The following is a 54,815-nucleotide window of genomic DNA, read 5'->3' as shown; positions in this document are numbered from 1 at the left end:
TCGATCGTCATACGGACACGCTAGGCGGGCGCCCCGGACCCTGTCGCCCGGTTTTCACCCCGCCCGGCCGTCCTCCGGTCAGGTCAGCAGGTCGTCGACCTGCGCCTCGCCCACCCGGTAGCGGCGGGCGATCTCCCCGCTGCAGTCGTCCGCGATGCGCTGCAGTCGCTGGCGGCGCCGGGAGACCTCCTGTTCGTAGCCGACCAGCCGGCCCATGGCACAGGTCAGCTCCCGGTCGGTGCGGGCCCCGAGGTCCGACAGCTCGACCTCGCCGAGCATCTCGGCGGCCAGCAGCCGGTACTCCTCGTTGAGCGGGGTGCCGAGCGTGACGTGGCGGGCCGAGGAGCGCTGGCGGGCCGGGGCGTCGGTGAGGATCTCCGGCAGCCGCTCCACCACGGAGGCGTCCGCGGGCGCCGGTACGGACGCCCGGCCGCGGCGGGCGAGTTCGGCCCGCAGGATGTCGATCCGGCCCTGCAGCAGCCGCCGCACGTAGCTGAGGTCCGCCTCGTCGCGCTGGGCGTCGCGGCGCAGGGTGCGCAGCTCGGGCAGGCTCGGCCGGGTCAGGTCGTAGTCGGCCGGTTCCGCGGGCAGCGACGGGCCGGACGGCTCCTCGCCGCGCTGCGCGGGCGGCCGGTGCGTCTCCAGCCACCCGGTACTCGGTGTGCTCATGTGGTGTGACCGTCCCCTCGACCGGCGTGTGGAAGCATCGTGCCACCCCAAGTCGCCGCTATGTGACCGAGTGCCCCCGAACGGCCCCACATGGGGGCGTAAGGATCAATAATGGGCCGACCGTGTCCGGGGACCGGCCACCCGGCATGATGGTCGGCATGCGTGCGGTGGTGCAGAGGGTGGACGGCGCGAGCGTCGTCGTGGACGGCGAGACGGTCGGCGCGATCGAGGGCGAGGGCCTGTGCGTCCTGGTCGGCGTCACCCACGAGGACACCAAGGAGAAGGCGGCCCAGCTCGCCCGGAAGCTGTGGTCGATCCGGATGCTGCAGGACGAGCGGTCGTGCAGCGACATCGACGCCCCGCTGCTCGTCGTCAGCCAGTTCACCCTGTACGGCGACGCCCGCAAGGGGCGCCGCCCCACCTGGAACGCGGCCGCGCCCGGCGAGGTCGCCGAGCCGCTGGTGGAGGAGGTCGTCGCCCAGTTGCGGGCACTGGGCGCGACGGTGGCGACGGGACGGTTCGGGGCCCGGATGCGGGTCTCCCTGACGAACGACGGCCCCTTCACGGTGCTGCTCGAGATGTAGGGCTCTTGGCCGGATCCCGGCGCCGCATCGCCTTCGGTGTGCGAGGGCCCTACGGCTCGACGATCACTTCCTGGGCGGCCGCCGTCTCCCCGGCCACCAGCCGGGCGTCGAGCGGTACGTTGCGCTTGACCAGGGCGAGGGCCACCGGGCCCAGTTCGTGGTGGCGCACGGACGTGGTCACGAAGCCGATCCTGCGTCCCTCGGGCCCCTCGTCCGCGAGACGGATCTCGGTGCCGTGGGCGGGCAGGTGCACCTCGCTGCCGTCGAGGTGCAGGAAGACCAGCCGCCGGGGGGGCTTGCCCAGGTTCTGCACCCGGGCCACCGTCTCCTGGCCGCGGTAGCAGCCCTTCTGGAGGTGGACGGCGGTGCCGATCCAGCCCAGCTCGTGCGGGATGGTGCGGTGGTCGGTCTCGAAGCCGAGGCGGGGGCGGTGGTGCTCCACGCGCAGCGCCTCGTAGGCGAGCAGCCCGGCGGCGGGGCCGGACTTCGCGGCGAACGGCTCCAGCTCGGCGCGCGGCAGGAAGAGATCACGGCCGTGCGCCGTCTCGCGCACGGCGACGCCCTCGGGCACCTCGGCGATGGAGCCGGCGGGCAGGTGGACCACCGCCACGTCGGCGGTGCGGTCGGCGACCTCGACCCGGTAGAAGAACTTCATCGACTCCAGGTAGGCGATCAGCGCCTTCTCGGTGCCGGGCTCCACGTGGGCCCAGACCGTGGTGCCGTCGTCCACCAGGTACAGCGCGTGCTCGATGTGACCGTTCGCGGAGAGGATCAGGGCCTCGGTGGCCTCGCCCGCCGGCAGGTCGCTGACGTGCTGGGTGAGCAGCAGGTGCAGCCAGGTCAACCGGTCCTCGCCGGTGACGGTGATCACCCCGCGGTGCGACAGGTCGACGAAACCGGTGCCGTCGGCGAGGGCGCGCTGCTCGCGGAACAGCTCGCCGTAGTGGGCGGCGACGCCTTCGTCCGGGCCCTCGCCGGGGACGGCGCCGGGCAGGGACAGCAGAGGGCTCTTCATGGGGCAAGCCTACGTCGTGGTACTTGAACCCTTCAGGGCACAGTCCTCGCAGCGGCCGAAGATCGCGAAGTGCTTCATGTCGGTGTCGAAGCCGAACTGCTCGCGGAGCTTGGCCGTGAAGTCCGCGGCCACGTCCACGTCCGCCTCGATGACGTTCTCGCAGTCCCGGCACACCAGGTGCAGATGGTGGTGGCGGTCGGCGAGGTGGTAGGTCGGCGCGCCGTGGCCGAGGTGGGCGTGGCTGACCAGGCCGAGTTCCTCCAGCAGCTCCAGCGTGCGGTAGACGGTGGAGATGTTGACCCCGGAGGCGGTCCTGCGCACCTCGCCGAGGATGGCGTCGGGGGTCGCGTGCTCCAGGGCGTCCACGGCTTCGAGCACGAGTTGCCGCTGCGGCGTGAGCCGGTAGCCGCGCTGCCTGAGGTCGCTCTTCCAGTCGGTGCTCACCACACCGGAAAGTCTAGGGCCACCGGCCCGCAGGGCCCACGCGCCGAAAGGCCCGCCCGCCGGACGGGCCCGCCGTTCGGCGGACCTCCCGGTGGACGGGCCTGCGGCAGGACGAGCCGGCCGGAGAGGGGACGGCCGTCAGGCGGGGTCTACTTGAAGAACGCGATGCCGTCGTCCGGCATGTCGTCGGGCAGGGCCTTGGCCCAGCGCTCGACGTCCTCCGGGGTGACGACCTTCTTCAGGTGGGCCGACATGTAGGGGCGCAGCTCGACCTCGGGGGTCTGCTTCTCGCCGACCCACATCAGGTCGCTCTTGACGTAGCCGTACAGCCGCTTGCCGCCGCTGTAGGGCGGGGCGTCGGGGGTACGGGCCACGGTGTCGGAGACGAGGTCGATCTGCGGCTTCTTGTCGGCCATCTCGCCGTACCAGATCTCGATGACGCCGTCGTCGCGGGTCATCGTCACCTCGACCCGGCGCTCGGCGTCGATCCGCCAGAAGCCGGACTCCGACTCCAGCGGGCGGACCTTGTTGCCGTCGTTGTCCAGCACCCAGGTACGGGAGTGGTACTCCAGGAAGTCCCGGCCGTCGTGGCCGAACGTGACCTCCTGACCGAAGTTGCACTTCTCCGAGCCGGGGAAGTCGTGCACGCCCGCGCCGGCCCAGTTGCCGAGCAGGAAGGCGAGCGGGACGAGGTCCTTGTGCAGGTCGGACGGGATCTCGATCATGATCGGCAGTGTTCCTGGGTGGGAGTGGTCAGCGCTGGCCCTGGTACAGCTTCTTCACGGTCAGACCGGCGAAGGCGAGAACGCCGACGCAGACCAGGACCAGCAGGGTTTCGAAGAAGATCTCCACGGGTGCTCCTTGAGCGAGGGTGGGCGTACGACAGAGCCGGGGCCCAGCTTACGCGGCCGAGACCCGGCTCTCCTTCCGAGGTGGTTCCCCGGAGTCCCTCGGGGGCTCAGCCGAGGAGCTGGCTCTGCAGCACCACCGTCTGCTGGAAGGGGATCGCGGGGGCGGAGCCCTTCCTGGACTGGAGGATCACGGCGTAGACGTCCCCCGCGGCGACGTAGGCCTGACGGACCTGTTCGGCGCCGTAGGGCCGGGTCTCGACGTACGCGGTGCGCTCGGTCCCGGAGACCGCGGCCGCGTCGGGGAAGCGCTCGTCGTAGACGGCCTCGCCGACGCCGCGCACCTGGCGGCCGGGGACGCTGTAGGAGACGTTGTCGCCGGCGAACTCGTTCTCCACGACGTTCGCCGTGCCGAACTGCAGGAGGTAGACCCGGGTCCGGGTGCCGTCGGGCATGGTCCAGCCGCGGGCCGCGATGTGCCGCAGGCCGGTGTCGACGAGCTTCTGCCGCAGCTCGTCCCGTTCCTCCTTCAGCGCGTACTCCGCCAGGAAGGTGCCGGTGGCCAGCCAGCCGTCCCGGCCGCGCAGCGCCTTGTCCCGCGTGGCGCCCTTCGGCGCGGGGAGCAGCAAGGCACGCAGGTCGGCGTAGTGCGAGCCGGACCGGTTCGACTCGGCGAAGGGCGCGGGGCTGCCGGACGGCAGCGGGGGCCGGGTCAGCTCCGGGTAGTCCCAGCGGCCGTCCGGCTCGGTGGCGAGTCCGGGTACGTCCGTCCGCTCCATCCGGGTGATCCCGTACGCCGTGCCCGCCCCGGCCACCGCGAACGCCACGACGGCCGCGGTCCAGCGCAGCGCGGCCCGCAGGACCCGGTGGTCCTTGGCGGGGGTGGGTGGGGACTGGGGGGCGGGCTGCGCGGCGGGCGGCTGCGTCATCAGGTCCTCGCTCATACGGCCGCTCCCGGCTCGGCGATACGGTCGAGCTGGGTGCTCAGCAGCTCCGCGACGCCGGCGCCGTCGAGGGTCTTCGCACCGGACGCGGTGGTGGTGACCAGGACGTCGCCGACGTGGGCGGAGCAGAAGATCTCGTTCACGCCCTCGCCCGAACCCTTCGGCGTGCGGAAGCACTTGGCGTCCTTGTGGCCCTTGACCGCCGGGCCGGCACGCAGGGCGCCCAGCTCCTGGACGAGTTGGCCGGTGGACGCGGAGACGCGGCGGGCCGCGGACTCGTCCCCCATCCGGGACAGCGTGATGCTCACAGCGTAGACCTCCTCGTTCCACAGGTAGGGCTGGGACTGTGCGCTGAAGTAGCTGCGCATGGCCATGCCGGTGATGTGCTGCCGGTCGATCTGCCGCTCCATCTCCTTGCGGGTGGTCCGGGGCAGGCCGCTCACCGACCGCTTGCGCAGGGCCGTGGCCTGGGCGCCGGTCAGCTCGGCGTCGGAGCCGAACTCCCCGATGTCGGGACCGGGGACCCAGGTGCCGGTCCCGTACGGCACGAGCATCCCCGCGAGCCCGTGCCGCGGCTCCGCCTTGCGCCCGTCGGCCGCGGCGCCGGGAAACCGCCAGATCGGCGAGCCCGCGTCCCGATCGGCCGCCCGCACGGTGACGACGGTGTGACCTACCCCGGCGACCAGGGCTCCGGCCAGCAGCACCCACCCGGCGACGACGGGGACGCGGAACCGGCGCCGGTCCGTGCGACCACCACCGCCCCGGGCGGGCTCGGGAAGGGGGTGCTCGGCCTGTGCCGCGAAGTCGGCGGGCGCAGCCGACGTGGCCGGCTCGGCCGGCTCGTTCTGGTTCTCGGTCACAGCCGCTCCATCTGCCGTCGGGCCAGGTCCCTGATCTCCTTCTCGGCGATCGGCCCGTTGCTGAAGACCCAGATCTCCATCGCCACGTCACCGCGCCATGCGTATGCCTCGGCCGAGTACAGCGTCCGGCCCGCCCCGTAGTCGACGACCGGCCGCGGGTGGACGTACGCCATGCCGTCCCCGGTCCCCGGGATGCTCGAGCTCTCGGTCCCCCGGGCGGACTCCACGTCGTCCTCCATGTTGTGGGTGGCGTCGGCCGCCGCCATGGAGTCCTCCTGCCGGTACTGGACCAGCCGGATGTCGACGATGGACGAGGTGCCGGCCTTCCAGCCGGTGACGGCCGCCCGCCGGAACCGGTCCGTCGCGAGTGAGCTGAACTTCTCACCGGGGTTCCCGAAGTGGTCGGCGTAGTCCGCCAGGTCCATCCAGCCGTCCTTCGGCACCCAGGCCGCCGTGCGCGCGCCGCGCGGCTTGTCCAGGAGCAGCTTGCGCAGGTCGCCGTCCGTCCTGACCTTGCGGTCCTGTGCGGCGGAGAGCGGCTCGGCCTCGCCCCCCGCCTGCCCGATCACCGGCTGGGAGAGCGGGGGCAGTTTCGTGGGCTCGCGGCCGGCCTGGACGTGGTAGCCGGCGCAGACGCCGGCCACCAGGCCCAGCAGCGCGCCGGCACCGGCCAGCCGGGCCGCGCGGCCGCGCCGGCGGGGCCGGGGTGCGGGTGCGGCGGGTGCGACGGCTACGGCGGCACCGGAGGTGTCCGCCGCCCCGCTGTCGTCCCGCGCGACGGGATCATTCGCCACAGCCGGAACATCCGGCGCGTCGGGTCTCTCTTCCGGCTCTTCTGGTTCTTCCAAGACGTCCCCCCACAGAACGGGAAGCGTGAATTCCGAATCCACGCCCCACAGCAGACTCGTGGTCAGGTCCGGGAGTTGCGGGGGCGTTGATTACGATTCGGCCATGGCGAAGAAGCTCGTGATCAAGGTGACTGCCGGTGCCGACGCCCCCGAGCGCTGCTCGCAGGCCTTCACGGTGGCGGCGGTCGCCGTCGCCAGCGGGGTCGAGGTCTCGCTGTGGCTGACCGGGGAGTCGTCCTGGTTCGCACTGCCGGGGCGGGCCGCGGAGTTCGAACTGCCGCACGCCGCGCCGCTGCCCGACCTGATCGACTCGGTCCTCGCCGCCGGCCGCGTCACCCTGTGCACCCAGTGCGCGGCCCGGCGCGAGATCACCGAGAAGGACGTCCTCGAGGGCGTGCGGATCGCGGGCGCGCAGGTCTTCGTGCAGGAGGCGATGGCCGACGGGGCCCAGGCGCTCGTCTACTGAGACGGCCGTTCCGCTACCGAGACGGCCGTTCCGCGCGGTTCACACCTCCTGCTGGGTCCACAGGCAGAAGGGGTGCCCCGCGGGGTCCAGCAGGACCCGGACGTCGGCCTGCGGCTGGTGCGCGGCGAGCGTCGCGCCCTCGGCGAGCGCGCGTGCGGTCTCGCTCTCCAGGTCGTCGACCTCGATGTCGAGGTGCAGCATCATCTGCTGCTCCCCGGGACCGCGGCCGGGCCAGACGGGCGGGACGTAGCCGGGCTCCGACTGGAACGAGAGCGCGGTGCCGCCGCCCGGCGGCCCGATGAGGACCCAGCCGGGTTCCTCGGCGCGGGTGACGTAGCCGAGCAGGCGCAGGTAGAAGCCGGCCAGCGCGTGCGCGTCCCGCGCGTCGAGCACCACCGTGGACAGCCGTGCGGACGGCATGCGGGCCCCCTCCTAACGACGGCGTCTCCTGCCGTCCAGCTCGTCCCACCACTCGTCGGACTTCGGGTCGCCGGACGGGTCGTCCCACCAGCGGTCGTCCGGCCCCCGCCGGTTCGCGATCATCGCGGCGACCGGCGGAATGACCATGGCCACCACGCACATGCCCACGGCCGCCGGGACCGACCACAGGCGCACCACCGCCCACGCCAGGACGAAGAGACCGATGCAGGTCCCCATCATGGCGAAATAGACGTGCCGTCGCCGGGCGAGCATGGTTCCAGCGTAGGCCGCGGCGCCCGGTCCCGCCGCTGTCACAACTGATCGACAAACCTCCGCACGCCCCGCCCCGCACGGTTACCGTGGCGTATCCAGACCACCGCCGACCCGGGGAACACCACATGCGCGCCTTGCGAATACTGCTGATCCTCCTCGTGGTCCTCGGTCTGCTGTTCGTGGTCGTGGACCGGGTCGCGGTGCACTTCGCGGAGGGCGAGGTGGCCGACCGGCTGAAGACCACCGAGAACCTGGCGAGCACCCCCGACGTGTCCATCAAGGGCTTCCCGTTCCTCACGCAGGTGGCGGGCGGCGAGCTGGACGACGTCGAGGTCGGCGTCAAGGACTACGAGGCGGCCACCGGCAAGGGCTCGCAGACGATCCGCATCGACGACCTCAGGGCCGACATGCGGGACGTGTCCTTCTCCGGCGACTACAGCTCGGCCACCGCCGCCGATGCCACGGGCACCGCGACCATCGCCTACGACGAGCTGCTGAAGGCCGCGAAGTCGGAGCCCACGCCGCTCGGCCTGGGGCTCACGGCCCAGGTGGTCGGCCTGTCGGACGGCGGGAACGGCAAGATCAAGATGGCCCTGAAGGTCTCCGGACTGGGCACGATCCACCTGCTCGGCTCGGTCACCGTCCGGGACAACAAGCTGCAGGTCAAGGCCGACGGCGTGCCCAGGTTCGGCGGCCTCGACCTCGCGGAGGGCCTGATCCGCTCGGTCACCGACTTCCAGCAGGCCGTCGACCGGCTGCCCGGCGGTATCGAGCTGGCCGAGGTGCGGGCGGCGCGGAACGGCGTGGAGATCACCGTGAAGGGTTCGGACGTCAAGCTGGCGGGGTAGTCGTAAGCCTGCGGAGGACGGCGGGTGTCCGACAGTCGAGACACCCGTGTCCGTACCGCAGATGCCAGAGCGTCGACGAGCGCCCGGGGACCGTACGGCGACGGCCCGGGCGCTCTTTCGCTCTCATCATTCGGACGATCGCGTCTCATGATGCGACACGCCGGTGACACGTCCGCCCAGACATCCCTACGATCGAACCCATGAGGCGACAGGCGGATCTCACGAAGCGGCGGGCAGTGGACCTGTGCCGCGTTGCCGCCATGCTCTGTCGCCCTTTCTGAAGCGGTAGCGGCCGCCCCCGGCCCTCCGCGTTCCCCACCGCCCTGTGTCGAAGGGCACCCGTGCGCCGCTCGCAGCCGAGCGCCCGTACCCACGCACTCGCACGCCCCGCCGTAACTGCCCCGGAGGAGAAAGAGCATGAGCCGCAGCGACGTCCTCGTAGACGCGGACTGGGTCCAGGAGCACCTGGACGACCCGAACGTCGCCATCGTGGAGGTGGACGAGGACACGTCCGCCTACGAGAAGAACCACATCAAGAACGCGATCCGCATCGACTGGACCAAGGACCTGCAGGACCCGGTCCGTCGTGACTTCGTCGACCAGGAGGGCTTCGAGAAGCTCCTGTCGAAGAAGGGCATCGCCAACGACACGCTGGTGATTCTCTACGGCGGCAACAACAACTGGTTCGCGTCCTACGCCTACTGGTACTTCAAGCTGTACGGCCACGAGAACGTCAAGCTCCTCGACGGCGGCCGCAAGAAGTGGGAGCTGGACGCCCGCGAGCTGGTGGCCGGCGACGACGTGCCCGAGCGCGCCGCCACCGAGTACAGGGCCAAGCCGCAGGACGCCTCGATCCGCGCCTTCCGCGACGACGTCGTGGCCGCGATCGGCGCGCAGAACCTGGTCGACGTCCGCTCCCCCGACGAGTTCTCCGGCAAGCTGCTCGCCCCGGCCCACCTGCCGCAGGAGCAGTCGCAGCGCCCGGGCCACGTCCCGACCGCCGCGAACATCCCGTGGTCGAAGAACGCCAACGACGACGGCACCTTCAAGTCGGACGACGAGCTGCGTGAGCTGTACGCCCAGGAGGACGTGGACCTCGCCAAGGACACCATCGCCTACTGCCGCATCGGTGAGCGCTCGGCCCTGACCTGGTTCGTGCTGCACGAGCTGCTCGGTGTGCAGAACGTCAAGAACTACGACGGCTCCTGGACCGAGTACGGCTCCCTGGTCGGCGTGCCGATCGAGCTCGGCTCCGGCAAGTGACCGCGACCAACCCTTCCCGACCGACCTTCTGGTCAGACCCCTCTGGAGAGACACATGTGTGGAGCGAAGGCCGGCGGCCCGGACGCCTCGACGATCAAGCCCGGTGAGACCACGATCCAGGGTCAGGTGACCCGGGACGGCGAGCCGGTGACGGGCTACGTCCGGCTGCTGGACTCGACCGGCGAGTTCACCGCGGAGGTGCCCACCTCCGCCACGGGCCAGTTCCGCTTCTACGCGGCGGAGGGCACCTGGACCCTGCGCGCGCTGGTGCCCGGTGGCACGGCGGACCGCACGGTCGTCGCCCAGCAGGGCGGGCTGGCCGAGGTCGCCATCGCGGTCTGAGCGGGCGGAGCGGGCCGAACGGGCTCGGTGACGGCGAAGGGCCGCATCCCTGGGTTGGACGCCAGGGGGATGCGGCCCTTCGGCATGTCCGCGCGCCCGGGGCGACGCGGGAGGGCGCGGCCGGCTAGCCGAGCGCCCGCCCCAGCACCCACACCACCGGGGCCGCCGCCGACAGGGGCAGCGCCACGCCCGCGGTGAAGTGCACGAAGCGGGACGGGTAGTCGTAGGCGGCGACACGGTGGCCGATCAGCGCGCAGACACCGGCCGCCGCGCCCAGGGCGGCGCCCTTCGCACCGAGGCCGGTCATGCCGCCCACCGCGATGCCCGCGCCGGCCGCCGCCAGCACGGCGACCGCGACGGAGGCCGGGGTCGGCAGCGGCAGGGCACGGGCCACGACGGCCACCGCGACCGCCGCGGCGCCCACCGACACCGCGTGCGGGTCGGCACCCAGATAGCCGGTGGCCAGTACCGAAAGGGCCGTCGAGGCGACCGTCGCCATCAGGCCGTACATGCGCTCGTCGGGCGAGGCGTGCGAGCGGAGCTGGAGGACGAGGGACAGCAGGACCCAGGCGCCGAGCGGGCCGAGGATCGCGGCGGGCGCGTGGTCGCGGCCCGCGGCCAGCACCGCGACGTCCGCGGTGAGCGCGCCCGCGAAGGCCAGCGCGATGCCCTGCCGGGCGGGCCACATGCCGTTGAGCCGGAACCAGCCCGCGGCCGTCACGGCCTGGAGCAGCACCAGCGGTACCACGAGGGCGTACGAGGCGACGGGCGCCGCCACGGCGAGCAGCACACCCAGCAGGGCGGTGAGCAGCGCCGGCTGCATGCCGGGCTCGATGATCGGGGAGCGGCCCTCGATGCGGGCCCGCTGGGCGTCGGTGACGCGGCTGTTGCCGGCGAGGGTGGCGGGCCCGTACCCGGGGTCCGTACCGGCACCGGTGGCGTCCGCCGCCGGCGGTGCCGCCGCCTGCGACCGGGTGTGCGTCTCCGGCTGGGGCTGCGGCGCCTGGTGCTGCGGCTGCGCGTACGGCTCGGCGACCTGCGGATGGTGCTGGGCCGCGTGCGGCGGCTGCGGGTACCCCTGCTGGTACGCCTGCTGCTCGGGCGGCAGCGGGTACGCCGCCCCGGCGGCCGGCTGGACCGGCGCGTGGGTCTGCGTCTCCCACGTCTGCCCCTGCCACTGCTGGGTGAGCTGGGGGTCGTAGCCGGGCTGCGCGTACTCGTCGTGGCCGGCCCATCCCTGCTGTCCCTGGTGCGCCTGCTGGTGCTCGTGCGGCTGCGGGTGAGGCTGCTGGTACTGCTGGGCCTGCTGATGCGGCTGCTGCTGGTACGGCTGCTGCTGATACGGGTCGTACCCCTCGTACGGCCCGCCCTGGTACGGCTGGTCGCTCATCGCCTCATCCTCCTGCGAACGGCGGGAGCACCTCGACCGTGCCGCCCTCGGCCAGCCGTACCGTCTCATGCGCGCGGGTCCCGACGGGGTGACCGTCGACGATGAAGGAGCAACGCCGCAGGACGCGCGTGAGTTCACCGGGGTGTCGCTCGGCTACGGTGGCGAGCGCCTCGGCGAGGGTGGCCGCGTCGTACGGCTCCTCGCCGACCCCGGCCGCGGCCTTGGCGGCGGCCCAGTAGCGGACCGTGACCTTGGGCATCTGGTTCCTCTATCGACGGCGGAAAACAGGGAAGTGCGCTGCCAGGCTAGCCCGCCCGGCGGGCCGCCCAGTCGCCGATGCGGCCCAGCAGGGCGTCGTCGGCCGCGTTCTCCGCGTGGCCCATGCCCGGCTCCACCCAGAGCTCGCCGTGCTCACCGGCCGCCTCGGCGAGCATCCGGGGATGGTCGAGGGGGAAGTAGCCGTCGCGGTCGCCGTGCACGATCAGCAGCGGGACCGGCGCGATCCGGGGCACCGCCTGCACCGGGGACAGCGGCACCGGGTCCCACTGCCGGTGGTGGATACGGGTGCGCAGGCCGTAGCGGCCGACCAGCCGGCCCGCGGGCCGGGTGACCAGCCAGTGCAGACGGCGCATGGGGGCCGTGCCCCGGTAGTACCAGCGGGCGGGCGCGCTCACCGCGACCACCGCGTCGACCGTGCCCGGCCGCAGGGCCGCGTGCCGCAGGACCACCGAGCCGCCCATGGAGAAGCCGACGGTCACCACGCGCGTGTGCCCGAGTCCGCGCGCCCACTGCACCGCCGCGTCCAGGTCCAGCACCTCCTTGTCGCCGACCGTGGACCGGCCGCCCGAGGCACCGTGGCCGCGGAAGGAGAAGGTGACGACGGCGCCGTACCGCGCGAGCACGCCCGCCGCCCTGCGCACGTGCGGGCGGTCCACGTCCCCGGTGAAGCCGTGGGCGACCACGAAGACCGGGGCCGCGGAGGGTGGTGCGGCGGCGCACGGAGACGCTTCGTATACGACCGGGCCCGGATCGTATACGGAATCGACCGCGATTCCGTCTGATGTGCGCAGGAACGTCCGCATAGGGGCCGGTCCGGCCGTCTCGTGATTCGGACGAACGGTGGAACGCGCCACATGACCTGACGGACGGTTGCTCATGTGGGCTATTCTGCTTGGCAGAGGACTCGGGCAGCGCAGCCCCCGGGTCCTTTTGTGCTTTCGGAAGCGTTGTATACGAAGCGGGAGACCGCGGACGTACGGGGCCTTCGGGATCGCAGAGCAGTTCCGTACCGCACATGTCCTCGCAGGGACCGAGGAGGAACCAGACGTATGAGTTCTCTGCTGCTCCTGACCAACGCCCTCCAGCCGTCGACGGAGGTGCTCCCCGCGCTGGGCCTGCTGCTGCACAACGTGCGGGTGGCCCCGGCCGAGGGCCCCGCCCTCGTCGACACCCCGGGCGCCGACGTCATCCTCATCGACGGGCGCCGCGACCTGCCGCAGGTGCGCAGCCTGTGCCAGCTGCTGCGCTCCACCGGTCCCGGCTGTCCCCTGCTCCTCGTCGTCACGGAGGGCGGCCTCGCGGCCGTCACCGCCGACTGGGGCATCGACGATGTGCTGCTCGACACCGCCGGCCCGGCCGAGGTCGAGGCCCGTCTCCGGCTCGCCATGGGCCGGCAGCAGATCGTCAACGACGACTCCCCCATGGAGATCCGCAACGGCGACCTCTCCGTGGACGAGGCGACCTACTCCGCCAAGCTCAAGGGCCGGGTCCTGGACCTGACCTTCAAGGAGTTCGAGCTGCTCAAGTACCTCGCGCAGCACCCCGGCCGGGTCTTCACCCGCGCCCAGCTGCTGCAGGAGGTGTGGGGCTACGACTACTTCGGCGGCACCCGCACGGTCGACGTGCACGTACGGCGGCTGCGCGCCAAGCTCGGGCCGGAGCACGAGTCGCTGATCGGCACCGTCCGCAACGTCGGCTACCGCTTCGTCACCCCCGAGAAGGGCGACCGCTCCGCCGACGAGAACAAGGCCAAGGCCGGCCGGGCGAAGACGGACGATGCGGACACCTCGGCGGCGCTCGACGCCACCGAGATCCACGCGGACGCGTAGGGCGGGCACGGCGGGGGTCCGGGCGGTCGGCACCGGCGCATGGCCGGGATGTGATACGCCCTGCCCAGAGCGGGTCAATCCGCGTAGACTCCGCGCGTGGCGAAGGTGACTCGTGATGACGTGGCACGGCTGGCTGGGACCTCCACCGCCGTCGTCAGTTATGTCATCAACAACGGACCCCGGCCGGTCGCCCCGGCCACGCGCGAGCGTGTCCTCGCGGCGATCAAGGAGCTGGGGTACCGGCCCGACCGGGTCGCCCAGGCCATGGCCTCGCGCCGGACGGACCTGATAGGGCTGATCATCCCGGACGCCCGCCAGCCCTTCTTCGGGGAGATGGCGCACGCGGTCGAACAGGCCGCCTCCGAGCGCGGGAAGATGGTCCTGGTCGGCAACACCGACTACATCGCCGAGCGTGAGGTCCACTATCTGCGGGCGTTCCTCGGCATGCGGGTCTCCGGCCTCATCCTGGTCTCGCACGCCCTGAACGACCTGGCCGCCGCCGAGATCGACGCCTGGGACGCCCGGGTGGTGCTGCTGCACGAGCGCCCCGAGGCGATCGACGACGTCGCCGTCGTCACCGACGACCTGGGCGGCGCCCAGCTCGCCGTGCGCCACCTGCTGGAGCACGGCTACGAGTACGTGGCCTGCATGGGCGGCACGGCACAGACGCCGGCCGTCGGCGACCCGGTCTCCGACCACGTCGAGGGCTGGAAGCGGGCGATGGACGAGGCGGGCATCCCCACCGAGGGCCGCCTCTACGAGGCCCCCTACAACCGCTACGACGCCTACCGGGTGGCGCTCGACGTGCTCTCCGGCCCGGACCGTCCGCCCGCCTTCTTCTGCTCCACCGACGACCAGGCGATCGGCCTGCTGCGGGCCGCGCGCGAACTGCGCATCGACGTGCCCGGCGAGCTGGCGGTGGCCGGGTTCGACGACATCAAGGAGGCGGCGCTCGCCGACCCGCCGCTGACCACGGTCGCCTCGGACCGCTCGGCGATGGCCCGGGCGGCCGTGGACCTGGTCCTGGACGACGGACTGCGGGTGGCCGGCTCCCGGCGCGAGCGGCTGAAGACGTTCCCGTCGCGCCTGGTGGTGCGCACGTCCTGCGGCTGCTCGAACTGACGGTTCCGGCGCCGGTCCGAGAACCCGGTGAGAGCCCGCCCCGAGCGGCGGGAAGCGCCTTTATATCGGGCGAACGAGGTTCTGCCGGGCTTCTCAGGGAGCACTCAGGCGGCTCTCATGGTCGCGGGACATGCTCTTTGTCATGACCGAGAGCATCCGCCGCAGCGGCGAGTTCGAGCACGAGGGCCTCCAGGGCGCGTACGCCCGGCAGCACGTCCACTCCACTCCCGTGAACCCCGCGTGGCCGCCCCCGCCGCCGTACGAGCCCGCGGCGGTCACGGTCACGGCGCCGGGCACCGAGCCGGCCGCCGGACCGGCCAAGGGGACCGCCAAGCGGCGCCCCCGGGGACCGATGGCGCTGCTCGCCGCCGTGGCGATCGTCGCGGCCGCGGTCGGCGGCGGCACCGCCTACGCCTTCCAGGAACTGACCGGCAAGGACACGGTCGCCTCGGCCGGCACCGCGACCACCGTGGTCCCGTCGAGCAAGAGGGGCGACGTCGCCGCGATCGCCTCGGCCGTGAGCCCGAGCGTCGTCGAGATCCAGGCGACCCTCAGCAACGGCTCGTCCACCGGCTCCGGTGTGATCATCACGTCCGGTGGCGAGATCGTCACCAACAACCACGTCGTCGCCGGCGCCTCCTCGATCAAGGTGCGCACCAGCAACGGCAAGAGCTACACCGCCGACGTCGTCGGCACCGACAGCTCCAAGGACCTCGCACTGATCAAGCTGCGGGGGGCCTCCGGGCTGACGCCCGCCGCGCTGGGCGACTCCTCCGACGTCCAGGTCGGCGACTCGGTCATCGCGATCGGCTCCCCCGAGGGCCTGACCGGCACCGTCACCAGCGGCATCGTCTCCGCGCTCGACCGGGACGTGACCGTCTCCACCGACGAGAGCCAGGGCCAGAGCCAGGGCCAGGGCGACGACGGCCAGTGGCCGTTCCAGTTCGGCGGCCGCCAGTTCAACGGCGACACCGGCTCGTCCACGACGACCTACAAGGCGCTCCAGACCGACGCCTCACTGAACCCCGGCAACTCCGGCGGTGCGCTGATCGACGCGAGCGGCCATGTCATCGGCATCAACTCCGCTATGTACTCGTCGAGTTCGAAGGCCTCCTCGTCCTCGGACGCGGGCAGCGTCGGGCTCGGCTTCGCGATCCCCGTCGACACGGTCAAGTCCGACCTCGCCAAGCTGCGGGCCGGCTCGACCAGCTGAACGACCCACCAGGCACAGTAGGGAGCACGTCATGATCACTCAGGTCTCGCACAGTGACGTCACGGGCACCGGCCCGGCCGCCCTCACCCTCCCCCTGGCGGTGGCGTACGAGCTGCACGCCCCCGCCGCCCCCGCCTCCGTGCCCCGCGTCCCGGAGGTCGCCGTGCCGGCCCCGGAGCTGATGGGCCTGCGCACCTCCGCCGACCGTCCGCACCGCCGCAAGGTGCCGCTGCGCCGGCTGAGCGCGGTGCACCAGCTCGGCGCGGCGCGCGGCCTGAGCATGCTGGGTTCCTGAGCCCGGCGTGCGTGCCCCACGGCCCCCGGGCGTGCGAGGCTGAGAACCGCCCCGCCCACCCACCCGACCCACCGCACCCCGAGGAACCGCGAGCCATGAGCCCCGCCGAAGGCGACCGTGACCCCCAGCGCATCCTGATCGTCGACGACGAGCCCGCCGTGCGCGAGGCACTGCAGCGCAGCCTCGCCTTCGAGGGATACGGCACCGAGGTCGCGGTCGACGGCGCGGACGCCCTGGAGAAGGCGGCCGCGTACCGGCCGGACCTGGTGGTGCTGGACATCCAGATGCCCCGCATGGACGGCCTGACCGCGGCCCGCCGGATCCGGAGCACCGGGGACACCACCCCGATCCTCATGCTCACGGCCCGCGACACCGTGGGCGACCGGGTGACGGGACTGGACGCCGGGGCCGACGACTACCTGGTCAAGCCGTTCGAGCTGGACGAGCTGTTCGCCCGTATCCGCGCGCTGCTGCGGCGCAGCTCGTACGCGGCCGACGTGTCGGCCGAGGCCCAGGCGGACGAGGCGCTGACCTTCGGCGACCTGCGCATGGACCTCGCCACCCGGGAGGTCACCCGGGGCGGCCGGCAGGTGGAACTGACCCGCACGGAGTTCACGCTCCTGGAGATGTTCATGGCCCACCCGCGCCAGGTCCTCACCCGCGAGCAGATCCTCAAGGCCGTCTGGGGCTTCGACTTCGAGCCCTCCTCCAACTCGCTGGACGTCTACGTGATGTACCTGCGCCGCAAGACCGAGGCGGGCGGCGAGCCGCGGCTGGTGCACACCGTCCGGGGCGTGGGGTACGTACTGCGGCAGGGCGGCGCGGAGTGAGGCGGCTGGCCCGCCGCTACCGGACGCTGCCGATCAGGGCCCGGCTGGCGATGCTGGTCGCGGCGGCGGTGGCGTTCGCGGTGGCGGCGGTCTCGGTGACGTGCTGGTTCATCGTGGAGCGCAAGCTGTACGACCAGGTCGACGCCGATCTGCAGAAGGTCTCGGAGCCGCAGCGGCTGGTGAACATCGTCTCCACGCTGGAGTCGTGCCCGCAGACGCCCGGCGACGCCGGACTCGGCGACTTCCACGCCCACGGCAACTACTACTACATCCAGCTCGTGAAGCAGAACGGCACCGCCTGTGTGTCCTCCAACTCCGCGGGCCGGGTGCGGACGACCTCGGCCGACACCGACGTCATCGCCAAGGCGGACGACCACGACGGGCTGCTGCACGACGGCATCCTGCGCGACGGCACCGACTCCGAGGGCAACGCGGTGCGGGTGCTGACCCAGCCCCTGACGTTCAGCCCGGGGCCCGGGACCCAGCCCCAGATGTACCCCAACACGGCCCTGATGGTCGCCATACCGCTGAGGAACACCCAGGACACACTGAAGGACCTCGCCCTGATCCTGCTCCTCGTCTCCGGTATCGGGGTGGTCGGGGCCGGCGCGGCGGGACTCGCGGTGGCCCGGGCGGGGCTGCGCCCGGTCGACAAGCTCACGGAGGCCGTCGAGCACGTGGCCCGGACCGAGGACCTGGGCATCCGCATCCCGGTGGACGACGACAGCGAGGACGAGGTGGCGCGGCTCTCGCGCTCCTTCAACTCGATGACCACCGCGCTGGCCGGCTCCCGCGACCTCCAGCAGCAGCTCATCGCGGACGCCGGCCACGAGCTGCGCACCCCGCTCACCTCGCTGCGCACGAACATCGAACTGCTCACCCGCAGCGAGGAGACGGGCCGCCCGCTGCCCCCGGAGGACCGCAAGGCACTGCTCGCCTCGGTGAAGGCGCAGATGACGGAGCTGGCCGCGCTGATCGGCGATCTGCAGGAGCTGTCCCGCTCCGAGGGACAGCGGGGCGAGCGCGTCCAGGTGGTGTCCTTCCAGGACACCGTCGAGGCCGCGCTGCGCCGGGCCCGTCTGCGCGGTCCCGAACTGACCATCACGGCGGACCTGGAGCCCTGGTACGTCCGCGCCGAGCCCTCCGCGCTGGAGCGGGCGGTGGTCAACGTCCTCGACAACGCGGTGAAGTTCAGCCCGGAGGGCGGCACCGTCGAGGTGCGGCTGGCCGAGGGCGTGCTGACGGTCCGTGACCACGGCCCCGGCATTCCCGCCGACGAACTCCCGCACGTCTTCGACCGCTTCTGGCGCTCCCCGAGCGCCCGTGCCCTGCCGGGCTCCGGTCTCGGGCTTTCCATCGTGGCCCGCACCGTGCAGCAGGCGGGCGGAGAGGTCTCCCTGGCCCGGGCGGAGGGCGGCGGCACGACCGCCACGGTCCGCCTCCCGGGCGCGGCCACGGCTCCGCCGGAGGCCGTGCAGTCACGGGCGTGAGCCGGCCCCTCGTGGCAGGACGACCGGTTCGCCGGGCACCGCGACGGCGGGCCGGGCGCGGCGAGCACGGGCCACTCCCGGCCGGCCGACGCTTTGGGCCGCCTCGTAGGGGCGCTGGGACGTACATGCGCAGCTATGTGGTGGGGGGTACGCATCGGCTCAACCGATCATGCGTACCGCCCCCCACCCGCAACCTCTACCCGAGGTGTGCGATCCACCTCACGGCGGCTACTGCGTGATCGTGACGCGGTCCGCCTTCGGCGGCGCGATCGGGCTCGTGGCCGAGGAGTTGGCCGTCAGGTACTTCGCCAGCGCGGCCAGGTCGTCGCTGCCGACCAGGTCGTTCGTGCCCTGCCCCAGGGTCGGGAAGCCGTCGCCGCCGCCCGCCAGGAAGCTGTTGGTGGCGACGCGGTAGGTGGCCGCCGGGTCGATGGCGGCGCCGTTCAGCCGGATGGAGTCGGTGACCACGCGGTCCGCCCCGGACTTGGTCATGTCCAGCGTGTAGGTGAGTCCGGCCGACGGCTGGAGGATCTTCGGAGCCGCCGCGTTGGGCCCGCTCACCTGCTCCTTGAGCACCTGGACGAGCTGGGCACCGGTGAAGTCCTGGAGGTTCACGGTGTTGGCGAACGGCTGGACCGTGAAGCCCTCGGCGTAGGTGACGACTCCGTCGCCCTCGGCGCCCTTGGCCGCGTAGGTCAGGCCCGCACGCACACCGCCCGGGTTCATCAGGGCGAGGCTGGTCTTCGGGTCCAGCTCCTTGCCGTGGGCGAGCTGCGCGTCGGCGATGAGGTCACCCATGGGGGACTCGGTGCCGGTGTTGTTGATGTCCCCGGCGATCCAGCCGATGGGCCGGTTGCCGATCGGGGCGGCCAGGGTGTTCCACTTCGAGATCAGCCCGGTCATGTCCGCCGCCTTGGGGACGTCCCGGGAGACCACGCGGTTCGCGGACTTCACGGCCGTGCGCACGATGTCGCCGGTGCGGTGGTCGTAGGTGAGCGTGGTGTCCGTGTACAGGCGGCCGAAGGAGGACGCGGAGGTGACCATGCGGGGCCGGCCCGACGGGTCGGGGATCGTGCAGACGTAGGCGTTGTGGGTGTGGCCGGTGACGAGCGCGTCGACGGCCGGCGTGACGTTCTTGGCGATGTCCACGATCGGGCCGGAGATGCCGGAGCCCGCGCCCGCGGAGTCGCAGTCGTAGTTGTAGGAGCCGGAGGCCGGGAAGCCGCCCTCGTGGATCAGGGCCACGATCGACTGGACGCCCTGGCGCTGGAGCACCTTGGCGTACTTGTTGATCGTCTCGGTCTCGTCCTTGAACTTCAGGCCCTTGACGCCGTCGGCGGAGACGATGTCGGGGGTCCCCTCCAGCGTGACGCCGATGAAGCCGATCTTGACGTCCTTCTTCTTCCACACCCAGTAGGGCTTCAGCAGCGGCCGGTCCGTCCGCTCGTCCAGGACGTTGGCGGTGAGGTACGGGAAGTCGGCGCCCTGGAACTTCTCGCCGCCGTAACAGCCGTCCGTGGGGTGGCAGCCGCCGTTCTGCAGACGGGCCAGCTCCTTCGCGCCCTCGTCGAACTCGTGGTTGCCGACGGAGGTGACGTCCAGCTTCAGCTTGTTGAGCGCCTCGATGGTCGGCTGGTCGTGGAAGAGCCCGGACAGCAGCGGGGAGGCGCCGACCATGTCACCGGCGGCCGCGGTGACGGAGTACGGGTGGCCTTGGCGGGCCTGGCGCAGATGGGTGGCGAGGTACTCGGCGCCGCCCGCGTCGATCGTCTTCGTCGTGCCGTCCGCCTGGAGTTCGGTGACCCGGCCGGAGGAACCGGACGGGGGCTCCAGGTTGCCGTGCAGGTCGTTGAAGGACAGGAGCTGGACGTCCTGGTAGCGGCTGGAACGGTGGTGCCCGTGGCCGTCCTTGCCGGAGTGCGCCTGCGCGGGCAGGGCGGCGGCCAGGCCGGCGGCCGTGGCGAGAGCGGCGGTGGTGGCGAGGAGGCCGTAGGTCCTGCGTCTGGTGCGCCGGGTTGCGGCTGACATGAAACCCCCCTGTGGGTCGGCTGGGGCGCGTGGCCCCCGTTCGCCGCGCAGCCTAAGGTCAACGCGCGTAGCGCGACAGGGGGTTCGTGGTTACGTCCTGGTTTCCCTTTGCCGTCCTTTTCCCCTCGCTCCACCGCGGCCTCCCTTCCGCGCGGCAGCGGGACTTCTCTCCTCCGCGGTACCGGGACTTCGCTCCGGCGGCCCCGTACCCTCGTACGCATGAGCAGCGACGACACCGTACGGCCGGTCCCCTCCCGTTCCCTCGAGACCCGCTCCGCGCTCGACCCGGACCAGGCCGGGGCCGTGCTCGGACTGCTCGCGGAGGCCGCCCGTGTCGACGGGCAGCAGCCGGTGTCCGAGCAGGGCCGGCTGCAGCTCCACGGGGGTCCGCGCGAGGGCGTCTCGCACCTGCTGCTGACCGCCGGGGGCGAACTGGTCGGCTACGGCCAGCTGGAGGACACCGACCCGGTGGAGGCGCCGGCCGCCGAACTGGTCGTCCACCCGGCGCACCGCGGGCACGGGCACGGCCGGGCGCTGGGCGCGGCGATGCTCGCCGCCTCGGGCAAGCGGCTGCGCGTGTGGGCGCACGGCGGCCACTCCGCCGCCCGTCATCTCGCCCAGGTGCTCGGCCTCACCCTGTTCCGTGAACTGCGCCAGATGCGGCGGCCGTTGACCGACCCGGAGCTGTCCGAGCCGGTGCTGCCGGAGGGCGTGAGCGTGCGGCCCTTCGTGCCCGGCAAGGACGACGCGGCCTGGCTCGCGGTCAACGCGGCCGCGTTCGCGCACCACCCCGAGCAGGGCTCGCTGACCCAGCGCGACCTGGACGACCGCAAGGCCCTGCCGTGGTTCGACCCGGCCGGGTTCTTCCTGGCGGAGCGGCGCGGGGAGCTGGTGGGCTTCCACTGGACCAAGGTGCACGCCGAGGAGGGGCTCGGCGAGGTGTACGTGCTCGGGGTCAGGCCGGGCGAGCAGGGCGGCGGGCTCGGCAAGGCCCTGACCCTGGTCGGCCTGCGGCACCTGGCGGCGCAGGGGCTGCCGACGGCCATGCTCTACGTCGACGCCGACAACAAGGCGGCGGTCGCGGTGTACGAGCGGCTGGGCTTCACGACGTACGAGACCGACCTGATGTACCGCACCGAGACCTGACGTACGCGGGCGCGAGCAGGCGCCCGGCGCGGACCCCGGGGGTGGCCGGCTTGACGGCCACCCCTCTCTTGCACCACCCTTTCACTACTCAATTAGTGAAAGGGTGGTTCAACGCGTGGTCGAATACCGCATCGACCGGCACAGCGGGGTCGCCACCTACGTCCAGATCGTCCAGCAGACCAAACAGGCCCTCCGGCTGGGCCTGCTGCGCCCGGGCGACCGGCTGCCGACGGCCCGCGAGGTCGTCGAGGCCACCGCCATCAACCCCAACACCGTCCTCAAGGCCTACCGCGAGCTGGAGCGGGAGGGCCTGGTCGAGGCGCGGCGCGGACTGGGCACCTTCGTCCGGCGCTCACTGGGCGCCGCCCCCGCCGACTCCCCCCTGCGGGCGGAGCTGGAGCGGTGGACGGCGCGGGCCGCCGAGGCGGGCCTGGACCGGGACGACGTGGCGGCCCTCTTCACCGCCGTACTCGACAAGCACTTCCAGGGAGAACGTTCATGAGCGACACGGCTCTGGAGGCCACCGGCCTCGGCAAGCGCTTCGGGCGCAGGGGAGGCTGGGCGCTGCGCGACTGCGGCTTCCGGCTGCCCGCCGGACGGGTGTGCGCCGTCGTCGGGCCCAACGGCGCAGGCAAGTCGACACTGCTCGCCCTGGCCGCGGGACTGCTCCCGGCCACCGAGGGCCGGCTGACGGTGCTCGGCGCCACGCCCGCCGCGGCCCGCGCCCGGGTGGGCTACGTCGCCCAGGACAAGCCGCTGTACCCGCAGCTCACGGTCGCCGAGACGCTGCGCATGGGCGCCGACCTCAACCCCGAGCGCTGGGACGCGGACACCGCCGGGCGGATCGTGGCCGCCGGCCCGCTCGACCCCGGGGCCCGCATACGGTCGCTGTCCGGCGGCCAGCGCACCCGGGTCGCCCTCGCCCTCGCCCTCGGCAAGCGCCCCGAACTGCTGCTCCTCGACGAGCCGATGGCCGACCTGGACCCGCTCGCCCGGCACGAACTGATGGGCACCCTGATGGCCGAGGCCGCCCAGCACGGCACCACCATCGTGATGTCCTCGCACGTCGTCGCCGAGCTGGAGGACTCCTGCGACCACCTGCTGCTGGTCGGCGACGGCCGGGTCCGGCTGGCCGGTGAGATCGACGACCTGCTCGCCGCCCACCTCAGGGTCAGCGGCCCCGCCGAGAAGGCGGGCCTGGACGCGCACACCCTGGTCGAGGACCGGGTCACCGGCCGTCAGCGGACCGCCCTGATCCGTCCCGCCGGCCCGCTCGACGGCGACTGGCAGGCGTCGGCGCCCACCCTGGAGGAACTGGTCCTCGCCCACCTGCGCAACCCGCAGGCCCCCGCCCTCAGCACCGCACCGGCCGCGACCGAGGAGAGTGCCGCGTGACCGCCACGACCGCCCCGGCCGCCGTCCGGGCCCCCGCCGCGCGGCCCCGGACGGCCCGCTGGCTGCTGCGCCTGCACCGCCCCGCGCTCGTCGCCTGGACCGCCGCGGTGGTCCTCGGCGCCGCCCTGCTGCTGTGGCTCGCCGGACCGCTCACCGACGCCGCCGCGGAGGGCTGGCGGCAGTACAACGCCTGCAAGTGGTCCGAGAAGTGCCCCTACGACCAGGACGCGATCCTGCGCTACAAGGACGTGTACAACTACCTCACGCTGTCCCTCGCCGCGCTGCCGTTCCTCGTGGCCGCCTGGGCCGGCGCCGCCCTCACCGGCCGCGAGCTGGAGACCGGCACCGCGCGCCTGGCGTGGACCCAGGGCATCACGCCGGTCCGCTGGCTGGCGACCCGGCTGGCCCTGCCCGCCGCCGCGGTCGCCGCGGGCACGAGCCTGCTGGTGTTCCTGCACCACCGGGCCTGGTCGGCGGCCGACGGCCGCGTCGACACGGTCAAGAACTGGTCCGACTTCTGGACCTTCCACACCAACGGCCCCACCACCGTCGCCCTCGCCCTGGCCGCCCTCGCCGTCGGTGCCCTCACCGGCCTGGCCCTGGGCCGCGCCCTGCCCGCGCTCGCCGTCTCCGTCGTCCTCACCGCCGGGGTGTGGGGCCTGGCGCAGTGGCTCATGCCGCACCTGTGGCCGGCCGTCACCCGGGTGAGCGGCCTCGGAAACGGCTACGCCGCCCCCTACTCAGGCGTTGAGGTCGCCAGGGGCCTGGTCACCCGCGACGGCGCGCACATCCCCGAGCCCGAGTGCTACGCGGCCACCACGGAAGGGTGCGCGCGGGCGTTCCGTGAGCAGGGCGCCGTCGGCTGGTTCCACACCTACCACCCCGCCTCCCACTACTGGCCGCTCCAGCTCACCACCGGCGCCTTCGTGCTGGCCGTGGCCGCCCTGTCCGCCCTGGCCGCGTTCGGCCTGCTCAGGCGCCTGTCCGGGGCGCCGCGGGCCGGGAAGGGGGCCGCCGCGTGAGCACCGCTCTCCAGGGCCTGCCCCGCACCGTGCTGCGGCTGCACCGCCACGCCCTGCTCGTCTGGGCCGCCACCGTCGCCGCGCTGACCGGCTGGCTGGTGTGGCTGAACGAGGTCACCGCCGGCCGCGCGCGGCAGGGCGAGACCGTCTGCCGGCGCACCCACCTCTGCGCGGACCTCTTCAGCCGCCTCGACTACGGGGAGCCGTCCGGCTGGATCTCCACCCTCATCTGCTACAGCTTCCTCGCCGTCGCCGCGTTCGCGGGCGGTGCCCTGATCGGCCGCGAGCTGGAGACCGGCACCGCGAACCTGGCCTGGACCCAGGGCGTCACCCCGGTCCGCTGGCTGACCGCGAAGCTGGCCCTCCCGGCCCTGGCCGTCACGGCCGGCGGCCTGGTCCTGGTGGGGGTGTACCGCTGGGGCCGGGCGGCCAACGCGGACCTGCTGCCCGCCGACGACTGGACCGCCGCCGACGTCTTCGCGGCCCTGGGACCGCTCACCGTGGCGTACGGGCTGTGCGCGCTGGCCGTCGGCACCCTCACCGCGCTGCTGCTGCGGCGCACCCTGGCCGCGCTCGGCACCGCCTGCGCCGTGATGTGGCTGGTCCACTTCGTGGTGGACGGCTGCCGTCCCCATCTGTGGCCGGTGGTGACCCGTACCTCGCCGAAGCCGTTCGTGCTGCCCGAGAGCGCGTGGCAGGGCAACACCGGACGGAACGCCGACGGCTATTTCGCCGTCTACCACCCCGCGTCCCACTTCTGGCCCCTGCACCTGGTGGAGACGGGCGTCGTGCTGGCCCTGACCACGCTGGTGACGACGGCCGCCTTCCTGGTGCTGCGCCGCCGGGCCGCCTGAGGGTGTGCGTCCCTTCCACGGGGGGAGGGACGCACTCCGGAGCCGCCCCCCGATATCCGGGACGTCATGTCTCCGTAACCATCGATTCAGACGGGCTTGCGACGCTCGGCCAATGAAGCCCGCCGTGCCAGAGCCTTCGCCGCCCCCCGAGGGGCCCGCGGGGAACGGGGCCGTGACGCTCCCGCCCGCACGTTCCGACGCGCCTGTCTCGCGCGTGGCGCGGAAGAATGGTGTCATGAGTCAGCAAGACACCCAGGCAGAGGCCAAGCACACGCAGCCCTCCGTGGGCTCCATCGCCGCGCACCGGTCCCATACGGTCGCCGCGACCGTTTCCGACCTGGAACCCGACCTCGACGCCGACCTCGACGCCTACGAAGAGGCGCAGAGCGACGGGGCCCCGTTGCCCCAGGGTCGTTTCCTCGACCGGGAGCGAAGCTGGCTCGCCTTCAACGAGCGCGTCCTGGAACTGGCCGAGGACCCGAACACGCCCCTGCTGGAGCGCGCCAACTTCCTGGCGATCTTCGCCAGCAACCTGGACGAGTTCTTCATGGTCCGGGTGGCCGGCCTGAAGCGCCGCATCGCCACCGGTGTCGCCACCCGCTCCGCGTCCGGCCTCCAGCCGCGCGAGGTGCTGGAGATGATCTGGGCCCGATCGCGCGAGCTGATGGCCCGGCACGCCGCCTGCTACCACGAGGACGTGGCCCCCGCGCTCGCCGACGAGGGCATCCACCTGGTCCGCTGGAACGAGCTGACCGAGAAGGAGCAGGCCCGCCTCTTCACGCTCTTCCGGCACCAGATCTTCCCCGTGCTGACCCCGCTGGCCGTCGACCCCGCGCACCCGTTCCCGTACATCTCCGGCCTGTCGCTGAACCTGGCCGTCATCGTGCGCAACCCGGTCAGCGGCAACAAGCACTTCGCGCGCGTGAAGGTGCCCCCGCTGCTGTCCCGCTTCCTGGAGGCCGCGCCGGGCCGCTACGTCCCGCTCGAGGACGTCATCGCCGCGCACCTGGAGGAGCTGTTCCCGGGCATGGAGGTGCTGGAGCACCACGCCTTCCGGCTCACCCGCAACGAGGACCTCGAGGTCGAGGAGGACGACGCCGAGAACCTGCTCCAGGCGCTGGAGAAGGAGCTCATGCGGCGCCGCTTCGGGCCGCCGGTGCGGCTGGAGGTCGAGGAGTCCATCGACCGCGAGGTGCTGGACCTGCTGGTCCGCGAGCTGAAGATCTCCGAGGCCGAGGTCTACCCGCTGCCCGGCCCCCTGGACCTCACCGGACTCTTCCGCATCCACAGCCTCGACCGGCCGGAGCTGAAGTACCCGAAGTTCGTCGCGGGCACCAACCGCGACCTGGCCGAGGTGGAGTCGGCGTCCGCGCCGGACATCTTCGCCGCGCTGCGCACCCGTGACGTGCTGCTGCACCACCCGTACGACTCCTTCTCCACCTCCGTGCAGGCCTTCCTGGAACAGGCGGCCGGCGACCCGGACGTGCTGGCGATCAAGCAGACCCTGTACCGCACCTCCGGCGACTCCCCGATAGTCGACGCGCTCATCGACGCCGCCGAGTCCGGCAAGCAGGTCCTCGTCCTGGTCGAGATCAAGGCCCGCTTCGACGAGCACGCCAACATCAAGTGGGCGCGCAAGCTGGAGGAGGCCGGCTGCCACGTGGTCTACGGCCTGGTCGGCCTGAAGACGCACTGCAAGCTGTCCCTGGTGGTCCGTCAGGAGGGCGAGACCCTCCGCCGCTACAGCCACGTCGGCACCGGCAACTACCACCCGAAGACGGCCCGGCTGTACGAGGACCTCGGCCTGCTCACCGCCGACCCGCAGGTCGGCGCCGACCTCTCCGACCTGTTCAACCGGCTGTCCGGCTACTCCCGCCGGGAGACCTACCGCCGCCTCCTCGTCGCCCCCAAGTCGCTGCGCGACGGCCTGATAGCGCGCATCGACAAGGAGGTCCAGCACCACCGGGCCGGCCGCCCCGCCTTCGTGCGGATCAAGGTCAACTCGATGGTCGACGAAGCGGTCATCGACGCGCTGTACCGCGCCTCCCAGGCCGGTGTGCCGGTGGACGTGTGGGTGCGCGGCATCTGCGCCGTCCGCCCCGGCGTCGCGGGCCTGTCGGAGAACATCCGGGTCCGCTCCATCCTCGGCCGCTTCCTGGAGCACTCCCGGGTGTTCGCCTTCGGCAACGGCGGCGAACCCGAGGTGTGGATCGGCAGCGCCGACATGATGCACCGCAACCTCGACCGCCGGATCGAGGCCCTGGTCCGGGTCACCGACCCCGGCCACCGGGCGGCCCTGAACCGGCTGCTCGACACCGGCATGTCCGACACCACCGCCTCCTGGCACCTCGGCCCCGACGGCGAGTGGACCCGGCACGCGACCGACGCCGACGGACAGCCGCTGCGCAACATCCAGGAGATGCTCATAGACGCCCGGAGGCGCCGGCGTGGCACAGCGACACCTTGACCCGACGGACCCCACGGCCCAGGCGGTGACCGGGGACGCCCTCGCGGGCTACCTCCGCGCTCGGGCCACGGAGTTCCTCCGCGCGCTGCGCACGCACCGGGAGACCGGCGGCGTCCCCGCGGGCGGCGCGGAGGAGTCCGTCGACGCGGCGCTGCTGCTGCGCCGCTCGGCCCGCCGCATCAGCGCCAGCCTGCACACCTTCCGCCCGCTGCTCGAACCGGAGTGGTCGGAGGAACTGCGCCCGGAACTCGCCTGGCTGTCGGGCACCCTGAAACTGGAGCACGCCTACGAGGCCCGCCTGGAGCGGCTGCTGCAGGCCCTGAACCGGCTCTCGGGCACCACGGCGCTGCCGGCCCAGCCGGTGGCCGCGGTGGCCGTCGGCACCCTGCCCGACGGGGCCCGGGCGGCCGGGGGCGGCCGCGGCACCGGGACGGCGCCCGCCCCGGAACGCGGGAATCTGACAGTCGGCGCGGCCAAGGCGGGGGCACTGCTGGAACGCCAGCTCACCCTCGCCCGGACCCGGGCCCACTCCACGGCCCTGCAGGCCCTCGGCTCCTCCCGCTTCCACGCGGTGGCCGACAAAGTGGCCTTACTGGCGAGCGAGGTCCCGCTCACCCCCCACGCGCCCGGCACCGCGCTGCACCCCCTCGCCGCCGCGGCCGAGGAACGCCTCACCCAGGCCGTCGCCGCCCTCCCGCTGCTCACCGCGGGCCACCCCTACAACGCGGAGGCCCTGGTCCACGGCCTGTCCCCGGACCCGTCCCCGCACCCCCAGGACGGCCCCTGGCACCAGGTCCGCCTGCTGCTGCGCCTGCACCGCTACGCCCGCGAGGTGCTGCACGGCGGCAACTCCCCCGTCGACGTGGGTCTGCTGACGGCCGGCCAGTCGCTGAACCGCCACCGGGACGCCTCGGAGGCGGCGGCAGCGGCGGCCCAGGCGGCCCGTACCCCCCGGATCGCCCCGGCGACGGCGTACGCGCTGGGCGTGCTCCACGCCGACCAGCGGCACGAGGTGGAGGCGGCCAGGTTCGCCTTCCAGCAGGCCTGGCGGAAGCAGACGGTCGGCGCGTCCTGAACCCCCGCGAGGAGGCGGTGTGAACGACACCACGGTCGAGGCGGCGGGCTGCGTCCTGTGGCGCCGCTCGCCGGCCGCCGGCGGTCTGGAGCTGTGCCTGGTCCACCGGCCCAAGTACGACGACTGGTCCCACCCGAAGGGCAAGCTGAAGCGGGGCGAGGAGGCGCTCGCGGGCGCCCTGCGCGAGGTCGCGGAGGAGACCGGGTACGCGGCCGAGCCCGGATCCGAGCTGCCGACCCTGAGCTACCTGGCCAACGGCCGCCCCAAGCGGGTGCGTTACTGGGCCGCCGAGGCCACCGCGGGAGACTTCGCCCCGAACGACGAGGTGGACCGGATCTCGTGGCTCTCCCCCGCCGAGGCCCGCCTCCGGCTGACCCAGCCGCGCGACCGCGACCTCGTCGACGCCCTCACCCGGCGCTTCGAGCACCGCTGACCGGCCGCCCGGGAAGGCCGAAGGGGCCGCCTCACTCCACGTCCGCGTGCGCCTGCGCGTCCGCTCTGGCGAGGCTGCGGGCCCGCCGGGCCGGGCCGCGCCAGCCGCAGCTGCAGCGGGCCACGCAGAAGCGGCCCTGCTCGGTCGTCGTAGTGAGATGTTCCTGCCCCTGCCGGGCTCGTCCCGGCCCGTCCTGCTGCACCACGGTGACAACGGTACGGCAGCGCGTGACGGTGCTCCCTACCGGTCGTTAACCCGAGCAGACAGCGGGCCCGTGACGGACCTACCGGCTGGGGGTTTCACGCGATGGATCGGCGGCAGTACAAGCGCGCGGGAAGGACCGCCCTCGCGGTGGGAGTCATGCTCGGTCTGGGGGCGGCCGCCACCGGGTGCACCGGTGACCGGGCCGCCGCCGAAGGCGCGCACGGCGCCGGCGGCGACCCGGTGGCCGTGCTGCGGCGGGCCGCCGACACCCTGCGCGGGGCGGGCAGCTCCAAGGCCTCCACCTCCATGGAGATGGCGACCGGCGGCACCCGGGTCACCATCCGCGGCCGGGGCGGCTACGACTTCCGGCGCCGGCTCGGCGAGCTGACCGTGGTGCTCCCCGACGACCCGGCGGGCACCCCCGAGCACCGGCCCATCACCGAGCTCCTCGCGCCCGGTGCCCTGTTCATGAAGAACCGGGGCGCGGGCGTGCCCGCCGACAAGTGGGTACGGGTGGAGACCGCGGGCCTGTCCGACGGCAACCTCGTCACCGGCGGCGCCACCGACCCCTACGCGGCGGCGGAGGTACTGCGCGGGACGCGCACGGCGACGTACGTGGGGCGGACCGAGGTGGGCGGGACGTCGGTGCGGCACTACCGGGGCACGGCAGACCTGTCCCGCGCTTCGGCGAACGCCTCGGCGGACAACCGGGCGTCCCTGGCCGCGGCCGCGAAGGGGTTCGCCACGGCGGAGGTGCCGTTCGACGCCTACCTGGACGACCAGGGCCGCATCCGCAAGCTGCGCCAGCGCTTCAGCTTCGTCAACGGCCGCGAGAAGACGCCGGTCGCGGTCGCCTCGACCACACTGCTGTTCGGGTTCGGCACCCCCGTCGACGTGCGGCTGCCGAGCCCGGGGGACATCTTCGCGGGCCGCATCGCCGAGAGCGGCACCGGCGGGAGCGCGGGCGCCGGGGGCGAGATCCAGTCAGGGCACTAGTCCGTGACGCGCCTGTCGAACTAGCCCGTCCGTGCCATGCGCGGTGTGTGGGGCGCTGCCTACTCTAGGAAGTCGGTGACGGCAGAGACGAGGTGACGCACGTGGCTCCGCTCGGCGGTACGGCAGTTCAGGACCATGTGGCCCTCGCCGAGATCGAACTGTGCGGAGAGCTGATCATCGCCGCCTCGGCAGCCGAGGACCGGCTGAGCCTGGAGAGCATCGACGAGGTGCTGCGGGTGGCCGAGGAGCGGAAACCCGCCGATCGCCCCCGGGGCCGGGACCGGCTCTGAGACCGGCCGCGGGCCCGGCGGCGGGCCCGGCTCAGGTGCGCAGCAGCCGGCCGATCGCCTTCGTCGCCTCGTCCACCTTGGCCTCGATCTCTTCGCCGCCCTTGAGGGCCGCGTCCGCCACGCAGTGCCGCAGGTGCTCCTCCAGCAGTTGCAGCGCGAAGGACTGCAGGGCCTTGGTGGAGGCGGAGACCTGGGTGAGTACGTCGATGCAGTACGTGTCCTCGTCGACCATGCGCTGCAGGCCGCGGATCTGGCCCTCGATGCGGCGCAGCCGCTTGAGGTGCTCGTCCTTCTGCTTGTGGTAACCGTGCGTGGCGCCGGCCTCGGTCGTCGTCATCACGGGCCTCCATGTCGGGACGGGCTGCGGATACATACCCCTACTGGGTATATGGTAACGAATTTCGCGGGGTAGAGGGCCCCTGGGTACGCCCCCGTGCTGATCGGTCCGAACGATGGGCGACACTGGGAGACGGCCCGATAGCCGTGGCCGGATGTTGCGCCTAGCATCAGCCTGACCGAAACCGAAGCACCTAGAGGACCCCAAGTGCGCTTTCGTCTGACCCCCAGGGAGACGAGCTTCTACGACATGTTCGCCGCGTCCGCGGACAACATCGTCACCGGCTCGAAGCTCCTGATGGAACTGCTCGGGGCGGACTCTTCCGCCCGGGCCGAGATCGCAGAGCGTATGCGGGCCGCGGAACACGCAGGTGACGACGCCACGCACGCGATCTTCCACCAGCTGAACTCCTCCTTCATCACGCCCTTCGACCGTGAGGACATCTACGCCCTCGCCGGGTCCCTGGACGACATCATGGACTTCATGGAGGAGGCCGTCGACCTGGTCGTCCTCTACAACGTCGAGGAGCTGCCGAAGGGCGTCGAGCAGCAGATCGAGGTGCTGGCCAGGGCGGCCGAGCTGACCGCGGAGGCGATGCCGAACCTCCGCACGATGGACAACCTCACCGAGTACTGGATCGAGGTCAACCGGCTCGAGAACCAGGCCGACCAGATCCACCGCAAGCTGCTCGCCCACCTCTTCAACGGCAAGTACGACGCCATCGAGGTGCTGAAGCTGAAGCAGATCGTGGATGTGCTCGAGGAGGCGGCGGACGCGTTCGAGCACGTGGCGAACACGGTGGAGACCATCGCCGTCAAGGAGTCCTGAGGCGTCGATGGACACCTTCGCCCTGATCGTGACCGTCGCGGTCGCGCTCTTCTTCACGTACACGAACGGCTTCCACGACTCCGCGAACGCGATCGCGACCTCGGTGTCGACGCGGGCGCTGACCCCGCGCGCGGCGCTCGCCATGGCCGCGGTGATGAACCTCGCCGGCGCCTTCCTGGGCTCCGGGGTCGCCAAGACCGTCAGCGAGGGCCTGATCGAGACACCGCAGGGCTCCAAGGGGATGGCCATCCTCTTCGCCGCCCTGATCGGTGCCATCGTCTGGAACCTGCTGACCTGGTACTTCGGCCTGCCCTCGTCGTCCTCCCACGCCCTCTTCGGCGGCATGGTGGGCGCGGCGCTCGCGGGCGGCACCGAGGTGCTCTGGAACGGCGTCCTCGACAAGGTCGTCATCCCGATGTTCCTGTCGCCGGTGGTCGGCCTGATCGTCGGCTACCTGGTGATGACGGCCATCCTGTGGCTGTTCCGCCGCTCCAACCCGCACAAGGCCAAGCGGGGCTTCCGGATAGCGCAGACGGTGTCGGCGGCCGCGATGGCGCTCGGGCACGGTCTGCAGGACGCCCAGAAGACCATGGGTGTCGTGGTGCTGGCCCTGGTCATCTCCGGCCACGAGACCTTCGGCGACCCGATCCCGGTCTGGGTCAAGATCGTCTGTGCCGTGATGCTGTCCCTGGGCACGTACGCCGGCGGCTGGCGGATCATGCGCACGCTGGGCCGCAAGATCATCGAGCTCGACCCGCCGCAGGGGTTCGCGGCCGAGGCGACGGGCGCGTCGATCATGTTCACCACGGCGTTCATCTTCAAGGCGCCGATCTCCACCACGCACGTCATCACCTCGGCGATCATGGGCGTGGGCGCGACGAAGCGGGTGAACGCGGTGCGCTGGGGCGTGGCCAAGAACATCGTCATGGGCTGGTTCATCACCATGCCGGCGGCGGCCCTGGTCGCCGCGGCGGCCTTCGGGCTCGTCAACCTGACCGTCCTGTAGCGGGCCGGCGGCACGGAAACGACTGGGCCCGCCCCCGGAGATCCGGGGGCGGGCCCTTTTGCGTCCTCGCGGTGGCACCGCCATGCAGCACCGCGAGGGGATCTGGATTACCCGAAGCGGCCGGAGATGTAGTCCTCCGTGGCCTGCACGGACGGGTTGGAGAAGATCCGCTCGGTGTCGTCGATCTCGATCAGCCGGCCGGGCTGGCCGACCGCCGCCAGGTTGAAGAAGGCGGTACGGTCCGACACCCGGGCCGCCTGCTGCATGTTGTGCGTCACGATGACGATCGTGAAGCGCTCCTTCAGCTCACCGATCAGGTCCTCGATGGCGAGCGTGGAGATCGGGTCCAGAGCCGAGCAGGGCTCGTCCATCAGCAGCACCTTCGGCTCCACGGCGATCGCCCGGGCGATGCAGAGCCGCTGCTGCTGGCCGCCGGACAGGCCGGAGCCGGGCTTGTTCAGCCGGTCCTTGACCTCGTTCCAGAGGTTCGCGCCCTTCAGCGACTTCTCGACGATGTCGCTGAGCTCGGACTTCCTGTAGCTGCCGTTCAGCCGCAGGCCCGCCGCCACGTTGTCGAAGATCGACATCGTCGGGAAGGGGTTCGGCCGCTGGAACACCATGCCGACCTCACGCCGTACCGACACCGGGTCGATGCCGGCGCCGTACAGGTCCTCGTCGTCCAGCAGCACCTTGCCCTCGACACGGCCGCCGGAGGTCACCTCGTGCATCCGGTTCAGCGTGCGCAGGAACGTCGACTTGCCGCATCCGGACGGCCCGATGAACGCGGTCACCGAGCGCGGCTCGACCGTCATCGAGATGTCCTCGATCGCCTTGTGGGAGCCGTAGTAAGCGGTGAGTCCGCTCACGTCGATTCGCTTGGCCATAACTACTTCACTTCCAGTCAGTCGCTGAGGGGGTCGCCACGCGGCCGCAGCCGCCATTCGATGCCTTAGCGACCGGTCTTCGGGGCCTTCCAGCGGGCGATGCCCCGGGCCACCATGTTCAGGATCATCACGAAGGCGATCAGCGTGAGCGAGGCCGCCCACGCGCGGTCGTACGCCGCGTTGGCGCCGGCGCTCTGCGAGTACTGCTGGTAGATGTACAGCGGCAGCGACGCCTGCGCGCCCTCGAAGGGGTTGTTGTTGATGAACGGGTTGCCGAACACCAGCAGCAGCACCGGGGCGGTCTCGCCCGCGATACGGGCGACGGCGAGCATGACGCCGGTGGTGATGCCGCCGATCGAGGTCGGCAGGACCACCTTGAGGATGGTGCGCCACTTCGGCACGCCGAGCGCCAGCGACGCCTCGCGCAGCTCGTTCGGCACGAGCTTCAGCATCTCCTCGGTGGAGCGGACCACGACGGGCATCATCAGGATGGCCAGCGCGAGCGAGCCGGCGAAGCCGAAGGGCTGCATCTCGAAGATCAGCATCAGGCTGAGGATGAACAGGCCCGCGACGATCGACGGGATGCCGGTCATCACGTCCACGAAGAACGTGACGGCCTTGGCGAGCCTGCCGCGCCCGTACTCCACCAGGTAGATCGCGGTGAGGATGCCGATCGGCGCGCCGATCAGGGTGGCGAGGCCGACCTGCTCCAGGCTGCCGATGATCGCGGCGTAGATACCGCCGCCCGGCTCGGAGTCGGCGACGACCCCCATGGAGTGGGTCAGGAAGTAGACGTCGAGGACCTTCACACCGCGCGCCACGGTCACCCAGATCAGGGAGACCAGCGGGACGACGGCGAGCAGGAAGGCGACCCAGACGAGCGAGATCGCGACGCGGTCCTTGGCCTGGCGGCGGCCCTCGACGCGGGCGGCGACGCCGAACGTGCCGAGGACGAACAGGATCGCGGCGATCAGGCCCCACTGGACCTTGCTGTCCAGGCCGGCGGCGAGGCCGATGCCCACCGCGACCACGAGGGACCCGGCGGCGATGGCCCAGGGGGACCACTTCGGCAGGCTCGCGCCGCGCAGCGAGCCGGCGCGCTTGTCGGCGAGGCTGGCGGTGCTCATGCGTTGGCCCCCGAGTACTCCTTGCGGCGGGCGATGATCGCGCGGGCCGCACCGTTGACCAGCAGGGTGATGACGAACAGGACCAGACCGGAGGCGATCAGCGCGTCACGGCCGTCCTGCGTCGCCTCACTGAACTTGCTGGCGATGTTCTGGGCGAAGGTGCCGCCGCCCGGGTCGAGCAGGCTGGCCTGGATGTCGAAGGTCGGGGAGAGCACGGTGGCGACGGCCATCGTCTCCCCGAGCGCGCGGCCGAGGCCGAGCATCGAGGCGGAGATCACGCCGGAGCGGCCGAAGGGCAGCACCGCCATGCGGATGACCTCCCAGCGCGTGGCGCCGAGGGCCAGCGCGGCCTCCTCGTGCATCTGCGGGACCTGCCGGAAGACCTCACGGCTCACGTTGGTGATGATCGGCAGGATCATGATCGCGAGCAGCAGACCGACGGTGAGCATCGAGCGCGGTGCGCCGCCCTGCCAGTCGAAGACGCCGGTCCAGCCCAGGTACCTGTCCAGCCAACCGTAGAGACCGGTCATATGCGGTACGAGGACGAGCGCGCCCCACAGGCCGTACACGATGGACGGCACGGCGGCGAGCAGGTCGATCACGTACGCGACCGGGCCGGCCAGCCGGCGCGGCGCGTAGTGCGTGATGAACAGCGCGATGGCGACCGAGATCGGGACCGCGATGACCATGGCGACGACCGAGGAGACGACCGTGCCGAAGGCCAGCACCGCGATGCCGAAGACCGGCGGGGTGAGGTTGGTGTTCCACTCGAAGGTGGTCAGGAAGTTGCCGTGGTCCTTGCTGATCGCGAGCGAGGCGCGGTAGGTGAGGAAGACCGCGATCGCGGCCATGATCACCAGCAGCAGGATGCCCGAGCCACGGGACAGTCCGAGGAAGATGCGGTCACCGGGGCGGGTCGCGCCACGGGCGTTGCGCGCCTGCTCGGTCAGGGTCGGCTCTGGACTGGGGGGAAGTGCGTCGGTTGTCTGCGTCGATATGTCCATCGGGTTCTCCGGTCTGCGGAGCCGCCTCGACGGGCGGCTCGGTGGAGCCGTACGCCCCTCGGGAGGGGCGGTGCGGCTCCGGGCGGCGGTGCACCGGACGGTGCGGCCCGGCCCCGCGGGGGGCCGGACCGCACTCAGGTCAGTTCAGGCCCTCGATGGTGGTGCGGACCTTGGCGATGATCTCGTCGGGGACGGGCGCGTAGTCGATGCCCGAGAGGATCTTCTGGCCGTCCTCGCTGGCGATGTAGCGCAGGAAGGCCTTGGTGGCGGGCAGGCTGTCCGCCTTGTTGCCCTTGTCGCAGACGATCTCGTACGTGACCAGGGTGATCGGGTACGCGCCCTCGGCCTTGGTCTTGTAGTCGAGCTGCAGCGACAGGTCCTTGCCGGTGCCGACGACCTTGGCGGCCGCGATGTCGGCGGTGGCGCTCTCGGTGCTGGGGGCGACCGGCTTGCTGGCGCCCGTGTCGATGGAGACCGGCTTGATGCCGTCCGAGACGTAGGACAGCTCGAAGTAGCCGATGGCGCCGGCGGTCTGCTTCACCTGCTGGGCCACGCCCGCGGACTGCGGAGCGGACTGGCCGCCCTTGGCCTGCCAGGCCTTGCCGCCGGAGTACTTCCAGTTGTCCGGGGTGGTGGCGATCAGGTACTTGGTGAAGTTGTCCGTGGTGCCGGACTCGTCCGAGCGGTGGAACGGCTGGATCTTGAGGTCGGGAAGCTTCGCCGACGGGTTCAGCTTCTTGATCGCCGGGTCGTTCCAGTTGGTGATCTTGCTGTCGAAGATCTTGGCGAGGGTCGGCGCGTCCAGGACCAGGTTGTCCACACCCGGGACGTTGAAGCCGACGGCGATCGGACCGCCGACCATCGGGAGGTCGATGCCCTGGCCGCCGGAGCAGACCTTCTTGGAGGCGGTGACCTCTTCCGGCTTCAGTGCGGAGTCGGAACCGGCGAAGGCGACCTGGCCCTGCGTGAACGCGGTGACACCGGCGCCCGAGCCGCCGCCCTTGTAGTTGATCTGCACGCCACAGGCCTGCGAGAAGTTCTTCACCCAGGCGTCGATCGCGTTCTTCTGCGCGGAGGAGCCGTCGGCCAGGAGCTGCCCCTTGGCATCGTCGCACTTGATGGAGCCGGCGCTGGTCGAGGACGAAGAACCGTCCGTCGTCTTCTTGCCCGTGTCGTCGGAGCCGCACGCCGTCAGGGCCAGGGCGCCGGAGACGGCGACAGCACCGAGCGAGAGGGCGCGCAGCCGGTTCTTGCGCTGAAGCTTCACTTTCGGGAGTTCCTTCCAGGAGCCGCCGCAGTCGGCGGCGTGCGAAGACATCGAGGGTGCGTGAGCGCGTTCATGGCCGCCCCGAGCACCGCGTAAGGCCGAAATTAGGCAGAACAGGTGAAGCCGCCGATGGCCGGAAGTGAACGAGGAGTGAACCCCTGCCGTCGGCCCGGTGAGGTCACGGAATGCTCACGGGGAGAGCACGTGGAGGTTCCGGCGTCCCACTCGCGCGGACACGCCCTCGATGTTCTTCCTCGTGCGACGGGAACCCGTGTGCGCATGGCGTCGTCTCGTTCCAGGAGAGCCGAGGAAAGGCGACGGACATGGAACGGCGTACGTTCATCACGGGCGGCACGGCCGCGCTGGCCACCACCGCGCTGGCGGGCTGCAGTTCCGGCACGGACACCTCCGCACGTTCCTCGGCGCGGTCCTTCTCATCGTCCGGCACGGCCCTGAAGACCACCAGCCAGGCCGCCGCCGCCAACTGGGCGGCCCTCGCCCGCGACCTGGACGGCAGCCTGGTGCGCCCCGGGGACGCGAGCTGGACGACGGCCCACCAGCTCTACAACACCCGCTTCGACGGCCTGAAACCGGCGGCGGTGGCCTACGTCGCCCACACCGCCGACATCCGCACGACGCTGGCGTACGCCAGGGCGCACGGCATACGCGTGTCCATACGCAACGGCGGCCACTCCTACGCGGGCTACTCCTCCGGCGACAACCGGCTCGTCCTCGACGTCTCCCGGCTCAACCGGATCCGGGTGAGCGGCGGGCAGGCGGTGGTCGGCGCCGGCTCCAAACTGATCGACGTCTACCGCGGGCTGGCCGCGAAGGGCGTGACCATACCCGCCGGCTCCTGCCCCACCGTCGGCGTCTCCGGACTGGTCCTCGGCGGCGGCCACGGAGTCGCCTCCCGCGCCTACGGCCTGACCTGCGACAGCCTCACCCGGGCCACGCTCGTCACCGCCGACGGCACCCAGGTGACGGCCGACGCGCAGCAACACTCCGACCTGTTCTGGGCGCTGCGCGGCGCGGGCAACGGCAACTTCGGCGTCGTCACCGAACTGCACTTCAAGACCCACCCGGCGCCGCAGGCGGTGACGGCGTACATGACGTGGCCCTGGTCGAAAGCGGCCGCGGTCGTCAAGGCCTGGCAGGAGTGGGGCCCCTCCCAGCCGGACGAGATCTGGTCCTCCCTGCACCTGGCCTGCTCACCGGGCCGGACCCCCACCGTCTCGGTGGCCTGCTTCTCCCTGGGCACCTACGGCGAGCTGCAGAACGCCGTGGACCGCCTGGCCCACAAGGCCGGCGCCGACGCCTCCTCCGTCTCGCTGCGCCGCCGGGGCTACGAGGAGGCCATGGAGATCTACGCCGGCTGCTCCTCCTTCTCCTCCGACGCCCAGTGCCACCTGCCCGGCTCCACCCCGGGCCGCTCCGGCCAGGGCAGGCTGGGCCGGGAGACCTACGCGGCGCGCTCCGACTTCTTCGACCGCTCGCTGTCCGCCGCGGGCATCCAGACCCTGCTCAGGCAGATCGGCTCCGTCCGCGGCGGCGCGGGCAGCATCGCGTTCACCGCGCTCGGCGGCGCGGTCAACCGGGTCTCGCCCACGGCGACGGCCTTCGTCCACCGCCGCTCCCGGATGCTGGCGCAGTACATCGCGTCCTGGGGCGCGGGTGCCTCCGGCGGTTCGGCGCAGTCGTGGCTGACGTCGGCTCACCAGGCCATGGCTCCCTACGCCTCCGGCGCGGCCTACCAGAACTACACGGACCCCACCCTCAGGAACTGGCGCAAGGCCTACTACGGGGACGCGGCGTCGCGGCTGAGCACGGTGAAGAAGCAGTACGACCCGGACCGCTTCTTCTCCTACGCGCAGGGCCTGTGACCGACGCGCCGGCCGCGGGGGCGAAGCCCCCCCGGCCGGCACCGGCTCCGGTTACGCCGCGAGATCCCGTTCCTCGGACGCGACGGGCTTCCGGGCACCGGAGAACAGGGCATCGCCCCGGCTCCCCGCGGAGCGGCTCCGCACGAGCCGTCCCGCCCGCGGCGACCGCTCGACCGCCTTCAGCAGCGGCGTCAGCAGCGCCATGGCCGGCGGCGACAGCAGCAGCGCGACCGCCGTGCCCAGCGCGAATCCGCCGACGACGTCCGTCGGGTAGTGCACGCCCATGTAGACCCGGCAGAACCCCTCCAGCAGCGCCAGCCCGATGCCGGCCAGGCCGAAGCGGCGGTTGGCCACGAACAGCCCGACCCCCAGCGCCATTGTGATCGTCGCGTGGTCGCTGACGAAGGAGAAGTCGGTCTTCCCGGAGACGAGGACGTCCAGCCCCCGATGGTCGACGAAGGGCCGCGGCCGCTCGACGAACCCCCGTATCGGCACGTTCACCAGGACCGCGATGCCGGCCGCCAGCGGGGCCCACACGAGCGCGGCGACCGAGGGGGCCGCCTCCTCACCGCCCCGCCGCCGCACGGACCACCAGCACCACAGCACGAGCAGCACCATGGCCACCAGCAGCCCGTACTCACCCACGAACTCCATGACCCGGTCGAACCAGTGCGGCGCTTCCTTGGCCAGGCCATTGATGTCGTACAGCAGGTCGACGTCGGGGTTCGATCCGGATTCGGCGAGTACAGCCATGGTGCTGTGGCCCCTTCGTCGTAGTCCCGGACGCACCTCGTGTGCGTCGCTCCGGCTCCCCGTGGTTCGTAGATCCGCATCCGCTGCACTGCCGTACTGACGTCCGCTCGGCTACGTCAACAGGAACGCACGGCCCCCATCAATACGTTCCACTCTCCACCGAATGATCACGCAGACGTTATCGAAGAGAGACTCATCTCCGCAGCTCAGGGGGCAGGTTCACGCTCGGTTCACACGTTGGTGGGGAGTGCTTTTGCGCCATCTTCGGTCACGCGCGTCGCACCGAAGTAGTCGGGGGTGTCGACGGGGTCGAACCGGATGACGGCCCCCGTCCTCGGCGCGTCGATCATGTACCCGCCGCCGACGTAGATGCCCACGTGCCGGATGGCCCGCGAGTCCGTGAGGTCGTCGGAGAAGAAGACCAGATCACCCGGCATCAGTTCGTCCCGCGAGGGGTGCGGACCGGCGTTGTACTGGTCGTTGGCGACCCGGGGCAGGGTGATGCCGACCTTCTCGTACGCGGCCTTGGTCAGGCCGGAGCAGTCGAAGCGTCCTCCCTGGTCGGCGGTGCCGGTACCGCCCCAGAGATAGGGCGTTCCGAGCTTGCTCTGCGCGAACGCGATGGCACCCGCGGCCTGCCGGCTCGGGTCGAGCCGGGTGACCGGCGCGGCGAAGCTCTTCTCCAGGCTGCGGATCCGCTTGACGTAGTTCTGCGTCTCGCTGATGGCCGGCACCCCGCCCGACCTTATGACGCGGTACGCGCCCGCGTTGTAGGCGGCGAGCATGTTGTCGGAGACGTTCCCGGGAACGTCCTTGACGTACTTGGCGAGTTCGCAGTCGTACGACGCGGCCGACGGGATCGCGTCATTCGGGTCCCAGATGTCACGCCTGCCGTCGCCGTTGCCGTCGATGCCGTGCGTCGCCCAGGTGCTCGGGATGAACTGGGCGATGCCGCGCGCGTCCGCGGGGCTGACGACGGTCGGGTTCCAGCCGCTCTCCTGGTAGAGCTGGGCGGCGAGCAGCGCCGGGCTCAACGCGGGGCACAGGTTGCCCCATCGCTGCACGAGTTGCTTGTAGGCGGCGGGTACGGCGCCCTTGGCCAGTCCGCGGCTGCCCGTGACGACGTCGTTGGCGAGGCTTCCGGCGACCACGTACACCCCGACCACGAGCAGCATGACGAAGCCCATGCCGAGCCCGACCGCCGCACCCCCGAGCACCCATACCTTCCGCACGGTCCAACTCTCCCCCATGTCGGACCGGTTCCAGTCATCATCGGCGCGAAGTGGCGCCATTTCACAGGGGAACGGCGAGAACGGCCCTGGCCCGCAGCGGCTGACGCGTACTCAGGACGCGGCCACGGCCCGCCGGTACAGCTCCGCCGCCTGCCCGCGCAGCACCACGCTGTACGAGACGTCGGCCGTGCTCCCGCCCTTCTCGTACCCGCCGAGCACCCCGACGACCCGGCCGCCGCCGTCGGTCCACGGGCTGCCACTGGTGCCGCCGGGGAAGCCGGGGCAGTCGATGCGCTGCTGGGTACGGCCGCGCCGGTCGGGCCTGTTGGTGCAGCTGACGGGCGTCTCGCGGGAGTCGGGGTAGCCGGTCAGCGTCACGGCGGCGCCGGTGGCCCCGCCGGCCTGGAGCCGGTTGGCCCCGACCGCGTCCTCGATCTCCCTGCCGTCCAGCGGGTCCAGGCGGGCCAGGGCGACGTCGCTGTCCTCGTCCCGCCCCTCGGCCCAGCCGTCGGGCACGAACGTCCTCCCCACCCGCCACACCCCGTACGGCGCCTTCCCGTCCCGGTACCCCGGCACGAACACCAGGTCGCCGGCGCCGTCCACGCAGTGGGCCGCGGTGACGATCAGATCGCGCTGCGGGCTGTGCACGACCGAGGCGGTGCAGAAGTGCCCGCCGGCCAGGCCGCCGATCCGGTCGGACCCGAACAGCGCGCCCACCCGCATGGTCCGAGCCGTCTCGGCGGCCACGGCCGTGACCCCGAGCGGCTCGGGCCCGTCGTCGGCGGCCGCGGCGGAGGCGGAGGTCAGCGCGAGCAGCACCACGGCACCGAGGAGAGCGGGCCGCGAGGTGAACCAGGCGCGGGCGGTGCGAGAGATGCGCTTCATCGGGCCCCCACTCTCCGCCACGAGCTGAGAAAGCCGTCCCGGCCACGCCGCCGTGCCCGCGAGACCTCCCGGAGGGGTCGCGCGACCGCATCCACCGTACTGTCCCGCCGCCACTCCCGCCTCCCGAGTCGTCACATCGGGTCACCACCGCCGTGGCCGAGGAAGGCGGCCGGCCCGGGCAAACCCTGGCGCGCAGTCGCCCGTATACAGCGATGGACGGCCTTTCACCCGGAAGGGGATGAGCCGCATGACACTCTCGGCACACAGGACCCTCACGCCACTCGGTGCCGCCGCGGCGGCGTGCGCGGCCGCGCTCGTGCTCGCCGCCTGTTCCGGCGGGGGCGGCGGCCGGACGGGCGGCACGACGCCGAGCCGCTCCGCGAACCCGGGGACCCGGGTCGCGGTCACCGAGACCGAGTACGCCCTGAAGCTGTCCCGGTCGTCCTTCGCACCGGGCACCTACACCTTCGTCTCCGGCAACCACGGCAGGATCACGCACGCCCTGTCGATCGACGGCCCCGGCGTGGAGGACGCCAGGACCAAGAACCTCCGAAGCGGCCAGGAGGGGGCGCTGACGGTGCACCTCAGGAAGGGCACGTACGACCTGTACTGCCCGGTAGACGGCCACAAGCAGCTCGGGATGGACCAGCACATCGAGGTCGGCTGAGCCGGCGTGAGAACATCGTGTCGACGCCTCACCCGACCAGCCGTCAGAAACCTCGCGGAGTCGTAGAAGGGGTCAACGACGGAACCACACGACAGGTTCCGCTCCGGCGTCGTTGCCCGGCGTGACCTGCCGTGATACACAGAGTGACCGTACGGGTCATTCGTACGAAACCCGCCGGCCAATGACGTCAAGTCGACATACGACCGCGGCGTTGTCGGCGAGAATGGACCTGACCTCTGCACACCGCAGGGGGCTTGCGGAACTACCCACCAGGGGCGGTGACTTACATGCTCTTTGCGGCCGACAAAGGAGACATCAACACCATCATCGGCGGGATCGCTCCGGACTGGGGCCCGTTCGGCAGCCTGGGCAACGAGGCCAAGGTGATGATCGAGGTGGTCATGGCCGTGGCCATCCTGCTCTGCCTCGGCATCGCGGTCTGGGGAGCGGCCAAACAGCGGATCGGCGCGACGGCCCTGCGGGACACCTTCAGCGCGGAACAGGGCAAGGGCCTCATCATCGCGGGCCTCACCGGGGTGTTCATCATCGGCTCGCTCGGCACACTGTTCACGATCGTCTACGGCATGGCGGTCTGACACCCCCTCCACCGCCGGGCCGGCCCGGCCGTCCCCTCCACCCCACCCACCCGTCGTGCCCACCGGCTGAGGTTGCGTTTCCCTGATGTCGAGTCACCACACCGCGCCCGCGCGGGAACCAGCACGGCTACCGTCGTATGTCCACGACGTGGAGGGGGCCTACCCGGCATGAGTCCCGGAGACGAGCAGGGTTACACCGAGACGGGCCAGACCCGTACCCGCCTGCCCGGCGGCGACCCCTACGGCGGCGCGCCCCGCAGAACGGGCCGCTCCTCCTCCCGGGGCCTGATCACGGTCGTCGGCGTGGTGGTCCTCCTCATCGCGGCGATCGCCTTCGCGAACCGGGGGGACGGCTCCTCGGGGGACGGCTCCGCCGACAAGGGCGACCGCCCGAAGGCCGCGGCCACGGCGGCGAGCGGCACGAAGCCGGTCGACACCGGCTCCACCGGCATCCCCTCGGGCTTCGCCCACACGGAGCAGGGCGCGCAGAGCGCTGCCGCCAACTATGCGGTGGCGCTGGGGTCGGCCGAGATGTTCAACAAGAACAAGCGTGACTCCGTCCTCCAGGCCATCATGACCCCGTCAGCGGTCACGAGTTCGAAGGCCGCGATGGACAAGGCGTACACCCCCGACTTCAGTCAGAGTCTCGGCCTGTACGCGGACGGCACGGCACCGAAGGGCTACACGTTCGTCTCGCGCACGAGCCCGATCGGTACGAAGGTCACCGAGGCGAGCGGTGACGCCGCCACCGTCGAGGTCTGGTGCAGCGGACTCCTCGGCCTCGCGGGCGACAAATCCACCAACCCGGTCACCAACAGCTGGTTCACCATCTCGATGAAACTCGAGTGGGCCGCCGGCGACTGGAAAATCATCACGCACTCCCAGCAGGAGGGCCCGGCACCCGTCCCCGGCGACGACAAGGCCTCCAGCTCGGAAGACATCTCGAAGGCCGTCGACGAGTACGGAGGGTTCACCTATGCCCGCTAACCGCCGCGTACTCACCCTGGCTGCCGCCGTCACGGCCGTGCAGACGGCAGCGGTCCTCACGGCGACGCATGCCTTCGCCGCGCCCTCACCGTCGCCCTCGCCGGCGAAGAGCGACGACGCCTGTGACCTGATTCACGGCGCCGCCAAACAGTTCTGCGAGAAGGACAGCGGCGGCTCCAAAAAGGGCCTCACCACCCCCGACAACCCCCTCACCTCCACCCTCGACCCCCTCTCCTCCCTCGGCAAGGGCTGCGCCGACGCCGCGTCGTGGACCATCGGCAAGCTCAGTGACGCCGTCAAGGAGACCGCGAACGTCGACTTCACGAACACCAAGTTCCTCCAGCAGTACGCCGTGGTCTTCGCCGCCTCCACGATCCTCACGCTGCTGCTGTGGCTGCTGGCCGTCGCCAAGCGGGCGGTCCGCGGCGTACCGCTGACCACCGCCATCTCGGAGGCGGTGGGCTTCCTGTGGCTGACGGTGCTCGCCTCCGCCTTCACCCCGCTGATCCTCTACACCGTCGTCTCCGCCGCCGACGGCGTCACGGACGTCCTCGCCAAGGCGACCGGCGACCAGACCGACACGTTCTTCGGCACCTTCTCCGGAGCCCTCGGCAAGGGCGACGACATCGGCGGCGGACCGATCATGCTGATCGTCGTCTCCCTGGTCAGCATCCTCGCCGCCGGCATCCTCTGGCTCGAGCTGGTCATCCGCGCCGCCCTGCTCTACGTCGGCGCCCTGCTCGGCACCGTCGTCTACGCCGGCCTGGTCGACAAGAACCTCTGGGGCCACGTACGGCGCTGGGCCGGCATCATGATCGCCGTCATCCTGGTCAAGCCCGTCATCGTCATCGTGCTCGGCCTCGCCGGCGCACTGGCCGGCGACAACGGCCCCGACGCCTTCTCCGCCGTCGTCTCCGGCCTCGCCATCATCCTGCTCGCCATCTTCGCCAGCGCGATGATCTACCGCTTCGTCCCCGGCTTCGGCGACGAGATCGCCGGCTCCCGCAGCAACCGCATCATGCAGGGCGCCGAGGGCAAGGCCGCCGCGGTGATCAGCTCCCCCGCCACCCTCGTCGCGCAGGGCATCAAGACGCACAGCACCCGCGCCGACAACAACGGCTCGGGCGGCGGCTCCAGCAGCGCCCGCCCCGCCAACCCCGCCTCCGGCGGCGTCGCCGCCCACAGCGGCCGTACCGGACAGGGCGGCGGAGCAGTCCCCTCCGCCGCGCCCGCGCCGCGCGCGCCCAGCCCGGTCAACACCCCGCACGCCGGCAACACACGCAACAGCAGCAGCAATCGCTCAGGAGGTGACGGGCGTTGACGACCGAGTCCCACATGTCCCATCCGGTCACGCCCCGCCGTACGTATCTGATCGGCCGCGCCCGGCCGAACGCGATCATCGGCCGCAACCGCGAGTCCGGCGAGATCGCGCTGATCGTCGCCGGCGCGTTCCTCGGCATGATGTGCGGCCTCCTCGTCCCCGTCCTGTCCCTGCGGATCGTGCTGCTGACGGGCTTCCCGCTGCTCGCGCTCGCCGCGGTCTACGTGCCGTACAAGCGCCGCACGTTCTACAAGTGGTTCGAGATCAACCGCTCGTACAAGCGCACCGTCAAGCGCGGCACCACCTACCGCTCCGGGGTGGTCGAGGCCGGCACCCGGCTGGACGGCCGGGAGGTCGAGGTCGGGCCGCCGCCCGGCATCGGACGGATCACCTGGCTCGCCGCGCCGTTCGGACCCGATGAGATCGCCGTGCTCCTGCACGCCGACCGCAAGACCGTCACCGCCGCCATCGAGATCGAGGGCCCCGGTGTCGGCCTGCGCGACTCCGAGGACCAGGAGGCCCTCGTCGACCGGTTCGGCACGCTGCTCAAGCACGTGGCCAACGGCGACGGCTTCGTCACCCGGCTGCAGATGCTCGCCCGCACCCTGCCCGCCGATCCCGACGCCCACGCCAAGGACGTCACACTGCGCGGCGACGACAAGGCACCCGACTGGCTGTCCCGGTCCTACGACCAGCTCCAGTCCATGGTGTCCACCAGCAGCGAGCAGCACCGCGCCTACCTCGTCGCCTGCATGCACTACGGCCGCGAACTGGCCGCCGAGGCGCACGCCATGGCCCGGGCCGTGCGCGCACACGGCGGCAAGGTCGACCGGGACGCCGGACTCGCCGTCGTCATGGCCCGTGAGCTGACCGACATCTGCTCCCGGCTGCAGGAGGCCGACATCCGTGTCCGCCAGCCCCTCGGGCAGGGCAGACTCGCCTCCCTCATCCACTCGATGTACGACCCGGACCACCCCATCGACCACATCCAGGCGATGACCCAGCGCAACGCCTGGCCGGCCGAACTCGACGCCATGGAGCCCACCTACCTCCAGGCCAAGACCCGCGAGTCCGCCACCCGCGCCCCCTGGTGCCACGCCACCGCCTGGGTGAAGGAGTGGCCGATGACCCCCGTCGGCGTCAACTTCCTCGCGCCCCTGCTCGTCCACACCCCGGACGTCATCCGAACGGTCGCGGTGACGATGGATCTCGAGCCCACCGAGGTAGCCATCGAACGCATGCTGACCGAGAAGACGAACGACGAGGCGGAGGCCTCCCGTGCCGCCAAGATGAACCGCACCGTCGACCCGCGCGACATCGCCGCCCACAACCGCCTGGACCAGCGGGGAGAAGACCTCGCCAGCGGCGCGGCCGGCGTCAACCTGGTCGGCTACATCACCGTCTCCGCCCGGTCCCCGGAAGCCCTCAACCGCGACAAGCGGACGATAAGGGCCTCCGCGGGAAAGTCGTACCTGAAGCTGGAGTGGTGCGACCGCGAGCACCACCGGGCCTTCGTGAACACACTTCCCTTCGCCACCGGCATTCGAAGGTAGGGGCTGATGCGCTGATGCGGGACCCGCTGTCCGTCCTCACGGAAGCCTTCACGTCCTTCCTGTTCGGGAAGGTGGAGACGACCCGGCTGCCGGTGCGCACCTCCACGGGCCAGGCCCAGGCGGTCTATCTGCCCACCGCCGCGCCCGGCCTCGGCGACTCGGGCGTCATCATCGGCCGCGAGGTGTACTCCGGGAAGGGCTACATCTACGACCCCTTCCAGCTCTACGGCCAGCAGTTGCCGGCCCCCCACTGGCTGGTGCTCGGCGAGTCCGGCAACGGCAAGTCGGCCCTGGAGAAGACGTACGTCCTCCGGCAGCTCCGCTTCAAGGACCGCCAGGTCGTCGTCCTGGACGCCCAGGGCGAGGACGGCGTCGGCGAATGGAACCTGATCGCGGAGGAGCTGGGGATAACCCCCATCCGCCTGGACCCGACCGCGGCCCTGAACCACGGCATCCGGCTGAACCCCCTGGACCCCTCGATCACCACCACGGGCCAGCTCGCGCTGCTGCGGACCATCATCGAGGTCGCGATGGGGCACGGCCTGGACGAACGCTCCGGCTTCGCCCTCAAGGTCGCCCACTCCTACGTCAACGAGTCCATCGTCGACCGTCAGCCGGTCCTCACCGACATCGTGGAGCAACTGCGGCACCCCGAACCGGAGTCCGCGGAGGCGATGAACGTCGCCATAGACGACGTACGGGCGTGGGGCCTGGACGTCGCCCTGGTCCTGGACCGGCTGGTCGACGGTGACCTGCGGGGCATGTTCGACGGCCCGACCACGGTCGGCATCGACCTGGACGCCCCGCTGATCGTCTTCGACCTGTCCCACATCGACCGCAACTCCATCGCCATGCCGATCCTCATGGCGATCGTCGGCGTGTGGCTGGAGCACACCTGGATCCGCCCCGACCGCAAGAAGCGCATCTTCCTCGTCGAAGAGGCCTGGCACATCATCAACAGCCCGTTCGTGGCGCAGCTCTTCCAGCGGCTGCTGAAGTTCGGGCGCCGGCTCGGCCTGTCCTTCGTGGCGGTCGTCCACCACCTCTCCGACGTGGTGGACGGCGCGGCGGCGAAGGAGGCGGCGGCGATCCTGAAGATGGCGTCGACCAGGACGATCTACGCCCAGAAGGCCGACGAGGCCAGAGCGACGGGCCGGGTCCTCGGCCTGCCGCGCTGGGCGGTCGAGATCATCCCCTCCCTCACCCCCGGCATCGCCGTCTGGGACGTCAACGGCAACGTCCAGGTGGTCAAACACCTCGTCACGGAGACCGAGCGCCCGCTGGTCTTCACCGACCGCGCGATGACCGAGTCCTCCAGCGACCGGGCGGCCGACGACGCCCTGCGCGCCGCCGAACTGGAGGCCGAGCAGCGGGCGGCGGCCTTCGTGGAGCAGCACCTAGGCGACTCGGAATCGACGGTGGCGTAGGGGGAGGCTGGAGTGAGACCGGACGATCGCCGTGACACCCGCCGCGAGGGCCAGGGCGGAATCCCCGACGGGCTGCTGATCGGCATACTCGCCTTCCTCCTCGGCATCACCGTGCTGGTGTGGACGGCCACCGGTCTGGCGGCCCTGTTCGCCCACGGCGCCTGGCCGGACGGTGTGACGTTCACCCGCACGGCCCTGGCCATGCGCCACCTCATCGGCAAACCGCACGACCTGCCCGGCGCCTGGCCGGACACCCCCGCCGCCCAGCTCTCCGGCTGGGGCCTGTTCTGGGGCCTGTTCATCGGCCAGCTGATGATCCTGCTCGTCCTCACCCTGTTCGTGATGGGCGCGGTGGCGAGATGGCGGGCGGAGAAGACACGGCGCGCCGCCGAGCGGGCAACGGCGCCCGCCGCCGCTCCCGCCCCGGCCGCCGTCCCCCTCGTTCCCGCCGCTCCCGTGGTCGTTCCCGTGCCCGAGGCGGTGCCGGAGCAACGGCACGAGGCCCCGGTACCGCACACCGGGCCCGCTCCACAGCCTGTGGAACAACTCGTCGGCGCCGGCGCCCCGACGGCCGGCCGGGAGGCGCCGGACGGCGAGGGCGCGGTGCGCTACGGCACTCCCGCGACCCGGCACACCGCCGCGGTCCAGGCCGTCCAGGACGCCACGGGCCCGGCCCTGGTGGTCACCTCGAACCCCGCCCTCTGGGCGGAGACCAAGGACGCCAGGTCCAAACTGGGCCCCGTCCACCTCTACGACCCCACCCACCTCTGCGACACCCCGAGCCGCCTCCACTGGTCCCCCACCAGCGGCTGTGAGGACAAGGAGACGGCGCTGAACAGGGCCAAGGGCCTCCTCGGCCCCGTCCGGCCCACCGCCAAGCTCGACCAGGCCGTCGCCGACACCGCCACCACACTGCTGCGCAGCTACCTGCACGCCGCCGCCCTGGACTCCCGCACCGTCCGCCACGTCCACCGCTGGGCCCAGGGCATCCAGGTCCAGGACGCCGTACGCACCCTCCGCACCCACACCAAGGCCGCCCCCGGCGCCGCCGGCGAGCTCGAGGCCGCCCTCACCGCGTATCCCGAGCGTCGGGACATGGCCCAGGAGTTGATCAGCAGGGCGCTGTCCGCCCTCTCCACCGTCAACATCCGCGAAGCCTGCACCCCGAACCGAAGTGATGCCCTCGCCCTGGATTCCTTCGTCCACGAAGGGGGCACGCTCTATGTGGTCGGTGAATCCATCGAGGACCCCAGGACCCAGCCAGGCGCGATGCCCCTCCTGACGGCCCTCGTCTCCAGCGTGGTCGAGCACGGCCGGCGCATGGCCGAACGGTCATCCTCCGGTCGGCTCGACCCACCACTGACCCTGGTCCTGGACGACATCGCGGCCGTGGCCCCCCTCCCCCAGCTCCCCGATCTGCTCGCCGCCGGAGCCGGCCAGGGCATGCCCGCCCTCGCCCTGCTCCGCTCCCGCGAACAGGCCAGAGCCCGCTGGCCGCACCAGGAACTGCCCGCCTGACCGGCAATCCCGGGACGCGTTCCAGGACACCCGCCGCGACCGCTGTGGAATACGCCTCCCGATCAGGGGGGTGCCCGGAAAGTTTCTGCCGAGTAGGGTCGTAGGCCGTGTGATTTGCCGGTCGCTCCGCCCTGAAGTATCCCGGCTCCCCCACGAGTTGGGTGCGGGTACGCGTACCGGCGCCTCACACGGCGCAGTACGGCGGACCCCCGGGTCCGTCCCCCCACCACAACAGCCGCGTCCGCGCGGCCACAGATCAGGAGCAACCCGTGCACGGCACCCCCCACATAGCCAGCACACCGAGCGAAGGGCGCTCCGCGCCCCCGGCGCCCGCCGACGACGGACGCCCCCGCGTCCGCAGCGGCAGGGCGCTCTCATGAGGCGGCCGACGTACTCCACAGCGCCGACGATCAAGGTCCGGACCACTCCCGGCTGGCAGTACCACCACGGACCCGGCACCCACCCCGCACAGCGGCCCCGGACGCCTGCGCCCGAAGTCCACCGGCGCCCCGTCTTCATCGACCACACCGGACGGCGCCGCAGGGCGCTGCAACTCGTCTCCCTCAGCGTGGGACTGGCCTGCTCCGGCTACCTGCTGTTCGTCGGCGCACTGGTCGGCGGACTCATGGAACCGATGGGCTCGGCCCCACCCCGTACCCACGGACCGGCCCCCGCCGGCCACGACACCCCCGGGCCCGCCGGCAGCCCCGCCCACGCGCACCACCCCTCCCACGCCCCGGACCCCGGCCACCACGACGTCGCACAGAGACGTGCGCCCCGGCTCCGGGCGGAGGGCGGAGGCACCCCCCGGTGAGCCCGCACGCCGACGTACGACGTCCACCCCGCGGACACTGGCTGCTGCTCCTGCTCTCCCTGACGGTCGTCGCCGTCACCCTGGTCTGCGAGGGCTGGACCACCCACCAGGTCGACTCCGCACGAGCCAAACAACCCTGCACGCGGCCCATACCGCGCACGGCCGACGACGGGAAACCGGTGCTCCGCTTCGGCCCGTCCGGCGTCGAGACCTCCGGCATGCCACCGGGCACCGCCGCCCTCACCTTCGAAGGCGGCCCCGACCCGGTGTGGACGCCACGCCTGCTCGACCTGCTGCGCCGCCACCACGCGCGGGCGACGTTCTTCGTCCACGGCGACGACGCCGTCCGCCACCCCGCCCTCCTGCGCCGGATCGTCCGCGAGGGCCACGAGGTCGGCTCGTACACGTACACCGGCGGCGACCTCGGCACCGCCTCGCCGTTCCGGGCCCGCGCCGAACTGGCCCTCACCCAGACCGCGCTCGCCGGCGCGGCCGGCATCCGCACCACCCTGCTGCGGCTGCCGCACACCACGGCCGCGGACACGCTCTGCGGCCCCGAGTGGCAGGCGGCGCGGCGCGCGGAGGACCAGGGCTACCTCGTGGTCGCCTCGGACCACCCCACCCGCAAGCCGTGGCAAGGGGTGATCACCCGGTACAGCCACACCGACCTCGGCTACCACGAGGCGCGGGCGCTGCTGCGGGACCACCGGGTCGCGAGGTTCACCACCGTCAGCGGCGGACTCGGGCGCCCCTCCTTCGTGTCCCGCGTCCCCGCGGCCCAGCGCGTCAGGGGCCAGGGGCTGATCTGGTCGGTGCGGATCGGCCACGTCTTCACCACCGTGATGGCGTGGACCCTCGCCGTCGCAGGCTCGCTCGGCGTCCTGAGGCTGCTGCTGCTCAGCGTGTTCGCCCGCGTCCACAAGCGCCGCGTGCACACCTTCCGCTCCGGCACCCCACGCCTGCGCCCGGTCACCGCCCCGGTCACGGTCCTGGTGCCCGCCTACAACGAGGAGGCCGGCATCGCCTCCACCGTGTACTCCCTGCTCGCCTCCACCCATCCCCGGCTGGAGATCATCGTCGTCGACGACGGCTCGACGGACTCCACCGCCCGTATCGTCGAAGCCGTCGACGACCCCCGGGTACGGGTGATCCGCCAGCCGAACAGCGGCAAGCCGCGGGCCCTCAACACCGGCCTGGCCCACGCCCGTCACGACATCGTCGTCATGGTGGACGCCGACACCGTCTTCGAACCCGAGTCGCTGTCCCGGCTGGTCCAGCCGCTCGCCCACCCGTCCGTCGGAGCGGTCAGCGGCAACACCAAGGTCGGCAACCGGCGCCATCTGCTGGGCAAGTTCCAGCACCTGGAGTACGTCAACGGCTTCAACCTCGACCGGCGCACCTTCGACGTCCTCGAATGCATGGCGACCGTCCCCGGCGCGATCGGCGCCTTCCGCAAGGACGCGCTGATGGGCATCGGCGGTGTCAGCGACGAGACCCTCGCCGAGGACACCGACCTCACGATGGCGCTCTGGCGGGCCGGCTGGCGCGTCGTCTACGAGGAGTCGGCGGTCGCCTGGACCGAAGTGCCCAGCACTCTGCCCCAGTTGTGGCGACAGCGCTACCGCTGGTGCTACGGCACCCTGCAGTCGATGTGGAAGCACCGCCGCTCGCTCACGGAGATCGGCCCCGCCGGCCGCTTCAGCCGCCGCGCGCTGTCGTACCTCATGGTGTTCCAGATCCTCGCGCCGCTGTGCGCACCGGTGATGGACCTCTACGCGCTGTACGGCGTCCTCTTCCGCGGGCTCCTCCCGTCCCTGGCGGTCTGGCTCGGCTTCCTCGCCGTCCAGACGGCCACCGCCGCGTACGCGCTGCGGCTGGACCGGGAACGACTGCGCACCCTGTGGGGGCTGCCGCTCCAGCTCTTCGTCTACCGGCAGCTCATGTACCTGGTGGTCGTCCAGTCCGTGATCACGGCACTCCTCGGCACCCGCCTGAAGTGGCACAGCATGCACCGCTCCGGCACCGCCGATCCGCTCCTCCAGGAACCGGCCGTGGAACGGCCCCGACGGCAGGGGGTGGCCTCCGCATGACGGTGAACACGGCACAGCCCACCGGACCCGAACAGGAGGGCCCGGCCACGACCGCCCCACCGGCCGGGCGGGCCGGACACGGCACCGACACGATCGCCCGGTTCTCCGGGCGGCCCAGCTCCCGCTACGCCCCGCGGCGCGCCCACGCCCGCCAGGCGAAGCGGAAACGGCGCAAAGCGCGGCGCTGTCTGCTGGCCCTGCTCGTCACCGCGGTCACCGCGGTCGGCGGCACCTACGGATGGGCCGAGGCCGAGCTCAACCGCGACGTGGACCTGAACGCCTACGGACACCGCCCGCCCCCGGGCGAGGGCACCAACTACCTGGTCGTGGGCTCCGACAACCGCGACGGGCTGTCGTCCGAGGAGGTGGAGAACCTGCACGCCGGCGGTGGCGGCGGCCGCCGCACGGACTCGATGATGATCCTGCACACCGGCGCGCACGGCGCGACCATGGTGAGCCTCCCCCGCGACTCCTGGGTCGCGCTGCCCGGCCGGCTGGACCCCTCGACCGGCAAGACCCTGCGCACGGCCCGTGACAAGCTGAACGCCGCCTTCTCCTACGGCGGCCCCGAGCTGCTCGTGAACACCGTCGAACGCAACACGGGCCTGCGCATCGACCACTACGCGGAGATCGGCTTCGGTGGCTTCGTGCACATCGTCGACGCCGTCGGAGGCGTCCCGATGTGCCTGTCCCGCGACGTCAGGGACGAGAAGTCGGGTGCCGACCTCCACAAGGGCTGCCAGACGCTCTCCGGCAGCCAGTCCCTGGCCTTCGTGCGCGAGCGGCACCAGGAGGCCAGGGGCGATCTGGACCGCACGCAGAACCAGCAGAGGTTCCTCTCGGCGCTCGCCCACCGGGCGGCACGGCGGGACACCCTGCTGGACCCCTCCGCCATGTACCCGGCGGCCCGGGCGGGGCTGGACAGCCTGGTCGTCGACGACGGCATGCACCTGCCCGAACTGGCAAGGCTGTTCCGGGCGATGCGAACCGTGGCCGGCGGCCGGGTCAGGCACATGAACGTCCCGGTCGCCGGCATCGGCGTCCCCACCTCCAAGGGGAACGTGGTGACCTGGGACAGGAAGAAGTCGCGCCGGCTCTTCGCCGAGCTGCGCGGCGACCGCCCGGTCACCGGACCGGATCCCAAGTAGGCCGCGGCGGGCTGGTCACCGCTCCAGCACGAACTCCAGCTCGTTCTCGGCCTCGTCCTTCGAGAACGACACGACCAGCCCGCTCGGCCCGAACCCCGCCTTGCGGTAGGCGCCCTGGGCCCGCGCGTTGTCCGCGTGCACGAACAGCCGCACCCGGTCGGCACGCTGCTGCCAGGCCCAGGAGACACCGGCGTCGAACAGCTTCTTGATCAGCCCGTTGCCCCGGTGCTCCGGCCGGACGAACACCCCGACCACATGGCCCTGCCGCCGCTCGACCGGATACCCGGCCCAGTCCGTCGTCCCGGCCTGCTCCAACAGCACGGTGACCGTGCCGGCCCATGTCCCGTCGGGCGCCTCGGCGATGAACTGCTGTGCGGTGCCGGACCCTTCACCGGACCCGATCGCCCGTTCCTGGTAGAAGGAGTCCGGCCGGGCCAGGGCGTCCTCGTAGGTCTCGAGGAAGGCGATGTGCGCGACCGGGTCCCGCAGCGCGTCCAGACGCAACTGCTTCACGGCCGCCCACTCCTCGGGGCGTATGGCACGGACGACGTAGTCATCGCTGGTGGGGGTACTCATGCGGCCACGCTAGCCTCGCCCGTCACCGCCCTCACCCGATATACGGGCGTGCACTGTCGGTGCCTGGCTCTACGGTGGCCCCATGACCACGCTTCCCGAACGACCCAACACCGCACTGCTCGTCATCGACGTCCAGAACGGCGTGGTGGCGGATGCCCACGACCGCGACGGCGTCATCGCCAACATCGACATCCTGATCGGCAGGGCCCGCGCGGCTGACGTGCCGGTCATCTGGGTGCAGCACTCCGACGAGTATCTGAAGGAGGACAGCGAGAGCTGGGCCTACGTCCCCGAGCTGGCCCGCCTGGACACCGAGCCGCTGGTCCCCAAGAGCTACGCGGACTCCTTCGAGGAGACCCGCCTGGAGGACGTGCTGGCGGAGCGGAAGGTGGGCCGGCTGCTGGTCACAGGCGCCCAGACGGACGTGTGCATCCGCTCCACCCTGCACGGCGCGATCGTCCGCGGCTACGACGCGACCCTGGTCGCCGACGCCCACACCACGGAGGATCTGAGCGAGTACGGCGCTCCCGCCCCGGCGCAGGTGATCGCCCACACCAACCTCTACTGGGAATCCCACAAGGCCCCCGGCCGGCAGGGCGGCACCGTGAAGACGGCGGAAGTCACCTTCTGAAGGACCCGGAACGCAGAAAACCCCCGCATCTTTCGATGCGGGGGTTTTCCCAATGATAGTTCGGCGGCGTCCTACTCTCCCACAGGGTCCCCCCTGCAG

General features: G+C 71.8%; 60 protein-coding genes (1 of these 60 running past the window's edge). 36 read left to right on the top strand and 24 right to left on the bottom strand.

Annotation, left to right across the window (positions count from 1 at the left end; all coding sequences use genetic code 11):
* On the bottom strand, positions 1-11 hold the start of the coding sequence (locus tag ACWCPN_RS07355) for a GNAT family N-acetyltransferase (protein ID WP_451203161.1). It extends 1,231 nt beyond the left edge of the window; only the first 11 of its 1,242 coding nucleotides appear in the window; the start codon lies at positions 9-11; the stop codon falls past the left edge of the window.
* Positions 12-78: 67 nt separating this feature from the next.
* Positions 79-669 carry an RsiG family protein gene (locus ACWCPN_RS07350; RefSeq protein ID WP_451203159.1) on the bottom strand — a complete coding sequence of 197 codons (591 nt, stop codon included), beginning with the start codon at positions 667-669 and terminating at the stop codon, positions 79-81.
* 158 nt (positions 670-827) lie between these two features.
* On the opposite strand from ACWCPN_RS07350, the gene dtd reads away from it, so the two are divergent.
* A complete protein-coding gene (dtd, locus tag ACWCPN_RS07345) occupies positions 828-1,253 on the top strand; it encodes a D-aminoacyl-tRNA deacylase (protein ID WP_199211062.1) in 426 nt (141 codons plus the stop codon).
* A gap of 49 nt (positions 1,254-1,302) precedes the next feature.
* On the opposite strand, the gene ygfZ is transcribed toward dtd, so the two are convergent.
* The 6 genes from ygfZ to ACWCPN_RS07315 form a co-directional block, all read right to left on the bottom strand.
* Positions 1,303-2,268, bottom strand: a complete 966-nt coding sequence (ygfZ, locus tag ACWCPN_RS07340; RefSeq protein WP_451203157.1) for a CAF17-like 4Fe-4S cluster assembly/insertion protein YgfZ — start codon at positions 2,266-2,268, stop codon at positions 1,303-1,305.
* 9 nt (positions 2,269-2,277) lie between these two features.
* Entirely contained in the window at positions 2,278-2,715 is a 438-nt protein-coding gene (locus tag ACWCPN_RS07335) for a Fur family transcriptional regulator (RefSeq protein ID WP_199211063.1), read from the bottom strand.
* A 146-nt stretch (positions 2,716-2,861) separates the two neighbouring features.
* Positions 2,862-3,437 (bottom strand): FABP family protein, encoded by a 576-nt coding sequence (locus ACWCPN_RS07330; protein WP_199211064.1) that lies wholly within the window; start codon positions 3,435-3,437, stop codon positions 2,862-2,864.
* 233 nt (positions 3,438-3,670) lie between these two features.
* Positions 3,671-4,504, bottom strand: coding sequence for a hypothetical protein (locus ACWCPN_RS07325; protein WP_451203154.1), 834 nt, complete (start codon positions 4,502-4,504; stop codon positions 3,671-3,673).
* Positions 4,501-5,364 carry a hypothetical protein gene (locus ACWCPN_RS07320; protein ID WP_451203152.1) on the bottom strand — a complete coding sequence of 288 codons (864 nt, stop codon included), beginning with the start codon at positions 5,362-5,364 and terminating at the stop codon, positions 4,501-4,503. Before ACWCPN_RS07320 ends, ACWCPN_RS07325 begins: the two co-directional genes overlap by 4 nt.
* Positions 5,361-6,158, bottom strand: coding sequence for a hypothetical protein (locus tag ACWCPN_RS07315; protein ID WP_451203149.1), 798 nt, complete (start codon positions 6,156-6,158; stop codon positions 5,361-5,363). The genes ACWCPN_RS07320 and ACWCPN_RS07315 overlap by 4 nt, the downstream gene beginning before the upstream one ends.
* 157 nt (positions 6,159-6,315) lie before the next feature.
* Between ACWCPN_RS07315 and ACWCPN_RS07310 the strand changes: the two genes are divergently transcribed.
* Positions 6,316-6,678 carry a DsrE family protein gene (locus ACWCPN_RS07310; RefSeq protein WP_365127528.1) on the top strand — a complete coding sequence of 121 codons (363 nt, stop codon included), beginning with the start codon at positions 6,316-6,318 and terminating at the stop codon, positions 6,676-6,678.
* A 39-nt stretch (positions 6,679-6,717) separates the two neighbouring features.
* Here the strand turns inward: ACWCPN_RS07310 and ACWCPN_RS07305 are convergent, their stop codons facing one another.
* Positions 6,718-7,098 (bottom strand): VOC family protein, encoded by a 381-nt coding sequence (locus ACWCPN_RS07305; protein WP_199211068.1) that lies wholly within the window; start codon positions 7,096-7,098, stop codon positions 6,718-6,720.
* 12 nt (positions 7,099-7,110) lie between these two features.
* Complete coding sequence (locus tag ACWCPN_RS07300) at positions 7,111-7,371, bottom strand: DUF3099 domain-containing protein (protein ID WP_365127530.1); 261 nt, start codon at positions 7,369-7,371, stop codon at positions 7,111-7,113.
* Between the two features lie 125 nt (positions 7,372-7,496).
* On the opposite strand from ACWCPN_RS07300, the gene ACWCPN_RS07295 reads away from it, so the two are divergent.
* The 4 genes from ACWCPN_RS07295 (at position 7,497) to ACWCPN_RS07280 (ending at position 9,824) form a co-directional block, all read left to right on the top strand.
* The gene (locus ACWCPN_RS07295) at positions 7,497-8,219 is read left to right on the top strand and encodes an LmeA family phospholipid-binding protein (RefSeq protein ID WP_451203145.1); all 723 of its coding nucleotides are present in this window, start codon (positions 7,497-7,499) and stop codon (positions 8,217-8,219) included.
* Positions 8,220-8,419: 200 nt separating this feature from the next.
* On the top strand, positions 8,420-8,500 hold the full coding sequence (locus ACWCPN_RS07290; protein ID WP_351055874.1) for an Ms5788A family Cys-rich leader peptide: 81 nt from the start codon (positions 8,420-8,422) through the stop codon (positions 8,498-8,500).
* Positions 8,501-8,636: 136 nt separating this feature from the next.
* Positions 8,637-9,482: a sulfurtransferase gene (locus ACWCPN_RS07285; RefSeq protein WP_451203142.1), complete on the top strand. Its 846-nt coding sequence runs from the start codon at positions 8,637-8,639 to the stop codon at positions 9,480-9,482.
* 54 nt (positions 9,483-9,536) lie between these two features.
* Positions 9,537-9,824, top strand: a complete 288-nt coding sequence (locus tag ACWCPN_RS07280; RefSeq protein ID WP_006348354.1) for a DUF1416 domain-containing protein — start codon at positions 9,537-9,539, stop codon at positions 9,822-9,824.
* Between the two features lie 124 nt (positions 9,825-9,948).
* Here ACWCPN_RS07280 and ACWCPN_RS07275 read toward each other — a convergent pair whose 3' ends face one another.
* Genes ACWCPN_RS07275 through ACWCPN_RS07265 form a run of 3 tightly spaced genes read right to left on the bottom strand, consistent with a single transcriptional unit; the run spans position 9,949 to position 12,371 of the window.
* Positions 9,949-11,214 carry a hypothetical protein gene (locus ACWCPN_RS07275; RefSeq protein ID WP_451203139.1) on the bottom strand — a complete coding sequence of 422 codons (1,266 nt, stop codon included), beginning with the start codon at positions 11,212-11,214 and terminating at the stop codon, positions 9,949-9,951.
* 4 nt (positions 11,215-11,218) lie between these two features.
* Positions 11,219-11,473: a MoaD/ThiS family protein gene (locus ACWCPN_RS07270; protein ID WP_451203136.1), complete on the bottom strand. Its 255-nt coding sequence runs from the start codon at positions 11,471-11,473 to the stop codon at positions 11,219-11,221.
* Between the two features lie 46 nt (positions 11,474-11,519).
* On the bottom strand, positions 11,520-12,371 hold the full coding sequence (locus tag ACWCPN_RS07265) for an alpha/beta hydrolase (protein ID WP_451203133.1): 852 nt from the start codon (positions 12,369-12,371) through the stop codon (positions 11,520-11,522).
* Positions 12,372-12,542: 171 nt separating this feature from the next.
* Here ACWCPN_RS07265 and ACWCPN_RS07260 point away from each other — a divergent pair, with 171 nt between their 5' ends.
* The 6 genes from ACWCPN_RS07260 to ACWCPN_RS07235 all read left to right on the top strand — a co-directional run bounded on the left by ACWCPN_RS07260 (position 12,543) and on the right by ACWCPN_RS07235 (position 18,272).
* Complete coding sequence (locus ACWCPN_RS07260; protein ID WP_199211073.1) at positions 12,543-13,322, top strand: winged helix-turn-helix transcriptional regulator; 780 nt, start codon at positions 12,543-12,545, stop codon at positions 13,320-13,322.
* A 96-nt stretch (positions 13,323-13,418) separates the two neighbouring features.
* Entirely contained in the window at positions 13,419-14,444 is a 1,026-nt protein-coding gene (locus ACWCPN_RS07255) for a LacI family DNA-binding transcriptional regulator (protein WP_199211074.1), read from the top strand.
* A 142-nt stretch (positions 14,445-14,586) separates the two neighbouring features.
* Positions 14,587-15,657 (top strand): S1C family serine protease, encoded by a 1,071-nt coding sequence (locus ACWCPN_RS07250; RefSeq protein ID WP_451203129.1) that lies wholly within the window; start codon positions 14,587-14,589, stop codon positions 15,655-15,657.
* 31 nt (positions 15,658-15,688) lie between these two features.
* Positions 15,689-15,952 (top strand): hypothetical protein, encoded by a 264-nt coding sequence (locus tag ACWCPN_RS07245; protein WP_365127542.1) that lies wholly within the window; start codon positions 15,689-15,691, stop codon positions 15,950-15,952.
* Between the two features lie 95 nt (positions 15,953-16,047).
* Positions 16,048-16,782 carry a response regulator transcription factor gene (locus ACWCPN_RS07240; protein WP_199211075.1) on the top strand — a complete coding sequence of 245 codons (735 nt, stop codon included), beginning with the start codon at positions 16,048-16,050 and terminating at the stop codon, positions 16,780-16,782.
* Positions 16,779-18,272 (top strand): sensor histidine kinase, encoded by a 1,494-nt coding sequence (locus tag ACWCPN_RS07235; protein WP_451203125.1) that lies wholly within the window; start codon positions 16,779-16,781, stop codon positions 18,270-18,272. The genes ACWCPN_RS07240 and ACWCPN_RS07235 overlap by 4 nt, the downstream gene beginning before the upstream one ends.
* 228 nt (positions 18,273-18,500) lie before the next feature.
* Here ACWCPN_RS07235 and ACWCPN_RS07230 read toward each other — a convergent pair whose 3' ends face one another.
* Positions 18,501-20,300: a bifunctional metallophosphatase/5'-nucleotidase gene (locus tag ACWCPN_RS07230; protein ID WP_451203122.1), complete on the bottom strand. Its 1,800-nt coding sequence runs from the start codon at positions 20,298-20,300 to the stop codon at positions 18,501-18,503.
* A 219-nt stretch (positions 20,301-20,519) separates the two neighbouring features.
* Between ACWCPN_RS07230 and mshD the strand changes: the two genes are divergently transcribed.
* From mshD to ACWCPN_RS07190, 8 genes are all read left to right on the top strand, one after another.
* Positions 20,520-21,446, top strand: coding sequence for a mycothiol synthase (mshD, locus tag ACWCPN_RS07225; protein ID WP_199211078.1), 927 nt, complete (start codon positions 20,520-20,522; stop codon positions 21,444-21,446).
* Between the two features lie 115 nt (positions 21,447-21,561).
* On the top strand, positions 21,562-21,948 hold the full coding sequence (locus ACWCPN_RS07220; protein WP_365127550.1) for a GntR family transcriptional regulator: 387 nt from the start codon (positions 21,562-21,564) through the stop codon (positions 21,946-21,948).
* Positions 21,945-22,841 carry an ABC transporter ATP-binding protein gene (locus ACWCPN_RS07215; protein ID WP_451203119.1) on the top strand — a complete coding sequence of 299 codons (897 nt, stop codon included), beginning with the start codon at positions 21,945-21,947 and terminating at the stop codon, positions 22,839-22,841. Before ACWCPN_RS07220 ends, ACWCPN_RS07215 begins: the two co-directional genes overlap by 4 nt.
* Complete coding sequence (locus ACWCPN_RS07210; protein ID WP_451203117.1) at positions 22,838-23,863, top strand: ABC transporter permease; 1,026 nt, start codon at positions 22,838-22,840, stop codon at positions 23,861-23,863. Before ACWCPN_RS07215 ends, ACWCPN_RS07210 begins: the two co-directional genes overlap by 4 nt.
* Entirely contained in the window at positions 23,860-24,717 is an 858-nt protein-coding gene (locus tag ACWCPN_RS07205) for a hypothetical protein (RefSeq protein WP_451203115.1), read from the top strand. The genes ACWCPN_RS07210 and ACWCPN_RS07205 overlap by 4 nt, the downstream gene beginning before the upstream one ends.
* Positions 24,718-24,829: 112 nt before the next feature.
* Positions 24,830-27,184 carry an RNA degradosome polyphosphate kinase gene (locus ACWCPN_RS07200; protein ID WP_451203112.1) on the top strand — a complete coding sequence of 785 codons (2,355 nt, stop codon included), beginning with the start codon at positions 24,830-24,832 and terminating at the stop codon, positions 27,182-27,184.
* Positions 27,165-28,259 (top strand): CHAD domain-containing protein, encoded by a 1,095-nt coding sequence (locus ACWCPN_RS07195; RefSeq protein WP_451203110.1) that lies wholly within the window; start codon positions 27,165-27,167, stop codon positions 28,257-28,259. The genes ACWCPN_RS07200 and ACWCPN_RS07195 overlap by 20 nt, the downstream gene beginning before the upstream one ends.
* Positions 28,260-28,278: 19 nt before the next feature.
* On the top strand, positions 28,279-28,692 hold the full coding sequence (locus ACWCPN_RS07190) for an NUDIX hydrolase (RefSeq protein ID WP_392295237.1): 414 nt from the start codon (positions 28,279-28,281) through the stop codon (positions 28,690-28,692).
* A gap of 31 nt (positions 28,693-28,723) precedes the next feature.
* Here ACWCPN_RS07190 and ACWCPN_RS07185 read toward each other — a convergent pair whose 3' ends face one another.
* Positions 28,724-28,897: a hypothetical protein gene (locus ACWCPN_RS07185; protein WP_365127562.1), complete on the bottom strand. Its 174-nt coding sequence runs from the start codon at positions 28,895-28,897 to the stop codon at positions 28,724-28,726.
* A gap of 101 nt (positions 28,898-28,998) precedes the next feature.
* Here ACWCPN_RS07185 and ACWCPN_RS07180 point away from each other — a divergent pair, with 101 nt between their 5' ends.
* Together ACWCPN_RS07180 and ACWCPN_RS07175 are read left to right on the top strand one after the other, a co-directional pair.
* On the top strand, positions 28,999-29,892 hold the full coding sequence (locus tag ACWCPN_RS07180; RefSeq protein WP_451203106.1) for a hypothetical protein: 894 nt from the start codon (positions 28,999-29,001) through the stop codon (positions 29,890-29,892).
* A 92-nt stretch (positions 29,893-29,984) separates the two neighbouring features.
* Positions 29,985-30,182 carry a hypothetical protein gene (locus tag ACWCPN_RS07175; RefSeq protein ID WP_199211083.1) on the top strand — a complete coding sequence of 66 codons (198 nt, stop codon included), beginning with the start codon at positions 29,985-29,987 and terminating at the stop codon, positions 30,180-30,182.
* A gap of 31 nt (positions 30,183-30,213) precedes the next feature.
* Here the strand turns inward: ACWCPN_RS07175 and ACWCPN_RS07170 are convergent, their stop codons facing one another.
* The gene (locus ACWCPN_RS07170; protein WP_451203103.1) at positions 30,214-30,519 is read right to left on the bottom strand and encodes a metal-sensitive transcriptional regulator; all 306 of its coding nucleotides are present in this window, start codon (positions 30,517-30,519) and stop codon (positions 30,214-30,216) included.
* Positions 30,520-30,726: 207 nt separating this feature from the next.
* Here ACWCPN_RS07170 and ACWCPN_RS07165 point away from each other — a divergent pair, with 207 nt between their 5' ends.
* Positions 30,727-31,347, top strand: a complete 621-nt coding sequence (locus tag ACWCPN_RS07165) for a DUF47 domain-containing protein (protein ID WP_015493282.1) — start codon at positions 30,727-30,729, stop codon at positions 31,345-31,347.
* A 7-nt stretch (positions 31,348-31,354) separates the two neighbouring features.
* On the top strand, positions 31,355-32,353 hold the full coding sequence (locus ACWCPN_RS07160) for an inorganic phosphate transporter (RefSeq protein ID WP_199211085.1): 999 nt from the start codon (positions 31,355-31,357) through the stop codon (positions 32,351-32,353).
* A 107-nt stretch (positions 32,354-32,460) separates the two neighbouring features.
* Here the strand turns inward: ACWCPN_RS07160 and pstB are convergent, their stop codons facing one another.
* The 4 genes from pstB to pstS form a co-directional block, all read right to left on the bottom strand.
* Entirely contained in the window at positions 32,461-33,237 is a 777-nt protein-coding gene (pstB, locus tag ACWCPN_RS07155) for a phosphate ABC transporter ATP-binding protein PstB (RefSeq protein ID WP_199213570.1), read from the bottom strand.
* 65 nt (positions 33,238-33,302) lie between these two features.
* Positions 33,303-34,364, bottom strand: a complete 1,062-nt coding sequence (gene pstA / locus ACWCPN_RS07150) for a phosphate ABC transporter permease PstA (RefSeq protein ID WP_451203098.1) — start codon at positions 34,362-34,364, stop codon at positions 33,303-33,305.
* Positions 34,361-35,368, bottom strand: coding sequence for a phosphate ABC transporter permease subunit PstC (pstC, locus tag ACWCPN_RS07145; RefSeq protein WP_451203095.1), 1,008 nt, complete (start codon positions 35,366-35,368; stop codon positions 34,361-34,363). The genes pstA and pstC overlap by 4 nt, the downstream gene beginning before the upstream one ends.
* Before the next feature lie 139 nt (positions 35,369-35,507).
* On the bottom strand, positions 35,508-36,635 hold the full coding sequence (pstS, locus tag ACWCPN_RS07140; RefSeq protein WP_392295234.1) for a phosphate ABC transporter substrate-binding protein PstS: 1,128 nt from the start codon (positions 36,633-36,635) through the stop codon (positions 35,508-35,510).
* Positions 36,636-36,958: 323 nt separating this feature from the next.
* Between pstS and ACWCPN_RS07135 the strand changes: the two genes are divergently transcribed.
* Positions 36,959-38,518: an FAD-binding oxidoreductase gene (locus ACWCPN_RS07135; protein ID WP_451203092.1), complete on the top strand. Its 1,560-nt coding sequence runs from the start codon at positions 36,959-36,961 to the stop codon at positions 38,516-38,518.
* A 51-nt stretch (positions 38,519-38,569) separates the two neighbouring features.
* Here ACWCPN_RS07135 and ACWCPN_RS07130 read toward each other — a convergent pair whose 3' ends face one another.
* The 3 genes from ACWCPN_RS07130 to ACWCPN_RS07120 all read right to left on the bottom strand — a co-directional run bounded on the left by ACWCPN_RS07130 (position 38,570) and on the right by ACWCPN_RS07120 (position 41,388).
* On the bottom strand, positions 38,570-39,271 hold the full coding sequence (locus ACWCPN_RS07130) for a phosphatase PAP2 family protein (RefSeq protein ID WP_365127577.1): 702 nt from the start codon (positions 39,269-39,271) through the stop codon (positions 38,570-38,572).
* Between the two features lie 230 nt (positions 39,272-39,501).
* Complete coding sequence (locus tag ACWCPN_RS07125) at positions 39,502-40,521, bottom strand: C40 family peptidase (RefSeq protein WP_451203089.1); 1,020 nt, start codon at positions 40,519-40,521, stop codon at positions 39,502-39,504.
* Between the two features lie 93 nt (positions 40,522-40,614).
* Complete coding sequence (locus tag ACWCPN_RS07120; RefSeq protein WP_451203087.1) at positions 40,615-41,388, bottom strand: trypsin-like serine peptidase; 774 nt, start codon at positions 41,386-41,388, stop codon at positions 40,615-40,617.
* Positions 41,389-41,635: 247 nt separating this feature from the next.
* On the opposite strand from ACWCPN_RS07120, the gene ACWCPN_RS07115 reads away from it, so the two are divergent.
* The 10 genes from ACWCPN_RS07115 (at position 41,636) to ACWCPN_RS07070 (ending at position 53,509) form a co-directional block, all read left to right on the top strand.
* Positions 41,636-42,055 (top strand): cupredoxin domain-containing protein, encoded by a 420-nt coding sequence (locus ACWCPN_RS07115; protein WP_451203084.1) that lies wholly within the window; start codon positions 41,636-41,638, stop codon positions 42,053-42,055.
* 287 nt (positions 42,056-42,342) lie between these two features.
* Complete coding sequence (locus ACWCPN_RS07110) at positions 42,343-42,651, top strand: hypothetical protein (RefSeq protein ID WP_014673544.1); 309 nt, start codon at positions 42,343-42,345, stop codon at positions 42,649-42,651.
* Positions 42,652-42,819: 168 nt separating this feature from the next.
* Positions 42,820-43,638, top strand: a complete 819-nt coding sequence (locus ACWCPN_RS07105) for a hypothetical protein (RefSeq protein ID WP_451203081.1) — start codon at positions 42,820-42,822, stop codon at positions 43,636-43,638.
* Positions 43,628-44,959, top strand: coding sequence for a hypothetical protein (locus ACWCPN_RS07100; protein ID WP_451203079.1), 1,332 nt, complete (start codon positions 43,628-43,630; stop codon positions 44,957-44,959). Before ACWCPN_RS07105 ends, ACWCPN_RS07100 begins: the two co-directional genes overlap by 11 nt.
* 14 nt (positions 44,960-44,973) lie before the next feature.
* Positions 44,974-46,512 (top strand): SCO6880 family protein, encoded by a 1,539-nt coding sequence (locus ACWCPN_RS07095; protein WP_451203803.1) that lies wholly within the window; start codon positions 44,974-44,976, stop codon positions 46,510-46,512.
* A gap of 14 nt (positions 46,513-46,526) precedes the next feature.
* Positions 46,527-47,939, top strand: a complete 1,413-nt coding sequence (locus tag ACWCPN_RS07090; protein WP_359548950.1) for an ATP-binding protein — start codon at positions 46,527-46,529, stop codon at positions 47,937-47,939.
* A 12-nt stretch (positions 47,940-47,951) separates the two neighbouring features.
* Positions 47,952-49,457 (top strand): type VI secretion protein, encoded by a 1,506-nt coding sequence (locus tag ACWCPN_RS07085; RefSeq protein ID WP_451203077.1) that lies wholly within the window; start codon positions 47,952-47,954, stop codon positions 49,455-49,457.
* Positions 49,458-49,833: 376 nt separating this feature from the next.
* On the top strand, positions 49,834-50,271 hold the full coding sequence (locus ACWCPN_RS07080; protein WP_451203075.1) for a hypothetical protein: 438 nt from the start codon (positions 49,834-49,836) through the stop codon (positions 50,269-50,271).
* Entirely contained in the window at positions 50,268-52,361 is a 2,094-nt protein-coding gene (locus tag ACWCPN_RS07075) for a bifunctional polysaccharide deacetylase/glycosyltransferase family 2 protein (RefSeq protein WP_451203072.1), read from the top strand. Before ACWCPN_RS07080 ends, ACWCPN_RS07075 begins: the two co-directional genes overlap by 4 nt.
* The gene (locus tag ACWCPN_RS07070) at positions 52,358-53,509 is read left to right on the top strand and encodes an LCP family protein (RefSeq protein WP_451203069.1); all 1,152 of its coding nucleotides are present in this window, start codon (positions 52,358-52,360) and stop codon (positions 53,507-53,509) included. Before ACWCPN_RS07075 ends, ACWCPN_RS07070 begins: the two co-directional genes overlap by 4 nt.
* A gap of 15 nt (positions 53,510-53,524) precedes the next feature.
* Here the strand turns inward: ACWCPN_RS07070 and ACWCPN_RS07065 are convergent, their stop codons facing one another.
* The gene (locus ACWCPN_RS07065) at positions 53,525-54,085 is read right to left on the bottom strand and encodes a GNAT family N-acetyltransferase (RefSeq protein ID WP_451203067.1); all 561 of its coding nucleotides are present in this window, start codon (positions 54,083-54,085) and stop codon (positions 53,525-53,527) included.
* A gap of 82 nt (positions 54,086-54,167) precedes the next feature.
* On the opposite strand from ACWCPN_RS07065, the gene ACWCPN_RS07060 reads away from it, so the two are divergent.
* Positions 54,168-54,716, top strand: a complete 549-nt coding sequence (locus ACWCPN_RS07060; RefSeq protein WP_451203065.1) for an isochorismatase family protein — start codon at positions 54,168-54,170, stop codon at positions 54,714-54,716.
* Positions 54,717-54,815: the final 99 nt, after the last annotated feature.

This window comes from Streptomyces sp. NPDC002386 (assembly GCF_053593175.1).
Note: the sequence above shows the minus strand (reverse complement) of the source record. Positions and strands in the feature narration are given on the sequence as shown.

Coding starts and splice junctions, on each gene's coding strand:
- ACWCPN_RS07295 (WP_451203145.1), top strand. CDS start 7,497: ATGCGCGCCTTGCGAATACTGCTGATCCTCCTCGTGGTCCTCGGTCTG.
- ACWCPN_RS07260 (WP_199211073.1), top strand. CDS start 12,543: ATGAGTTCTCTGCTGCTCCTGACCAACGCCCTCCAGCCGTCGACGGAG.
- ACWCPN_RS07240 (WP_199211075.1), top strand. CDS start 16,048: ATGAGCCCCGCCGAAGGCGACCGTGACCCCCAGCGCATCCTGATCGTC.
- ACWCPN_RS07135 (WP_451203092.1), top strand. CDS start 36,959: ATGGAACGGCGTACGTTCATCACGGGCGGCACGGCCGCGCTGGCCACC.
- ACWCPN_RS07070 (WP_451203069.1), top strand. CDS start 52,358: ATGACGGTGAACACGGCACAGCCCACCGGACCCGAACAGGAGGGCCCG.
- ACWCPN_RS07290 (WP_351055874.1), top strand. CDS start 8,420: ATGAGGCGACAGGCGGATCTCACGAAGCGGCGGGCAGTGGACCTGTGC.
- pstB (WP_199213570.1), bottom strand. CDS start 33,237: ATGGCCAAGCGAATCGACGTGAGCGGACTCACCGCTTACTACGGCTCC.
- ACWCPN_RS07100 (WP_451203079.1), top strand. CDS start 43,628: ATGCCCGCTAACCGCCGCGTACTCACCCTGGCTGCCGCCGTCACGGCC.
- ACWCPN_RS07350 (WP_451203159.1), bottom strand. CDS start 669: ATGAGCACACCGAGTACCGGGTGGCTGGAGACGCACCGGCCGCCCGCG.
- ygfZ (WP_451203157.1), bottom strand. CDS start 2,268: ATGAAGAGCCCTCTGCTGTCCCTGCCCGGCGCCGTCCCCGGCGAGGGC.
- ACWCPN_RS07110 (WP_014673544.1), top strand. CDS start 42,343: ATGCTCTTTGCGGCCGACAAAGGAGACATCAACACCATCATCGGCGGG.
- ACWCPN_RS07280 (WP_006348354.1), top strand. CDS start 9,537: ATGTGTGGAGCGAAGGCCGGCGGCCCGGACGCCTCGACGATCAAGCCC.
- ACWCPN_RS07200 (WP_451203112.1), top strand. CDS start 24,830: ATGAAGCCCGCCGTGCCAGAGCCTTCGCCGCCCCCCGAGGGGCCCGCG.
- pstC (WP_451203095.1), bottom strand. CDS start 35,368: ATGGACATATCGACGCAGACAACCGACGCACTTCCCCCCAGTCCAGAG.
- ACWCPN_RS07300 (WP_365127530.1), bottom strand. CDS start 7,371: ATGCTCGCCCGGCGACGGCACGTCTATTTCGCCATGATGGGGACCTGC.
- ACWCPN_RS07330 (WP_199211064.1), bottom strand. CDS start 3,437: ATGATCGAGATCCCGTCCGACCTGCACAAGGACCTCGTCCCGCTCGCC.
- ACWCPN_RS07245 (WP_365127542.1), top strand. CDS start 15,689: ATGATCACTCAGGTCTCGCACAGTGACGTCACGGGCACCGGCCCGGCC.
- pstA (WP_451203098.1), bottom strand. CDS start 34,364: ATGAGCACCGCCAGCCTCGCCGACAAGCGCGCCGGCTCGCTGCGCGGC.
- ACWCPN_RS07250 (WP_451203129.1), top strand. CDS start 14,587: ATGACCGAGAGCATCCGCCGCAGCGGCGAGTTCGAGCACGAGGGCCTC.
- ACWCPN_RS07160 (WP_199211085.1), top strand. CDS start 31,355: ATGGACACCTTCGCCCTGATCGTGACCGTCGCGGTCGCGCTCTTCTTC.
- ACWCPN_RS07325 (WP_451203154.1), bottom strand. CDS start 4,504: ATGAGCGAGGACCTGATGACGCAGCCGCCCGCCGCGCAGCCCGCCCCC.
- ACWCPN_RS07065 (WP_451203067.1), bottom strand. CDS start 54,085: ATGAGTACCCCCACCAGCGATGACTACGTCGTCCGTGCCATACGCCCC.
- ACWCPN_RS07095 (WP_451203803.1), top strand. CDS start 44,974: ATGTCCCATCCGGTCACGCCCCGCCGTACGTATCTGATCGGCCGCGCC.
- dtd (WP_199211062.1), top strand. CDS start 828: ATGCGTGCGGTGGTGCAGAGGGTGGACGGCGCGAGCGTCGTCGTGGAC.
- ACWCPN_RS07170 (WP_451203103.1), bottom strand. CDS start 30,519: ATGACGACGACCGAGGCCGGCGCCACGCACGGTTACCACAAGCAGAAG.
- ACWCPN_RS07130 (WP_365127577.1), bottom strand. CDS start 39,271: ATGGCTGTACTCGCCGAATCCGGATCGAACCCCGACGTCGACCTGCTG.
- ACWCPN_RS07125 (WP_451203089.1), bottom strand. CDS start 40,521: ATGGGGGAGAGTTGGACCGTGCGGAAGGTATGGGTGCTCGGGGGTGCG.
- ACWCPN_RS07285 (WP_451203142.1), top strand. CDS start 8,637: ATGAGCCGCAGCGACGTCCTCGTAGACGCGGACTGGGTCCAGGAGCAC.
- ACWCPN_RS07265 (WP_451203133.1), bottom strand. CDS start 12,371: ATGAGCAACCGTCCGTCAGGTCATGTGGCGCGTTCCACCGTTCGTCCG.
- ACWCPN_RS07120 (WP_451203087.1), bottom strand. CDS start 41,388: ATGAAGCGCATCTCTCGCACCGCCCGCGCCTGGTTCACCTCGCGGCCC.
- ACWCPN_RS07230 (WP_451203122.1), bottom strand. CDS start 20,300: ATGTCAGCCGCAACCCGGCGCACCAGACGCAGGACCTACGGCCTCCTC.
- ACWCPN_RS07215 (WP_451203119.1), top strand. CDS start 21,945: ATGAGCGACACGGCTCTGGAGGCCACCGGCCTCGGCAAGCGCTTCGGG.
- ACWCPN_RS07305 (WP_199211068.1), bottom strand. CDS start 7,098: ATGCCGTCCGCACGGCTGTCCACGGTGGTGCTCGACGCGCGGGACGCG.
- ACWCPN_RS07080 (WP_451203075.1), top strand. CDS start 49,834: ATGAGGCGGCCGACGTACTCCACAGCGCCGACGATCAAGGTCCGGACC.
- ACWCPN_RS07310 (WP_365127528.1), top strand. CDS start 6,316: ATGGCGAAGAAGCTCGTGATCAAGGTGACTGCCGGTGCCGACGCCCCC.
- ACWCPN_RS07105 (WP_451203081.1), top strand. CDS start 42,820: ATGAGTCCCGGAGACGAGCAGGGTTACACCGAGACGGGCCAGACCCGT.
- ACWCPN_RS07060 (WP_451203065.1), top strand. CDS start 54,168: ATGACCACGCTTCCCGAACGACCCAACACCGCACTGCTCGTCATCGAC.
- ACWCPN_RS07180 (WP_451203106.1), top strand. CDS start 28,999: ATGGATCGGCGGCAGTACAAGCGCGCGGGAAGGACCGCCCTCGCGGTG.
- mshD (WP_199211078.1), top strand. CDS start 20,520: ATGAGCAGCGACGACACCGTACGGCCGGTCCCCTCCCGTTCCCTCGAG.
- ACWCPN_RS07275 (WP_451203139.1), bottom strand. CDS start 11,214: ATGAGCGACCAGCCGTACCAGGGCGGGCCGTACGAGGGGTACGACCCG.
- ACWCPN_RS07115 (WP_451203084.1), top strand. CDS start 41,636: ATGACACTCTCGGCACACAGGACCCTCACGCCACTCGGTGCCGCCGCG.
- ACWCPN_RS07270 (WP_451203136.1), bottom strand. CDS start 11,473: ATGCCCAAGGTCACGGTCCGCTACTGGGCCGCCGCCAAGGCCGCGGCC.
- ACWCPN_RS07090 (WP_359548950.1), top strand. CDS start 46,527: ATGCGGGACCCGCTGTCCGTCCTCACGGAAGCCTTCACGTCCTTCCTG.